This is a genomic window from Achromobacter sp. D10, assembly GCF_035282245.1.
GTDB classification, from domain to species: domain Bacteria; phylum Pseudomonadota; class Gammaproteobacteria; order Burkholderiales; family Burkholderiaceae_B; genus Achromobacter; species Achromobacter insolitus.
In genome coordinates this window covers 115,344-171,930 of sequence record NZ_JAYJLE010000007.1, presented here as the reverse complement: position 1 = coordinate 171,930, position 56,587 = coordinate 115,344, and the positions used below count along the sequence as shown (strand labels likewise).

The following is a 56,587-nucleotide window of genomic DNA, read 5'->3' as shown; positions in this document are numbered from 1 at the left end:
GTTCTGCGCGACGGTCAGGTGGGGAAACAGCGCATAGTCCTGGAACAGATAGGCGACGCGGCGCGACTGCGCGGGCAGGTCGACGCTGGCATCCGAATCGAACAGCACGCGGCCATTGATTTCGATGCGGCCCGCATCCGGACGCAACAGGCCCGCCACGGCCCGCAGCGTCAGGCTCTTGCCCGCCCCGGAAGGACCGAACAACGCAATGCGCTTGGCCGACGAATCGAACGCAACGTCCAGCGTAAAACGGCGGTCGCCCGACACCATCTGTTTGCGCACCTGAAGGCTGACGCTCATAGGGCGCTCCCGTTGCGGCGGCCGCTACTCACAGGCACCAGTTTGCCGGCCAGCAGCAAGACCACCACGCAGGTCACCGAAGTCACCATCACCAGCATATTGGCCGTGGCATCGTCGCCCGCCTGCACTGCCTCGTAGATGGCGACGGACAGCGTCTGTGTGCGCCCCGGCAGATTGCCGGCAATCATCAGCGTGGCGCCGAATTCGCCCAGCGCGCGCGCGAATGCCAGCAACACGCCCGCCGCGATGCCGCGGGCGGCCAGCGGCAAGGTAACGCGAAAGAACACCCCTGCTTCGCATACGCCCAGCACGCGCGCCGCGTTCTCCAGTTGGCTATCGACGTTCTCGAAAGCGGCGCGCGCCGATTTGAACACCAGGGGAAAAGCCACCACGGAAGCCGCGATCACCGCCCCTTGCCAGGTGAAGACCAATTCGATGCCCCAGCCCGCCAGGGTCTCGCCAATAATGCCGCGGCGTCCCAGCAGCACCAGCAGGTAGTAGCCGAGCACTGTGGGCGGCAGCACCAGCGGCAAGGTGAGCAGCGCGTCCAGCAGGTCCCGCCCCGGCCAGCGCCAGCGCGACAGGCCATAGGCCGCGGCCGTGCCGGCCACGGTTGCCAACAGCGTTGCCCAGCCTGCCACTTTGAGGGAGAGCAGCAGCGGGACCCAAACCGGATCACTCATCAATGCCTACGATTCAACAGGTATCAGGGCTTCTGGAAGCCGTAGCGCGACAGTATCGCCTGCCCCGCGGGGGACAGCACATAGGCAACGAAACTTTCCGCTTCCTTGGCGGCGGCCTCGCGAGTCGTGACGGCGATGGGATAGGTCACCGGGGTCTGCGATGGCACGCGCACCGCGATCTTGACCTTGTCCGCCATGACGGCTGCATCGGTCGCGAACACGAAGCCCGCGTCGACCTCGCCGCGAGCCACGTAGTCCAGGCTCTGGCGCACGTTCTGGGCCAGCACGCTCTTGGCCTGCACTGCGCTCCACAGGCCGGCGGCTTCCAGCGCGCCCTGCGTATAGCGGCCCACCGGCACCGATGCCGGGTTGCCATAGGCGACACGCTTGACGTCGTCGCGGGTCAGGTCCTTCAGCGTGGTGATGTTGGCCTTGCTGTCGGCCGGGACGATCAACACTACCTGATTGGCGGCGAAGTCCACGCGCGAGGCCGGCTTGACGGCCTTTTCCTCGATCGCCTTGTCCATGGCCTTCTGGTCTGCCGAGGCGAACACGTCGGCCGGCGCGCCCTTGACGATCTGCTGCAACAGCACGTCGGATGCGCCGAAATTCAGGATGACTTTAGTGCCGGCGTGCTCTTTTTCGTAGCCCTGAGCGACTTCCTTGAATGCATTGGTCAGGCTGGCGGCGGCCGACACGACCAGGTCGCCGGCGCAGGCATTGGCGCCCCACGTGGCGGTCAGCGCCAACGACAGCGCCACGATCGGACGTTTGCGGAACATGATTTTCTCCCAGGGAAATCGCTAAGTCGGTGACGAAATATATCTAGGTATATAACGCTCGTCAATTTTGCTCCCGAGGGGCGTTGAGCAAAATCAAGAAGGGGCGGACGCCGGCCTCAGCCGCGCGCTACCGTGGTCTCGCGTACCGTTTCGGGCGCCAGGCGCGCACGCAGGTGTTCCAGCGCCAGTTCGGGCCGGGCCGACCCGCACATGAAGATGTCGAGCGCCGCGAACCGGTGCTCGGGCCAGGTATGGATGCTGATGTGGGATTCGCTGAGCAGGACTACGCCCGTCACGCCCGCGCCGTCGCCGAAATGATGGAAGTGCGCGCTCAGCACGCGGGCTCCCGCCGCCTCCGCCGCGGCGATCAGGTCGCGTTCCAGCGCTTGGGCATCGGTCAGGAGATCCGGCGGCACGCCACGGAAATCGGCCAGCACATGACGGCCGGGAGTGGCATGCAAAGTCACTTGTGCGATCCGCCCGAAGACCAGCCGGAACCGCCGGACGAGCTGCTGCCCCAACTGCTGCTGGAGCCGCCGCCGCTGGACATGCGAGCGCCCGGCGTACTGAACCCGGTCGCGAAGATCACCACCACGATGGCGTAGACGGTGTACAGGAGCTTGCCCATCTTGTTATTCGTCCTTGCTGGATAGTTTGTCCGCCAGCGCCGCCGGAATCCAGAGGAACGCCAGGCCGATCAGGATCGGGACGAAGCCTCCGCTGAATATGGTGTCGATGTTCAGGAAGGCCAGCACGATCATGGCCGTCCAGGCGAACTTGCGATACCCGCCGCTCTGGGCGCTGCGCGGCATGGCCTTCTGTTTGGCGAGTTCGGGATCACCGAACCATTCGGCCAGCTGCGCCGGCGCCACGGGTCCGGCAGCCGACCAGCCCAATTCGGACTCGCTCAGTTCGCGGGTCAGCTTGAGATTGCCGGCCTTGTAATCCGTGATCTTGGTGCTGTCGCCCACCTTGACGCGCCAGTTGAAGGCGCCCAGCGCCAGCTCCACGCGCGAGGTGTAGTCATACAGTTTCTGGTAGAGCTTGGAACGCCAGCGCACGCTGCTGGCATTGTTATGGCTGGGCCAGGTATCGCATACCTGCACACGCTCCCAACCCTCGTCCGTTTCCACCAGCCAGATGAAGCCCTTCGCAGGGTTGAACAACAGGTATTCGATCCAGTCCGACGGCTCCTCGGGATCCGGATCGGCACATTTCATCAGGCCGATGAGCGTGTAGGATGCCCCGTCGATCTTGGCCACCGCGCCCAGCGACAGCGTGGTCTTGATGGACTTGACCTTGCGCGCCTTCTCGATGACTTCGGCCGTGGGCCCCGAGCAGTCGACCGTGGCGGAGCACGAAGGGCAGACCACCTGCGTGGCCATGGCGGCCACGAAGCTGATGGGCCCGCCGCAGTTCGGGCAGTCCAGCGCCTTGATCTGGCCGCGGAAACGACCGGCGGTCTCTTCGACCTGCTCGTTGGTCCGCAGCGAGGCGGCCTGCATGGCGGTCAGGTCGAACGCCTTGCCGATGTACAGCTCGGGCTCGGGCCCGTCGGAGAAGTCCAGTGTCAGGAAGGCATCCAGGCTGCGGTAATCCGCCACCTTGGCCAGCCAGCCATCACCCGGCACGAACGGCAGCTCGCCCTGGGCGCCGCCCGCCTGGCAGGCCCGCACGTCGGCCGCCGTGAAGCGCTGCCCGTCCAGCTTCAGGTCATCCCCGGGCGCAATATCGTCGAACGCCGGCATGCCCTGCGTGGACTTGACCTTGCGCCGCCGGGTCACGGCGTACTGGCCCGACGCATCGGACAGCCAGCCGTCGGACCCATCCTCGAACCACAGGTACCACTCGTTCCAGAAACCGTCTTCGTAACGCAGCTGGATGCGGCCGATCACGTCGAACCGCTTGCCGTCATGGGTACCGGCCGCGCCCAGGCAGAGGGGCGAATAGTCTTCCAGGACTTCGGCGGCCTCGCCGATGCGCTTGACCGACTCGGCGTCCTTCAGCAAGGTGCTGCGGCAGGCGCCGCAGACCGCCATGACGGATGCCGCGGACGTGAACTTGACTGGGGCGCCGCACTGCGGACACAGAACCTGCTGCATGGAGCCTTAGCTGGTGAGTTTCTTCAGCACTTCGGCCTTGGCCGAATCGTAGTCCGCGGCCGTGATCAGGCCCTTGTCCAGCAGGTCCTTGAGCTGCTGCAGCCGCTGCACGGGATCGCCGCCCGCGGCGGCGGGGGCCGCTTGCGCGGGCTGTTGCGCGCCCTGGGGCTGTGCCTGCCCTTGCGCGCCGGCCAAACCCGCGGCCATGGTCTGGCCCAGCGCCGCGCCGGCCGCCAGGCCCGCGCCGATGCCGGCGATGCCGCCCTCGTTCTGCGCCGCCATCGGTATCGCGGTGGCGGTCTGGTACTGGGTGAACTTGCCCAGGTCGCCCGCCATGCCCATCGAGATACGCGTGTCCAGCGCCTTCTGCAGCTCTTCGGGCAGGGAAACGTTCTCGACCGTGAAGTTGTCCAGCTTGACGCCATAGCGGTCGAATACCGGCGCCAGTTGCTCGGCGATGCTCTGCGACATCAGCCCCTGATTGCCGGCCATGTCCAGGAACGGCACCTTGGAGCCGCCCAACGCCGTCGTCATCGCGGCGACCACCATGTTGCGCAGTTGCGCCTCCAGGTCGTCGACGGTGTATTCGTCGCGCGTGCCGCTGACCTCGCGGTAAAACTTGGCGGGATCGGAGATTTGATAGGAATACACGCCAAAGGCGCGCAGGCGCACCATGCCGAATTCGCTGTCGCGCAGCGTTACCGGCTGAGCCGTGCCCCAGCGCCGGCCCAGCTGCAGGCGCGTGCTGAAGAAGATGACGTCCGACTTGAAGGGGGACTCGAAGAGCTTGTCCCAGTTCTTCAGATAGGTCAGGATCGGCAGCGTCTGCGTGGTCAGCTTGTACATGCCGGGGCCGAACACATCGGCCACCTTGCCTTCGTTGACGAACACCGCCATCTGCGATTCACGCACGGTCAGGCTGGCGCCGTACTGGATTTCAAAATCCTGCATGGGATGGCGCCAGGCGAGCACGCCGTCGCGGTCCTCGTTCCATTGCAGGATGTCGATGAACTGCTTGCGGATGAATGAACCGAGACTCATGAGAAGTCCTCCTGTCAGATCGGGTTCGGCGCGCCGCCGGGGTCAGGTCAGGCAGGCCGCGTTGACAATGCCGGCGGCGATCGAAATCGAGCCGATCAGTCCGCCCATGGCGATGTTGTTTTCTTCGATGGCCTCGTTCATGCCGCGCACGGCCTGGGACACGCCCACGTACACGACGATCTGGACCACCATGGCGGCCAGGCCCCACAGCAGGAACATGGCGTAGCTGGCGTGTATGGCAATACTGGAACACAGGGTAAAGCTGAAGCCCACCAGGGCGCCGCCATAGGACAGCACGGCGGCGATGTTGCCTTCGCGGATCAGCTCGAATTCCTTGTAGCGCGTGACCGCGGTATAGACCAAGGTGAAGATCCCCAGCATGACGAGCGCCGAGGCGATATAGATCAGATAGGTCACCGCCGGATGCATTGATTCTCCCATTGCCAGCCTCCCAATTGCGCGCAGTATATACGGCGCGTTCGATATACTGCGAACGCATTTTTCGTGTCGGACACCTCATGCGCGACCGCGTTCTCATCCTTTCGGTATTGATCGTTGCCTCCTGCGGTTTGGGCTATGAGCTCATCAGCAGCGCGCTGGCCAGCTATTTGCTGGGGGATTCGATACTGCAGTTCTCTTCCGTCATCGGCTGCTATCTGTTCGCCATGGGCATAGGCTCGTGGTTGTCAAAATATGTAAGAGACGAAGACGTTTTGAATCGGTTCATCGACGTCGAGCTCTTGGTCGCCTTGCTGGGCGGCGTCTCCGCGGCGGTGTTGTTCCTGGTGTTCGCGTGGTTGTCGGCTCCGTTTCGCGCCGCCCTGTATGTCGGGGTCTTCATCATCGGCCTGATGGTCGGCATGGAGATCCCGCTGGTGATGCGGGTATTCAATCAGCGCAAGACCGAGTTCCGTGAAATCGTCAGCCGCGTGCTGACCTTCGACTACCTGGGCGCGCTGGCCGTGTCGCTCGTGTTTCCCCTGCTGCTTGCGCCCAAGCTCGGGCTGCTGCGCACCAGCTTCCTGTTCGGCATCCTCAACGCCAGCGTCGCGCTATGGACGACCTGGCTGTTCCGCGCCGAGGTCAGCCGGCCCGGCGAAAAAGCCGTGCGCGCCAGCGTGGTAATCGGGCTGCTGGGGATGGGCTTCATCTACTCGGGAAGCATGACGGCGTGGGCCGAAAAAGGCCTGTACGGTGATGACGTCGTGCATGCGGAAACCACACAGTACCAACGCCTGGTGGTCACGCGCTGGCACGATGATCTGCGCCTGTACATCAACGGGAACCTGCAGTTCTCGTCACGCGACGAACACCGTTATCACGAAGCCCTGGTGCATCCGGGCCTGCAAGCCCTGCCGTCGGCGCGCAACGTGCTGGTGTTGGGCGGCGGCGACGGCCTGGCCGTGCGCGAAATCCTCAAATACAAGAATATCGAGCATGTCACGCTGGTGGATCTGGACCCCGCCATGACGGGGCTGTTCTCGCGCTCCGACCCCTTGGTCGCGCTGAACCAGGGATCCCTGAAGGATCCGCGGGTCAAGGTCGTCAACGACGACGCCGGACGCTGGCTGGAGACCCATGCCGAGGTCTATGACTACATCGTGGTGGACTTTCCCGATCCATCCAACTTCGGCCTGGGCCGCCTTTACTCCGTGCCGGTCTATCACCTGATGGCGCGCCACCTGGCCGAAAACGGCTACATGGTGGTGCAATCCACCTCGCCTTATTTTGCGCCGCGCTCATTCTGGAGCGTGGACGCCACGCTCAAAGAAGCCGGCCTGAATACCTGGCCGTACCACACGTACGTGCCTTCGTTCGGCGACTGGGGCTTCATCCTGGCCGGCAAGCGCCGCGACTATGAACTGCCTGCCAGGATCACCGTGCCCACGCGATACCTGGATCCAGTCACCACGCGCGAACTGTTCCATTTCCCGGCCGACATGCCCGCGCTGGCAATGCCTCCGAACCGCTTGAACGAGCAATCGCTCGTGCGCTATTTCGATGAGGACTGGCGCAAGGTCATCCGTTGATGCGGCGCCGCAGCTTCCTCTTGGGCGCGGCCACGGCCGCGGTCGCCGGCACCGCCGGATACTACCGGTCACGCATCGTCGAGACCACGCCGGAAGTCCATTACCCCGGCATGCAGGCAGGCCACGCCCTGCGCGACGGCGCGTCCTGGCCGCAGCCCTCGGCCGCCTACAAGCATGAGGTCGTGATACTGGGCTCGGGCGTTGCCGGCCTGTCCTGCGCCTGGAAACTGGCGCGCGAAGGCCATACGGACTTTCTGGTGGTCCAGGGCCCGGAACTCGCAGGCAATGCCGCCGCGGGTCAACGCGACGGCCTGGACTATCCCCTGGGCGCGCACTATCTGCCGTTGCCTTCGCTGGCGTCCACGCATGTGCGTGAAATGCTGGCCGACTTCGGCATCATCGAGCGCGGCGCAAACGAGGCCCGTCCTTACTACGACGAGTCCGCGCTGGCGCACTCCCCCCAGGAACGCCTGCTGCGCGGCGGGCAATGGGAGGAAAACCTGCTGCCGATGAGCGGACTGCCCGAAGAAGACCTGGCCCAGCACCGCAAGTTTCTTGCGTTGGTCGGGCGCCTGCACACGCAGACCGGCAGTGACGGCCGCAAGGTCTTCTGCATTCCGCTCACGCTTTCGTCGCGGGACCCGGCCTGGCGCGCACTGGATGCCATCACGTTCAAGCAATGGCTGGAACGCGAGGGCTATACCTCGCCCGCCCTGCACTGGTACTTGAACTACTGCTGCCGCGACGACTATGGCGCGCAGTACGACGTGGTCTCGGCCTGGGCCGGCCTGCACTACTTCGCCAGCCGCGACGGCCACGCCGCCAACGCAGGCGAAGGCGCCGTGCTGACCTGGCCAGGCGGCCTGTCCACGCTGCTGCAGCGCATGCGCGAGGCCATCACGAGCAAGCTCGGACATGCCAACTGGCTGGCCCCCGGCACCGTAGTGCGTTTGCAGGAGACGCCGGCCGGACCGCTGGTCACCTGCGTGGCCCTATCCGCCGAACCCGCCGCCTATACGGTGCAGGCGCGCCGCGCCGTGTGCGCGATGCCCCTGTTCGTCGCCCAGCGCATCCTGCCCGACATCCGCGGCTATGGCTACGATCCGGCGGTGCACGCGCCGCCGCACGCGCCCTGGATGGTGTCGAACTTCGTGATGGACGGCTACCCCGCCGAAGCGCCGGGAGAACCGCTGTCCTGGGACAACGTGGTCTACCAGGGAAAGGCGCTGGGCTATGTCGTCTCCACCCATCAGTTGCTGCGCGTGGCGCGCTCCCCGCGCAGCGTCTTCACGGCCTACCATGCGCTCAGCGGACAGACGCCCCAGGCTGCGCGCGAGTGGCTTGCGCGCGCCAGTCCGCAGGAGTTGCGGACCGAGGCCGCATCCGACCTGGTCGCCGCCTATGGCGAGGAATTCTGGCGCCACGCGCGCCAGCTGGAAATCACGGTGCGCGGCCACGCCATGGCGTCGCCACTACGCGGCTATCTGTCCAATCCCGGCTTGACGGCCCTGCGCGACGTGGACGGCCCGGTGCTGTTCGCGCACGCCGACCTCTCCGGTTACTCCGTGTTCGAGGAAGCCTCGTGGTGGGGCGTGGTCGCGGCAGGCCGGATACTGGGCCAGAAGCCGCCGGCCTGAGATCCGCGCCCGGCAGCCCTGCAATACAATCCGGCGAGCCAGCCGGCATCACGGCTCATCCAGACCGGACTCAGATAAAAACACATGGGAAATCAAGTCATTGTCCTTGGCGCGGGCATCGTGGGCGTTTGCTGCGCGCTGGAACTGCAACGCAGAGGCATGTCGGTCACGCTGGTCGACCGGCAGGATCCAGGCCTGGAAACTTCGTTCGGCAACGCGGGCGTGATAGCCCGCAGTTCGCTGATGCCGTTCAACCATCCGGGCCTGTGGGCCCAGTTGCCCCGGCTGCTGAAGAACGACACCGTGCAGTTCCGCTACAAGCTGAACTACCTGGCGCGCAACCTCGGCTGGGCAGCGCGCTTCCTGCTCAGCGCCCGGCCCTCGGTGTTCAGGCAGACCGTGGAGGCGTTGGACGGACTGATCCGGCTGTCCGCGCCCGAGCATCTGCGGCTGTTGGATGCCGCCGGCGCCGCGCACCGGCTGCGCGATACAGGCTGGATATTCCTCTACCGCTCCGAACAAGGCTGGAACAGCGGCGAACTGTCCCGCCAGACCTTTGCCCAGTACCAGGTGCCGACCCGGGTGCTTGCCCCGGCGGAGCTGGCGGAACTCGAACCCGCCCTCGCGCCGATCTTCCACCGCGCCCTGTGGATCCAGGGCTCGTACTCCGTCGACGATCCCCACGAAGTCGTCGCCGCCTACGCTGCCCTGTTCCGCCGCTCGGGCGGCGCGTTCAAGCGCATGACCGCAAGCGGCATCCGCCGTGACGGCCAACGCTGGATCGTGCAGGGCACGCAAGCATCCGAATCGTTGGAAGCGGACAGGCTGGTGGTGGCGCTGGGCTCGTGGTCGAAAGCCTTGCTGAAAACAACAGGCATCGACCTGCCCATGGCCTTCGAACGCGGATATCACATGCATTACAGCGGCGTGGAAGGCGCCAGCCTGACGCGCCCGGTCTATGACACCGGCGGCGGCTACGTGCTGTCTCCCATGGCGCGAGGACTGCGCCTGACCACTGGCGTAGAGCTGGACGCTTGCGAGGCGCCCGCCCGTCCGTTGCAGCTGGAGTTGGCCGAAGCGCGCGCCCGCGAGGCGTTCCCCTTGGATCGGCGGCTGGATCCCGAGGCGTGGCTGGGACGGCGTCCCACGCTGCCCGACAGCCGCCCGATGATAGGCGAGGCGCCGCGCCACCCTGGCCTGTGGCTGGCGTTGGGCCATCAGCATATCGGGTTCAGCACCGCGCCCGGCACGGCAAGGGTGCTGGGTGAACTCATGTGCGACGGCGCGGCTGCGCGGCACGAGGCGTTCCGCCCCGGCCGCTACCTTTGACGCGGCGGGCGGCCGAACCCGGCGCCCGCCGCCCGTTGCCGCCGTTCAGCCCAGCAGCAAAGCGTCGTCCGAGAGTTTCTCGCCGCGCACGCGTTCGAACATCGCGAGCAGGTCCGGCACGTCCATGCCGCGGCGTTCATCGCCGGACACGTCCAGCACCACCTGCCCCTGGTGCAGCATCACGGTGCGATCGCCCACATCCAACGCCTGCCGCATGCTGTGCGTCACCATCATCGTGGTCAGCTGGCTTTCGGCGACGATGCGCGCGGTCAGCTGCAGCACGAAGTCCGCCGTGCGCGGGTCCAGCGCCGCGGTGTGCTCGTCCAGCAGCAGGATGCGCGAAGGCTGCAAGGCCGCCATCAGCAGGCTGACCGCCTGGCGCTGGCCGCCCGACAACAGGCCGATACGGTCGGTGAGACGATTCTCCAGCCCGAGTCCCAGCGTGGCCAGGCGTTCGCGAAAGCCATCGCGCATCGACGCCTTTACCGCGCGGCTGTAACCGCGGCGCGCGCCGCGCATCTGCGCCAGCGCCATGTTCTCTTCGATGGTGAGGTCTTCGCAGGTGCCGGCCATGGGGTCCTGGAACACGCGCGCCACACGGCCCGCGCGCGCCCACACCGGCTGGCGCGTGACGTCCACGCCATTGATGTCGATGCGGCCGGAATCGACAGGCAGGTCGCCGGACACCGCGTTCAGGAACGTGGACTTGCCCGCGCCGTTGGAGCCGATGACGGTCACGAACTGGCCCGAAGGGATCTCCAGGGACAAGCCGCGCAGGGCGCGGGTCTCGATGGGCGTACCCGCGTTGAACGTAATCTTGAGGTCTTTTGCGGACAACATATTCAGCACTCCATTGCACAATCGCAGCACACAGGCTGCATGAACTCCATGCAGCCCGATCGGGGCCGCCGCGAAGCCGGCTTTGCCGGTCCGCGCACGGCGCCACCTTGAGGGGGGCCCGCCTGAGGGGGGCCCGCCATAGGGGGGCCCGCCTGAGGGGAAAGCGCGGCAGGCGCTTCGGGGGTCGGCCTCATTTTTTCTTGCCGAAGAGACGGCGCTTGAGCATGGGAATGACCAGGGCAAACGTAACCAGCACCGCGGTGACGAGATTCAGGTCTTGCGCCTTCAGGCCGATGAAATCGCTGTTCAACGCCAGGGCGATGAAGAAGCGGTAGACGATGGCGCCAATGATGACTGCCAGGGTGGCCAGCACCAGCTTGCGCGACGGCAGGATGCTTTCGCCGACGATCACGGCCGCCAGACCGATCACAATGGTGCCGATGCCCATGGAAATGTCCGAGCCGCCCTGGGTCTGGGCGAACAGCGCGCCCGCCAGGCCGACCAGGGCATTGGACAGGGCCATGCCGCCCAGGATCATGCGGCCGGTATTGACGCCCTGCGCGCGAGCCATGCGGCCATTGGACCCGGTGGCACGCACGGCCAAACCCGTCTGCGTGGCAAAGAACCAGTCCAGCGCCAGCTTGGCCAGCAGCACGATCACGACCAGGATCAGCGGACGGGCGACATAGTCCGACAGCCATTCCGGCTGCAGGATGGTGAATACGGTGGGCTCGGTGATAAGCGGGACGTTGGGCTTGCCCATGATGCGCAGGTTGACCGAATACAGCGCGATCATCATCAGGATACTGGCCAGCAGGTCCATGATCTTCAGCTTGACGTTCAGCCAGCCGGTGACCAGTCCGGCGAGCGCGCCGGCGAACGTGGCAATGACCGTGGCCAGGAAGGGATCGGTGCCCGAAGCGATCAGCGTGGCACAGACCGCACCGCCCAACGGAAAGCTGCCGTCAACGGTCAGGTCCGGGAAGCGCAGCAGGCGGAACGAGATGTACACGCCCAGAGCCACCAGGCTGAAGATCAGGCCGATCTCCAACGCGCCTAACAACGAGAACAATGACATGGGTCAAATCCAATCAGGTAAGAAACGAGCATATTAAAGAGTTGAAACGTCGGATATCTTGCGTTTCGGGGTCAGTTTTACCCCAGCTTTCGCAAGAAACGTTTCCCGGTTCGCGATTTTCTCTCGTTTCCTGCCAAAGCGTTCCCGTGCCGGGCGGCGAGGCCGCCAGCAGGAGTCTGCAGGACCATTCAGGGAGCAAAAACGCCGGGCGGGCTCAGCGCCGGAAGGCGGGCCGCCTGGCCATTCAAGACCAGCACAATGCGCCGGGCCGCGAGCATCTCGTGAATGCTGCCGCCCTGAAGACCATGGGGTAAGGCAAGACACCGAAAAGATAAAACTAGCCCCGCTCACGCCGGGTAGGCATGGCGGGGCGGGAACGGCTGACGTTTACTTCACGACCACCGCGGCCGACTTGATGATCGCGTCGGACAGCGTGACGCCCTGCTTGGCGGCGGCGCCCGGGTTCACGTAGAGCTCAAGCTTGGAAATCGTTTCCGAGGGGATGGCGCCGGGCTTCTCGCCCTTGAGGATGCGCACCACCACCTTGCCCGTCTGCACGCCCAGGTCGCGGTAGTTGATGCCCAGGGCGGCGATGCCGCCGCGCTTGACGCTGTCGGTGTCGGATGCGATCAGCGGGATCTTGGCGTCGTTGCCGACCTTGACCAGCGACTCGTAGGCCGACACGACGTTGTTGTCCGTGTTGGTGTAGATGACGTCGACCTTGCCGATCAGGCTGCGCGCGGCGGAAGCCACGTCCACCGAGCGCGGCGCTGCCGCTTCGACCAGGCTCATGCCCGACTTGGGCAGGATTTCCTGCAGTTTCTTCACCACCACGACCGAGTTGGCTTCGCCCGGGTTGTAGACGATGCCCACGCGCTTGGCGTTGGGGACGATTTTCTTGATCAGTTCGACCTGCTTGTCCAGGGCCAGCAGATCCGACACACCGGTCACGTTGGTGCCCGAGGCGTCCATGCTGGCGACCAATTGAGCGGCGACCGGATCGGTCACGGCGGAATACACCACCGGCACGTCCTTGGTGGCCGCGACGACGGCCTGGGCCGACGGCGTAGCGATTGCAACGATGGCGTCCGGCTTGTCGCCGACGAACTTGCGGGCGATCTGGGCGGCCGTGCCATTGTTGCCTTGGGCGCTCTGGTATTGCCACTTCAGGTTCTTGCCCGGCTCGTAGCCGGCCTGCTTGAGGGCGTCCTGCACCCCGTCACGCACGGCGTCCAGCGCCGGATGCTCGACGATGGCGGTGACCGCCACCGACTTCTGCTGCGCGGCCACTGGCGCGGCGATAGCCATCGCCAGCGCCATGGCGCCAACCGTCAGAAAATGTTTTTTTCCGATCAGCATAGGTAAGCTCCTTGAACCCTTGTATTTGCTCATTATTACGGCGCCGCCGGCGGCTCCCCGCCGGCCGGGCCAGCCGTAAAGCCGTATAGTCTAACTTGCCGCCACCCCAAAACGTTTGGGGGGAATCCCTGAAATGGTGCATGCCGCAACAGCATGCACCACGACCGCAACATCCAGAGGCCTCACCATGATCAAACGCGCATTGGGCCGTTCCGGCCTGCAGATTCCTCCCCTCACCTTCGGCGGCAACGTCTTCGGCTGGACCGTCGACGAAGCCGGCACCTATTCGCTGCTGGACGCGCTGGTGGATGCCGGACTGAACTTCATCGACACCGCCGACGTGTATTCCCGCTGGGTCCCGGGCAACCAGGGCGGCGAATCCGAAACCCTGATCGGCAAATGGCTCAAGCGTTCCGGCAAGCGCGACCGGGTGCTGATCGCCACCAAAGTCGGCATGGAAATGGGACCGGAAGCCAAGGGCCTGGCGCCCGCCTACATCCGGCGCTCGCTGGAAGCCTCGCTGGCCCGGCTGCAGACGGACCATATCGACCTGTACCAATCGCACCAGGACGATCCGGACACGCCCCTGACCGACACCCTGGCCGAATACGCCAAGCACATCGAGTCAGGCAAGGTGCGCGCCATCGGGGCGTCCAACTACACAGCGGTACGGCTGTCCGAGGCCTTGATCGCCAGCGAACGGCACAGCCTGCCACGCTACGAGAGTATCCAGCCCGAATACAACCTGTACCGCCGCGAACCTTTCGAAGCCGGCCTGCAAAGCCTGGTGAAAACGCAGCAGATGGGCACGATCAATTATTACGCGCTGGCCAGTGGCTTCCTCAGCGGCAAATACCGCAGTCCGGCCGACGCCGGCAAGAGCCCGCGCGGCCGGAAAATCGTTGAGACCTATCTCAATGATCGCGGCTACCGCATCCTGAAGGCGCTGGACGAAGTCGCCGAGGATGCGGGCTGCACGCCCGCGCAGGCCGCGCTGGCCTGGCAGATCGCGCAACCCGGCATCACGTCGCCCATCGTCAGCGCGACGTCGCTGGAACAGCTGGACGAACTGGTCAAGGCGGCCAGCCTGACGCTGACCCACGATCAACTGGCCAAGCTCAGCCTGGCCAGCGAATGGCGCTGACGGGCGGCGCGCGCCACCCGGCGCGCGCCCGGCTCACGGCGATCAATCCAGCTTGACGCCCGAGTCCTTCACCACTTTGGCCCAGCGGTCGACTTCGCTATCGACGAATTTGCCGAACTCGGCGCCCGTCAATGTCGGTACGGCCGAACCGTTGCCGGTCCAGGTTTCCTTGATTTTCGGCGCGTTCAAGGCCTTGGTGATCTCGGCGCTCATCTTGTCCACGGCCTCTTTCGGCGTGCCGGCGGGCGCCCAGATCGCATACCAGGTCGACACCACGTAGTTCGGCACGCCCGCCTCCGCGGCGGTGGGAACGTCCGGCAGCGACGGCGAACGTTCCGGGGCGGCCACGGCCAGCGGCTTGATCGAACCCGCGCGGATGTGGCCGGCCGAAGAGCCCAGGCCGTCGAACGCCAAGTCCACTTGTCCGCCGATCAGGGCCGATAGCATGGGCCCCGCGCCCTGGTAGGGCACATCCACCAGCTTGATCCCGGTCTGCATGGCGAAAAGCTCGCCGGCCAGATGGTGCGTGCTGCCCTTGCCCGCCGTGCCGAAGTTGATCTCCCCGGGGCGTTTCTTGGCGTAGTCGATCAGTTCCTGCACGGTCTTGACCGGAAGCTTGGTCGAGTTGATGACGATGACCTGCGGCGGCTGCGCCACAAGCGCGACCGGCACGAAGTCTTTCTGGATGTCGTAGTTCAGGTTTTTGTACAGCGAAGGGGCGAGCGCGTGGTGAGCACCGCCCATGAAAAAGGTGTAGCCATCGGGCCTGGCCTTGGCCGCGACGCCTGCGCCCACGGTTCCGCCCGCCCCGCCCTTGTTGTCGATGACCACGGTCTGGCCCAGTTGCGTGGTCAGTTGCTGGGCCAATGGCCGGGCGAATGTGTCGGTGCCGCCGCCCGCGGGGAACGGGACAATCAGTGTGATTGGACGTTCAGGCCATTGCGCCGAGGCGGCGCCGCCGAAGCCCAGGGCGGCCACGGCGAACACGGCCGCGGCGGTGGTGCGATATTTCATATTGTCTCCTCTTGCTGCAGCATGGGGACGGCGCGATTCTATTGCGTCTCGTCTCTTGAATTTCTTATTGAATGAAGCTGCTCGGGCTTGGGTGGAACTGTCTGGGAATGGGCTCCTGAAAAATAGGGTTGCACGCTGGCCGGCGCGTCGCGGGAACGCCGCCCCGGCAAGGGAAGCGGCGGCCGCCAGCGCGGGCTCAAAGCGCCTTGTAGGTATCGCGCAGCACGTTCTTCTGCACCTTGCCCATCGTGTTGCGCGGTAACTCAGCGATGATGTGCACGCGCTTGGGCACCTTGAAATTGGCGATGCGCGATTTCAGTTCGGCCTGCATGGCCGCCGCGTCCAGCGACGCGCCGTCCTTGGGCACCACCACGGCCACCACGGCCTCGCCGAAGTCGGCATGCGGCACGCCGATGACCGCCGATTCGGCCACGCCGGGCATATCGTCGATCAGCGTCTCGATTTCCTTGGGGTACACGTTGAACCCGCCGGAAATGATCAAGTCCTTGCTGCGGCCCACGATGGACAGGTAGTCGGCCGGCACGTCGCGCCCGGCGGATTCTCCGCCCCAGCGGCCCACGTCGCCCGTCTTGAACCAGCCGTCCGCGGTGAACTCTTCGCGGGTCTTTTCCGGCATGCGCCAATAGCCCGAGAACACGTTCGGTCCGCGCACCTGCACGTTGCCGATCTCGCCCGGCGCGAGCGCGATGCCGGCATCGTCCACCACCCGCACCTGCACGCCTGGCAAGGCCCGCCCCACCGTGCCTGCAAGGCGCTCGCCCAGTTTGGCGTCATAGGGGTTGGACGTCAGCATGACCGTCTCGCTCATGCCGTAGCGTTCAAGAATGGCATGGCCGCTGCGGCTCTGAAAATCCGAGAAGGTCTCGGCCAGCAACGGCGCGGAGCCAGAAATGAACAGACGCATCTTGGCGCATACGCTGCGATCGAAACGCGGATCCGCCAACAGGCGCACGTAGTAGGTCGGCACGCCCATCATCACCGTGCTGCGCGGCAGATAGCGCAATGCCTGGTCGACATCCAGCTTCGGCAGCCAGATCATCCTGGCCCCAGCCAGCAAGGCACCGTGCGAGGCCACGAACAAGCCATGCACGTGGAAGATCGGCAGCATGTGCAACAGCACGTCATCCGAACGCCAACCCCAGTATTCGTGCAGCACGCGGGCATTGGCGGCAAGATTGCCATGCGAGAGCATTGCCCCCTTGCTGCGTCCGGTGGTGCCGGAGGTGTACAGGATGGCCGCCAGGTCGTCGGGCTGGCGCGCCACGGTCTTGAAGGTCTGCGGCTGGCCGCCAGCGGCATCAAGCAGCGTGCCGCTGCGGTCCTCGTCCAGCGTGTATACGTGCGCGGTCCCGGCCGCGTCGGCGGCGCGCTTCACCCAGTCCAGGTTCTTGCTGGCGCAGACCACCACGGCCGGTTCGGCGTTGCCCAGGAAGTACTCTATTTCCGCTTCGCGGTAGGCGGTATTCAACGGCAGGTACACCAGGCCGGCGCGCAGCGTGGCCAGGTACAGCAACAAGGCTTCCGGGGATTTCTCGACCTGCACCGCCACGCGCGACCCCGCCGGCAGGTCCAGCGAGGTCAGCAGATTGGCCAGGCACGCGGTGGCGCGATCGATGTCGTCCCAGGTGTATTGCAGGTCGGGCGTTTCCAGCGCGACTTTGCTGCGGTCTTTGGGAAAGCCGCCTTGCAGGACAGCATATAGATTTGCGTTGCTCACCTTGTCTAGTCTCCGGAAAAGGAAGGGTCCACGCCGGCCAGGAAAGCGCGCACGCCCTCCTTGTGGTCCCGGCTGTCGGCGTACGAGAAATAATCCTGGTATTCGTCTTCGGTCAGGGCGCCCCCCGCGGCGAGCCTGCGCGACAAGCGCTTGTTGATGCGGGCCGCCAGCGGCGCGCCCGCCGCGATGCGCTCGGCGCTGCGCCGAGCGGCAATGGCTACCTGATCGTCGGGGACGACGCGGGTCAGCAGGCCCAGTTCGCGGGCTTCCGCCGCGCCGAACACACGGCCTTCGAGCAGTATGGCAAGCGTGGCGGCGCGCCCGACCAGGGCCAGCAGCCCGCTCATCTCGTCGGGTGCCATGGGAAAGCCCAGGCGATTGATCGGCACGCCAAAGCGCGCGGACTCGCCGGCGATCCGCAGATCGCACTGACTGGCGATCTCCAGGCCGCCGCCCACGCAGACGCCCTCGATCTGCGCCACGACAGGATGCGGGCACATGGCCACTGCCCGCAAGGCGGGCGCCAGCACTTCCCGGTGGTAATGCTGCACCCCCGCAGCGTCGGCGCGTTGCGCGGGAAATTCGCGGATGTCAGCGCCGGCGGCGAAATTGCCGCCCTCGCCCCGCACGATCACGCACCGCAAGGCGCCGTCCCGCGCAATGGCGTCGAACACGTCCCGCAGTTCACGCCACATGCCCACCGTGATCGCATTCAGGCGGCCGGGGTGCGATAGCGTCACCCATGCCAGATCGCCCTCACGCTCCAGCAGCACGCGGCCGGCCACGTTGTCCGTCATGTCTCCTGTCCTCTTTTTTATTTAGTTGTTGCGGTGCCGATGAAGCACTTATGCGACGCGCCCCACGCCACGGCTGACCTGGGGTTTGCCCTCACCCAGCCGAGCGAGGTTGTCGTCCAGCTCGTCGAGGTCGTAGAGGTAGTTCACCATCATGCCGCAGGACTGTTTGAGCCCCTTGGACGAGGTATCGGCCGCCCAGTTGAGACGCTCGATGCGCGCGCCGTTACCCAGGTGAAAGCGCGCCACGGGATCCACCGGCATGCCGTTCTTCATGGACTGCAGATAGTTGGCCGTCAGGCGCAGGCCCGCGCGCTTGACCACATCCGAAACCTTGCCCTGAGCGGCCTTGGACAGGCGTGCTGCCCAACGATGGCCGTCGGGCACGCCCTCGCGCTTGCGCGACTTGGCGCGCACCTTGTCCTCGCGCACGATGGCTTCCACCGCCTCGGCGTCCAGCTTGCCCAGCCAATCGGCAAACCCCGGAATGGGCGACAGCGTGGCAAAGGACTTCAGCTTGGGCAGTTCTTGCAGCAGCTGCTCGACCACGCGCTTGAGGAGGAAGTTGCCGAAGCTGATGCCCTTCAGGCCGGGCTGCGTGTTGGAAATGGAATAGAAGATGGCCCAGCGCGCCTTGTCCAGATCCTGCGGCGGCAGCGTGCTGTCCAGCAGCACCTGCACGTTATCGGCCATCTGGCTGGCGAAGGCCACCTCCACGAAGATCAGCGGCACGCCCGGCATCTGCGGATGGAAATAGGCATAGCAGCGGCGGTCCGGCGAAACGCGGCGGCGCAGGTCGTCCCAGGACGTGATTTCGTGGACGGCTTCGTACAGAATCAGCTTTTCCAGCAGCGACGCGGGCGAATCCCAGGTCAGGGGCCGCAGTTCCAGCAGGCCCACGTCAAACCAGGCGGACAGCAGGCCTTCGAGGTCCTTGTCCAGCGCCTGGATGCCCGCGACCTGCTTGCGCCAACGCAGCATGTCAGCGCGCAATTCGACCAGGAACCGCAGGCCCTGCGGTTGCGCGTTGAAGCGCTTGAACAGGCGCGCGCCCTCGCCGCCGTCGCCCGCGTAGCCGCCGCGCGCCTGCGCGAGCGCCGTCAGCATCAGCCGGCGATCCTTGCCGTCCGCGGCGCTGTATTGCTCGCACCAGCGGCGCGCCAGTTTGTTGGCGGCCACGTCGGTCAGGCGCGCCTCGAACAGGCGCCGGACTTCGGATTCGCTGGGCAATCGGCCGCGTTCCCACAGCTTGCCCAGGCGGGACATGAGGCTGGCGCTTTCGGCCGCGGCCACCGCGTCGACGGCATCGGCCTCGGGCTCAGGCGTGCGTGCGCCGCGCGCGGGTGCGAGATTGGCGGGTGCGGACATGGGCGGGCTCCTCGATGACGATGGGGTCGGACGGCGCCGGATCGGCCGCGTCCGCTTGGCTCAATGCGCGCAGCGCTTCCAGCTGCCGCATCAAATGGGTATGCGCGAGCGCTTGCGCGGCATCGCTATCGCGCGCCTTCAGCGCTTCGAAAATGGCCAGGTGTTCGGCGCAGGAGTCCTGGATGCGACCCGGCAGCGACAGGCTGCGGTGGCGCGACAGGCTCAGCACCTTGCGCAGGTTGCCGACCATGTCCGACAGCCACTGGTTGCCGGCCAGCGCCTGCACCGCTTCGTGGATCAAATAATTGGTCTTGTAATAGGCATCGATGCGGCCGGCCTTGGCGTGACCCGCCAGCGCGGCATGCAACGGTTCCAGCTCGGCCAACTGCGCGTCGCTGGCCTTGCGCGCGGCTTCGAAGGCGCAGCGCCCTTCCAGCATCGCCATCAACGGGAAGATGTCTTCCAGGTCCTGCGCGGAGAGTTCGTTGACGAAACAGCCGCGGCGCGGCTCCAGGCGTACCAGGCCTTCGGTGGCCAATACCTTGAGCGCCTCGCGCAAGGGGGTACGGGATATGCCCAGCTCGCCCGCCAGGCGCAGTTCGTCGATCCATTCGCCATTGCGCAGGGAGCGCGCGTGGATCATGCCACGCAGGCGATCCGCGACTTCCAGGTACAGGGCTTGCCGGACGATGGGTAGGGTCATGGGTCAGCGGCCTGAACAGCGCCGTAATTCATAATTATGAATAAGGCCATGATAGAACCGGATGAGGGGAAAGAAAATCCCTCCCGCCTCGGTAGCTACCCTATGAAAAGCGGACAAGCCCTGACGCTGCGCCCGCGTCGCGGGCTCTCTGCCCGACTGTCCGCGTCAGAAATGCAGCACCCCGTCCACGGCGTGGCGGGTCAGCGAGCGGGCCCAGCGGCGCGCCGGCAGGCCGTACCGGGCCTCCACCACCTCGGCCCGGGCCAGCAGTTCAGCCGGGGTGATGGCCAGGCTCGGGCCGGAAAACGCCAGCACGATCTGATTGCCTGCCTCGACCTCGGGCAGCAGCACGATCCGGTCGTCGAAGGCCTTGGACAGATTGTCGATATTCTTGCCAAAGCTTTCATGACGCCCGAACAGGTTCACCGCCAGCACGCCAACCTCGCCCAGCACGCGGCGGCAGTCGCGGTAGAACTTTACGCTGTCGCGCACCGGCCCCTCGGCCGAGGCGTCGTACAGGTCGACCATCAGCACCGGGCAGCGTCCGGCATTGAGCGGATCGGCCACCCAGACGCCGGCGTCGGCGTGCTCGACGTCGAGCCGGTTGGACCCCGGCAGGCGGAAGAACATGTGGCAGGCGGCCGTTACCCGCGGATTCCATTCCACCGCCAGCAAGGGGCTGCGCGTGTGCTTTACGCAAAAACGCGCCAGCGAACCCGCGCCCAGCCCCAGCATGCCGATCGGCTCGTCCTTGGGCGGTTCCAGGAACAGCAGCCAGGCCATCATCTGGGCGGTGTATTCAAGCACCAGTTCCGAAGGGTTCTTGATGCGCATCGCACCCTGGACCCATACGGTGTTGAAGTGCAGATAGCGGACGCCGTCCACCTCGGACAGGGTGGGCTGATCCAGCTCGGAAGGAAAGTTCGATTTATGCATGGCGGGGATTGTAGGTCGGACGCCGTCTCCGCGTCAGGCTTCCCCCCATGTTGGATCAGGCGGCCTTCCTCCCGTCCCCGCCCTCCCAGATGCGTTCAAGCAGTTCCGCGCGCGACACCTCCGCCTGCAATGCAGCCGCCAGGCGCAGCACGCGCTTGAGGTATAGATGCGCATCGCACTCCCAGGTGACACCCAGGGCCCCATGGACCTGGATGGCGTTCTGCGCGGCGCGCCTGCCGGCCTCGACCGCCAGCAGGGGCGCAAACAGGCTGTCGCGGCCCGCCGACGCAGCGCCGGCGTCATGGGCGGCAACCGCCGCTACGCCCGCCAGCCGGGCGTCGTCCAGCGCCATCCAGTCTTCGGCCAGGCGATGCTTGATCGCCTGGTTGGCGCCGATGGCCCGATCGAACTGCCGGCGCTCTCGCGCGTGGGCGGCGGCCATGTCCAACGCGGAGGACGCCGCGCCCAGCAACTCCGCCGAGCGCAACAGCCGCAGCCGCGTGCGCAGCCGTTCCCAGGTTCCTGGCGCGACCTCCAGGTCGACGCTATCCAACACCTCCGGCTGGACAACACGCGCTACCGGCATGGTGGGATCCAGCCCCGCCGCGCCCGGCGTGGGCGCATGCAGCTCCAGCCGCACAACGGCGTCGCCCACGCGATGCGCCGCCAGCGCCCGCACGCCTGCGCCCGCGCCTTCAATGAAGGCCGATCCATCAGGTCGAATGGCGGCATCGGCAAAATAGTCGTCGCCCGCCATGACGGCGCCGGCCCATTGCGCGGCCTGTCCCGCCGCCCCTGCGGCGCACAAGGTTGGCAACAGCACCATGTTGGCCGCCAGCGGCAGGCTCAGCAGGTGCCGCCCGGCGGCTTCGGCCACGATCCAGGCCTCGCGCATGCCCAGGCCCAGGCCGTCTTGGTCTGGCGGCGCGAGCAAGGCGGGCCAGCCCTGGCCGGCGATTTCCCGCCATTGCGCGAGGCGCGCTTCAAAGGGTTTGCCGGCGGCGGCGCGAGCCACGCCCAGCGGATGGCGATCGGCCAGAAAACGCCGCGCCGCGTCCTCCAGCATGCGCTGGTCTTCGGTCGGATGCAGATCCATGAGGTTCAAGCCTTGGGCAGGCCGAGCATTTGCTCGGCGATGATGTTGCGCTGAATTTCCGACGTGCCGGCCAGGATGGTTTCGGCTCGCGACCACAGATAGGCGTGCGTCAACTCGGCGGTTCGGGCGTCGGGCGCCCCATCCGCCAGGCAGGCGTCCTCGCCCAGCAGTTGCAGCGACAGCTCCAGCAGGCGTTGATGCGCTTCGCTCCAATGGATCTTGGTGGACGAGCCCTCGGGCCCTGGCGGATCGCCGCGCATCGCGCCGGCCAGCGCGCGCTGGGACTTCAGGGCCAGTACGTGGCTATCGGCCGCCAGCCGCGCCCATTGATGGCGTACCGTGGCCGAAGACGCAGGCACGTGGCCGTAGGCGTCGGCGCGCAGCGCCAGCTCGCGCACCTGATTCAGTTCCTGCGCGAACCGAACCAGCCGCGGGATGAAATAGGTGCCGCGCTCGAAGCTGGCCGCGGCCATGGCGATCTTCCATCCCTGGTTCGGCTCGCCCAGCAACCCGTCCTGCGGCACGAAGACGTCCTCGAAAAACACCTCGCAGAATTCGGCCTCTCCCGTGATCTGCCGGATGGGTTCGACCCGCACGCCGGGACTGCGCATATCGACCAGCAGAAAGCTCAGCCCCTTATGTTTGGGCGCCTGCGGATCGGTGCGCGCCAGCACGAAGCACCACTGGGCGCGGTCGGCGAACGAGGTCCAGATCTTGTGGCCGTGCAAGCGATAGCCGCCCGGCGCTGCCTGTGCCCGCGTGCGCACTGACGCCAGGTCGGAGCCCGCGCCCGGCTCCGAATAGCCCTGGCACCATACCTCGCGGTTGGACAGGATGCCCGGCAGGAAGCGGCGCTTCTGCGCCTCGGTGCCGAAATGCAGCAAGGTCGGCGCCAGGATGCCATGCCCGATCAGGTTCACGCCCAGTGGCGCGCCACAGCGCGCGTGCTCTTCGTGAAACACCGCCTGCCGCGACAGAGGCAAAGCGCGGCCACCATGTTCCTTAGGCCAGCCCAGCCCGGACCAGCCATTGGCACACAGGGTGTCTTCCCATGCGCGGCGGAAATCCAGGTTGCGCGGATCGGCCCCGCCCGGCCAGTCCTGCGCGAAACGGGCGTAGGCCGATTCCAGCCAGCCGCGCAGGTCCAGGCGGAATGCCTGGTCTTCCCGCGCGTCGCTTTCCAACTGCGTCATGCTGCTACTCCAGGCGGATGTTCGAATCGCGCGCGACCTTGGCCCAGGTGCTCACGTCCTGGCGGATGAAGGCGGCGAAAGTCTTGGGATCGCTGCCGATGATGTCCAGTCCCAGGCCCGTGAACTGCGCCTTGACGTCGGGCTGCTGCAGGATCTGCGCCAGGTTGCTGTAGATCTTGTCCACCACGGGTTGTGGCGTGCGCGCCGGGGCCACCAGGCCCAGCCAGGGCATGGCCGAATAGCCTGGCAGGCCCGAAGCCGCCACGGTCGGCAGGTCCGGCACCGAGGCCGAGGGCTGGGCGGTGGTCACCGCCAGCACGCGCAGCTTGCCGTCCTTGACGAAGGGACCGGATGACGCCCAGGCGTCGAACATGACCTGCAGGCGGCCCGCTACCAGGTCGTTGAGCGCCGGGGCGCTACCCTTGTAGGGGATGTGCGTCATCTGCACGCCCGCCATGCTGTTAAAGAGTTCTGCCTCCAAGTGGGTCGAGCTGCCCGTGCCAACGGAGCCGTAGCTGACCTTGCCCGGATTGGCCTTCAGGTAGGCGATCAGCTCGCCCACGTTCTTGGCTGGCACCGACGGATGCACCTCCAGCACATGCACTACCGAGGCCACCTGGCTGATGGGAGCAAAGTCCTTGATGGGGTCGTAGTTCACCTTGGCATAGATGCTGGGCGCGATGCCCAGCGACGAGGCCGCCATCAGCAAGGTATAGCCGTCGGGCTCGGCGCGCGACACGTAGTCGGACGCAATCATGGTGCCCCCGCCCGGCTTGTTCTCTACGATCACGGGCTGGCCCAGCTTGCCGCTCAGCTTTTCCGCCAGCAGGCGGCTCATGATGTCGGTCGCGCCGCCTGGCGAGAACGGCACCACGATGCGTATCGGACGGCTTGGGTAGTTGTCCTGGGCCATGGACGTGCCCGTGACGCCGATGCAAGCCAGCGCGACGCCGGCCAATAGTCTCTTCATCATGCTTGTCTCCTCCTGGGATTGCATTGCGCGCATTGGCGCTACGGGGTTGCGGGCAGGATCAGCGCGTCCAACACCGCAACGCCCTGTCCTTCCTCTTTGATCAGCAAGGGATTGACTTCGATTTCCGCCACATGCGCGGGCGCGGCGAGCAGCGCATTGCCCACGGCCACGATGCTCCGGCATGCCGCGGCCACGTCGGCCCGCGGCTTGCCGCGGTAGCCGTCCAGCAGCGCGAACGCCTTCAGTTCGCGCAGCATCCGCAGCGCAATGTCCTCGTCCACCGGCAGCAGGCGGTGGCTGGTGTCCTGATACAGCTCGGTCAGCACGCCGCCCAGACCCACGGTCAATACGGGGCCGAAGACCGGATCACGCGTGGCGCCGACAATGATCTCGACCACGCCGCGTTCCATCTTCTGCACCATCACGCCGTCTATGCGCGCCTGCGGCTGCGCCGCGGCGGCAGCCCGAGCCACTTCGCCGCTGGCGCGGCGCACGGCCTCATCATCGGCCAGGTTCAGCGCGACCCCGCCCGCTTCGGTCTTGTGCGCAATGTCCGCGCTCAGGACTTTCAAGGCCACCGGGTACCCGGCCGCCCGCGCCTGCGCCACGGCCTCGTCCGCGCTGGCTGCGGCGCTGACCCGCGCCTGCGGCAAGCCAAAGGCGGCGACATACTCGCGGGCGTCGGCCTCGTTGCATGGCAACGCCGGTACCACGGCCTTGGCCAGTTCAGGCGCCGCTGCAATACGCTTGGCGCCACGCGCCTCGCACCACAAGAGATAAGGCGCCAATGCCGCCACCGCGAGGCCCAGGTCTTCGAACACAGCGACCTCGGCTTCGCGCAGGGCAGCGCGGCTCTGCGCCAGTCCGGTATCGATGGCGATGAATAGCCGCCGGTGCCGGCGCGACACGTCCGTCAGCGCGTCGGCCATGCGGTCCAGCATGTACCCCGGCGCATAGACAACCACTGCGTCGATCGCATCGGTCGTTGCCAGCGCTTCGAGCACTGTGTGCACAAAAGCCGCATCGTTCACCACATTGCCGGTCACGTCCACCGGGTTGCCGACCATGCCGTAGTCGGGGATGCCGCCGCGCAGCACCGCCTGCAGATCGGGCGGCAGATCGGGCAGATCCAAGCCCGCGCCGATGAACTTGTCAGCGAGGATCGCGCCCAGCGCGCCAGACATGGTCAGCACGGCGACGCGCTTGCCCGCCGTGCGATGACGCAGCGTCGCCAGGCTGGCCAGGTGCGCCATCTGCGCGAAATCGGTAGCCTCGATCACGTTCAATTGGCGAAAGGCCGCGCCGTATACGCGCCGGTCTCCGGCCAGCGCCGAGGTGTGCGATTGCACCGCCTGCGCCCCCTTGTCGGTGGTACCGGCTTTCAGCGCGATCAGCAGCTTGCCCTGGCGTTCCAGTTCGCGGCAGGCCCGCTTGAAGCGTTCGCCATCGCGCAGCTGCTCGATGTAACCCAGCACGATTTCGGTCTGTGGATCGGCCGCCAGGTATTCCAGGTACTGGGAGAAGTCCAGGCAGGCTTCGTTGCCCGTATTGATGAAATGCGAGAACGGCAGGTCCAGCCGGCGCGCAATCGCATACACCGCCGCGCAGACATTGCCGCTTTGTGTCAGCAGGCTGACCTTGCCCGGCCCCGTCTGCGCCGGCGCGGTCTTGAAGACCGAGGCGAACGCCGTGTAGGCCTGCGTGTTCAGGTTGGCGAACCCCATGCAGTTGGGGCCGGCCACGGCCATGCCGCTTTCGGCGACAAATGCCTCCAGCTCCTGCTGCAGGCGAGCGCCCTCGCCTCCCGCTTCGGCAAAACCTGCGGCATAGACGATGGCGGCCCGCACACCGCGCGCATGGCAGCGGCGCAGCATGGGCGTGACGTCCGCGGCAGCGATGGCGAGCACTGCCAGGTCCACCGGCTCGGGCACCGATTCGATGTCAGGCCAGCAACGGCGGCCGAACACTTCCTGGTATTTCGGATTCACGGGATAGATGCCACCCGGGTAGCCGTAGCGCGTCAGCAAGTCCAGCGGCATGCCGCCGATGCGACCAGCATTGGCGCTGGCGCCGATCATCGCGATGGAACGCGGGTTGAGCAAGGGGTCCAGAAAAGCAGTCATGCCGCGTCGCCCCTCTTGCCACCGGCCTGCCCTGGCGCGGACGACGCGCCCTCAGGCAGTTGCTTGTTGCGCTGGATGGCCTGGGCCAGCCCGCGTTCGCGCACCGCCTGGAACTCTTCGCTCAGATGCGACAGCTGGTGCGTATCGAAATGCGCCGACAAGGCGGTGCGGAAGCCCTGCGCATCAGCCGTGCGGTTCAACGAGCGCTTGATGAGACGCAGGCCAAAAGGCGGTGCCTGCGCAATGCGTTGCGCCAGCGCCAGGGTGGCGGCGTCCAGCTCGGCTTCGGGCACCACGCGGTTCACCATGCCGATGCGCAGCGCTTCTTGCGCGTCCACCTTTTCACCGGTGTAGAGCATTTCCTTCGCCTTGCGCAGCCCCATGACCCAGGGATGGATCAACACTTCGGTGGCCGCCGCGGCCAGGGTGTGGCCCACCGGATCGGAGAAGTACGCGGTGTCGGAGCACACCACCAGATCGCACATGTTGGCAATCATGAATCCGCCTGCCACGCAGGCGCCCTGCACCTGGGCCACCGTCGGCTTGGAAAAGTCCCAGATGCGCAGGCAGTAGCCGTAATAGCGACGCGACTCGTACTCCCAGCGTTCCTCCACGGTGAAATCGGCGCGCTTGGCCTGCGCTTCCTTCAGATCGTGGCCAGCGGAAAAGTGCGCGCCGCGCCCCGCCAGCACAACGACCCGTACTGAATCATCCTGTTCGGCGCGCGTCAGGGCGTCGTCCAGTTCGTCCAGCATCTGCTGGCTTTGGGCGTTGCGCGCGGATTCACGCGCTAGGCTGATGCGGCATACCGAGTCGTGCCGCTCGACGGCCAGGGTGGCGTATTCCATGGTCTCCTCGTCTTTGTTCTGCCGCGCCGCAAAAAGCGGCACGGTCGACTGGATTGAATTAACGCACCCGGAATCCTAAAATACAAAATATTCGACAACTATTTCCCACATTATGAACAACAGCAGTCCTACCGGCGGTACCCAAAGCATGCGGCGCGCACTAGGCCTGTTACGCGTGCTGGCGCAGCACCAGGAAGAAGGGATAGACCTGCAAGGCGTCATGGCCGAAGCCGGGCTGGAACGTTCAACCGCGCACCGGCTGCTCAGCTGCCTGCTGGAAGAACAGTTCGCCGAACGCGACGCCAAGACCCGGCGCTACCGCCTCGGCGTGGATTCCATGCAATTGGGATTCGCGGCGCTGCGGCGCACGCCGCTGCTGGATGCGCTGCGCCCGTTCGCGCAGAAGCTTGCGCGCCTGTCGGGCGACACCGTATTCCTCGTGATACGCCAAGGCGACTATGCCTTGTGCCTGCTGCGCGAGGCCGGCTCATTCCCTGTCAAAGTGTTCACCATCGACCAGGGAGAACGCAGGCTCCTGGGCGTGGGCGCGGGCGGATTGGCGCTGATGGCCACTCTGCCGGACGAGGAAATCGCCGCGCTCTATGCGCGGCATTCCGCCAGCTACGCGCAAATCGGGGCCTCCAGCGCCGCGCTGATGAAATCAGTGAGGCAAGCGCGCGCCGCGGGTTATTCGGAAATCGTGGACACCATCACGCCCGGCGTCTCGGGCGTGGGCGCGGCGTTCCGGGTGTCGGAACTGACCTGGGTGGCGTTCAGCTTCGGCGCGATCAGCAGCCGGCTGGACGCGCCCCGGCGAGCGCAGATGGGCGCGCTGTTGCGAGCCGAATGCGAGGCATGGGCGCGGGACTACCTGGGAAAATGATGGGGGCTGCCTCGCCTTGGAGCGGTCCGGCGGTGGGCCGGGCCCCCACGCCGCGCAAGCTGCGCTTGCTTGCTGCCCCCCGAGGGGGCTGCCTCGCCTTGGAGCGGTCCGGCGGCGGGGAGGTGGGCCCCCACGCCGCGCAAGCTGCGCTTGCTTGCTGCCCCCCGAGGGGGCTGCCTCGCCTTGGAGCGGTCCGGCGGCGGGGAGGTGGGCCCCCACGCCGCGCAAGCTGCGCTTGCTTGCTGCCCCCCGAGGGGGCTGCCTCGCCTTGGAGCGGTCCGGCGGCGGGGCGTCCGAGGCTTCAGATGCGCTCGAAGATCGCGGCGATGCCCTGGCCGCCGCCGATGCACATGGTCACCAGCGCATAGCGTCCGCCGACGCGCTGCAGTTCGTGTAGCGCCTTGACCGTGATGATTGCGCCGGTGGCGCCGATGGGGTGGCCCAGGCCGATGCCGCTGCCGTTGGGGTTCACCTTGGCCGGATCCAGCTTCAGTTCACGCGACACCGCGCAAGCCTGTGCCGCGAACGCTTCGTTGGCTTCGATGACGTCCAGCTGGTCGACCGTCAGCCCGGCGCGCTTGAGCGCGGCCTGGGTGGCCGGCACGGGGCCGATACCCATGATCTGCGGATCCACGCCAGCATGGGCATATGCCACCAGCCGCGCCAGCGGCTTGACGCCGCGCTTGGCCGCCACCGAGGCGTTCATCAGCACCACGGCGCCGGCGCCATCGTTCAGGCCCGACGCGTTGCCCGCCGTGACGGTGCCGTTCTCTTTCTGGAACACCGGCTTCAAACCGGCCAGGCTATCGGCGGTGACGTCGCGGCGCACGTGCTCATCGGTGTCGAACACCACTTCACCCTTGCGCGACTTCAGGACCACCGGCACGATCTGATCGCGGAAGTAGCCCGCGTCGATGGCGGCTGCGGCGCGGCGATGCGATTCCGCCGCCACGGCGTCCTGATCCTGGCGGCTGATACCGAACTTGGCCGCCACGTTCTCGGCGGTAACACCCATGTGCATGCGGCCGAACGGATCCGACAAGGCGCCGGTCATCATGTCCAGCATGACGCTGTCGCCCATGCGCGCGCCCCAGCGTTGAGCCGGTGCAATGTACGGCGCGCGGCTCATGCTTTCGGCGCCCGCGCCGACCGCGATTTCAGCATCGCCCAGCATGATGGTCTGCGCGGCCGAAACGATGGCCTGCAGGCCGGAACCGCAAAGACGGTTCACGTTGAAAGCGGGCGTTTCCTTGGCGATGCCGGCATTCATGGCGGCCACGCGCGACAGGTACATGTCGCGGGGTTCGGTATTGATGACGTGGCCCACGGCAACGTGGCCGACCTCATCGCCCTTGACGGCTGCGCGCTCCAGCGCGGCCTTGATGACGGTAGCGCCCAGGTCGCACGGCGGCACGTCTTTCAGCGCGCCCCCGAAATCGCCGATGGCGGTGCGGACGGCAGAAGCGACGATGACTTCATTCATGGTGTTTCCTCCTTGTAATGCTTTCCATCATACCGCCGCCCCATCATCCGGGCTTTCGCGCCGCGCGGCGCGCAACGAAATCCTCCACCGCCCGGGCGTGCGCCGGCGTCTTGTGCGCAAGCGCCTGGTAGGCCGCCGACAGCTCCAGCAGCGAGTCCAGCCGCAGGTGCTGGCTCTCGCGCAAGAGGCGCTTGGTCAGGCGCACCGCGTCGGGCGAGTTCTTCGCCATGCGGGCCGCCAGCGCCTGCGCCGTCGGCAGCAGCTCGGCCGCCGGCACCACCCGCGATACCAGGCCCCATTCCGCCGCCGTGCGGGCGTCGATCGCATCGCCCGTGAAGGACATTTCGGCCGCGCGCGCCATGCCTATCAATCGCGGCAGAAACCAGGCGCCGCCGTCGCCGGGCACGATGCCCAGCTTGACGAAGCTCTCGGCGAAAGTGGCTTCCTCCGCGGCGATGCGCACGTCGCACATGCAGGCCAGGTCGCAGCCCGCGCCAATCGCGGGGCCGTTGACCGCCGCGATGGTCGGGACCTCCAGCGCGTGCATGGCCAGGGGCAGGCGCTGGATACCGTGGCGGTACTCCTGGCGCAGCGCGGCGCTGCCGACCTCGGGACCGATCTGCCGCTGCATGTCGTTTACGTTGCCGCCCGAGGAAAACACCGGCCCGGCCGCCGTGATCACGAGCACCCGCGCGTCCGGATCGCGCTCGATGCGGGCGAACGCGGACAGCAGCTCGTCGACCATCGTGCTGCCGGTCAGGGCGTTACGGGTTTTCTGGTCATTCAAGGTCAGGGTGACCACCCCGTCTGCGTTCTGTTGGTATTGCACCAGATCCGTCATGGATCCCTCTCCTTTTTCTGATGGACGACCGTGCTATTGCTTCGGGATGCCGGCGCGCTGGGCCGCCTCATCCCACTTGCGGATTTCTTCACGTTGGAAGGCGCCCAGCTCCTTCGGCCCCACCGGGAACACTTCCCAATTGGTACGCGCCAGGAACTCGGCGGCATCCGGCGTGCGATAGATGGACACCAACGTATCGGACAGCGTATCGATGATGGCCGCAGGCGTGCGCGCGGGGGCAAACGCTGCCGTCCAATTCACCATGTAGTAGCCGGGAAAGCCGGCCTCCTGCAGTGTCGGCGTATCGGGCGCGCTCTTCAAGCGCGTATCGCCGGTGACCGCCAGCAAGCGCATGCGGCCGCTTTGCACGAAGGGAATCACGGCCCCGTAGTCCGCGAACACGAAGTCGACCTGTCCACCAGCCAGATCGGTCAGCGCGGGCGCCGCGCCCCGGTAGGGCACATGGTTGGCCTTGATGCCGCCCATGGACAGGAACAATTCGGTGGCGATCTGGTAGGAAGCGCTGCCGCTGCCGAAGTTCAATTCGCCCGGACGCTGGCGCGCCGCGTTCACCAGGTCCGCGACGGTCTTGTATGGGGCGTCGGCCTTCACCGCCAGCGCCATGGCGCCAAAGCCCAGCCGCGCCACCGGCGCGAAGTCCTTGACCGGGTCGTAGGGCAGATGCTTGAACATGGCGGCGTTGGTCGCCACCGGTGAATTGCTGGCCAGCAGCAGCGTGTAGCCATCGGGATCCGCAGCGGCCACGGCTTGCGCGGCGATGAAGCTGTTGCCGCCCGGCCGGTTCTCCACGGTCACCGCCACGCCCAGCCGCTCCTCCATTTTTTTGGCTACGTAGCGCGCATTGCTGTCGGTGCCGCTACCAGGCGGGAACGATACGATCAGCCGGATCGGCTTGTCGGGGTAGGCTGCCCGGGCGGCGCCCGCGGGTAGCGCCAGCCAGGCGGCGCAGGCCAGTGCCAACATGCGCATCAGCTTGTTCATGTCTGTCTCCTGTTGTTGTCGTCGCCGGTCGAGTCGGGTTCGGCGCTACAGGCAGCGTAGGCATGCGGGCTGGTGGCGTCTAATATTAATTTTTGAGGTTTTGATACCCGGAGGGTATCGATGCAGCCCTGTCATTCGATACAGAAACCATATCAAAAATCAAAAAAATAATATTGGACGGCTTTCAGGGTGCTCCGGGATAGTGAGCTTCGGCGCCTGCGCATGGCGCCGCATCCGCACCGGAGCGCCTCATGATCGACACGCTGGAACTTACCGCCATCCCGCCAGAAGACGAAGCCTTGCGCGTCGAGGTCCGCAGCTTCCTGGCAGAGACCCTGGACGGTCTGGAACCCGACGAGCGAGCCCGCTCGTGGATGGGCTTTGACGCAGGCTTCAGCCGCCAACTGGCCGAACGCGGCTGGCTGGGGCTGACCCTGCCGCGCGAATATGGCGGCTCGGCGCGCGGCCACTTCGCGCGTTTCGTCTTGTCGGAAGAATTGCTGGGCGCGGGCGCGCCTGTTTCCGCGCACTGGATCGCCGACAGGCAAAGCGCGCCGCTGATCCTGAAGTACGGCACTCCCGCGCAGCAGGCTTGCTACCTGCCGCGCATCTGCCGCGCGCAGGCTTTTTTCTGCATCGGCATGAGCGAACCCGGGTCGGGATCGGACCTGGCCAGCATCCGGACGCGCGCGCAACGCAGCGCCAGCGGTTGGCTCCTGAATGGCAGCAAGATCTGGACAACCAACGCGCATCGCTCGCATTACATGATCGCGCTGGTCCGCACCTCCGGCAGCGCGCAGGACCGGCACCAAGGGCTCTCGCAGCTCATCATCGACCTGTCGCTGCCCGGCGTCACGGTGCGCCCCATCGAAGACCTGGCGGGCGACGCGCATTTCTCCGAGGTGTTCTTCGACAACGTGGAGCTGGCCGAGGATGCGCTGATCGGCGAGGAAGGCGCCGGCTGGGCACAGGTCAATGCCGAACTGGCGTTCGAGCGCAGCGGGCCGGAACGCCTGTACTCCAGCATGGCTCTCCTGGAATGCTGGCTGGCACATTGCCGAGGGCTGGACGACAACGCCAGCAACCGCGAAACGCTGGGGAGCCTGCTTACGCAAATGGCGGTATTACGCGCCATGTCCCTGTCGGTCGCGGGCAAGCTGGCCGCTGGCCGCAGCCCCGCGACCGAGGCCGCCCTCGTGAAGGACCTGGGCACCGAACTCGAGCAGGCCATACCGCGCTTGATCGGCGACGCGCTGGGGCGCAGGCCGGACCAGCCGCCCCCGCTGCCCCTGTTGCGCACGTTGGCATACCTGGAACAGGTCGCACCCACATTTTCCCTGCGCGGAGGCACCCGCGAGATCCTGCGCGGGATCATCGCCCGCGGCCTTGGCTTGCGATAAGGACGACAGACATGGACAACCTGCTTGGCGACGCCGCCGAACGCCTCTACGCGCAGACCTGCACCCCCGACCTGATCCGCCTCGCGGAACAAGGGCACGCACCCGTCGAAGCCTGGCAAGCCTGCGAAGAGGCTGGCTTTGGCGATGCGCTGGTGCCGGCCGAGCACGGCGGGGCCGGCCTGAGCCTGCCCGAAGCGCTACCCGTCGTACTGGCGGCGGGCCGCCACGCCTGCCCCTACCCCATCGCCGACACCATGCTGGCGCGCGCCTGGCTTTGCCTCGCGCGACGGCCGCAGACGGCGGGATCCATCGCCATCGCCGCCCATGGCCTGGCCGTCCAGGGCGCGCGCATCGGCGGCCTGAACCTGCCTTGGATCCGTACCGCGGATCACGTGCTGGCCGAGGCCGGCGGCCAGACATGGCTGCTGCCCACGCGAGCCGCGTGCATCCGGCCCAGCGGCGTGCACGGCAGCCTCGCGGCCGAAGCGTCCTGGGCATTGTCCGACGCTGAACGCATCGAGCACGGCCCGTCGTTGGCCCCGCTGGCGGCCGCCGCCTACGCGGGCCTCATTGCCGGCGCCATGGAACGCGTACTTGCCATGACGCTGGACTACGCCAATCAGCGTTCGCAGTTCGGCAAGCCCATCGGCCGATTCCAGGCGGTGCAGCAGCAGATCAGCGTGATGGCCGAACAGGCCTGCGCCGCGCGCATGGCGGCGCAGCTGGCGTTCCAGGGTAGCGACGCGCTGCCCGGCCCCTTGCTGGCGGCGCTAGGCAAGGCCCGCGCCAGCCAGGCAGTGCCGCAAGTCGCCGACATCGCGCACGCCGTGCATGGCGCCATCGGCGTCACGGAGGAATGCGATTTACAGCTCTACACACGCCGGTTGCGCGAATGGCGGCTGGCCGGCGGCTCGGAATCGTATTGGCATGAGCGCATAGGCGCCGCTGCCCTCGCCCACGGCAGCGACGCGTTGACGTACCTGCGCGTGGCCCTTTGCGAAAAGGAATCCGCATGAACGCGAACCCGCGCGACGATCTCCCGCTGGCCGGCATCCGCGTGCTCGACCTCAGCCGCGTGCTGGCCGGCCCCTGGTGCACGCAGACGCTGGCCGACCTGGGCGCCGAGGTCTGGAAGATCGAAGCCCCAGGCCAAGGCGATGACACCCGCAGCTGGTCTCCACCCGATATCGACGGCGAATCCACCTATTTCCTTTGCGCCAACCGCAGCAAGGAGTCGGTCGCCATCAACCTCAAGCATCCCGAGGGTCAACGCATCGTGCGCGACCTGGCGCGGCAGGCCGATGTGCTGGTCGAAAATTACCGGTTGGGCGCCCTGGAAGCCTTTGGCCTGGGCTACGAGGATCTCGCGGCGATCAATCCCGGCCTGATCTATTGCTCCATCACGGGTTATGGACGCAGCGGTCCACGCGCAGCCGAACCGGGCTACGACTTCGTGATCCAGGCGGAAAGCGGCTTGATGTCCATTACCGGCGAGCCCGACGGCGCGCCGATGAAACTGGGCGTGGCCATTACGGACCTGATCACCGGCATGAATGGCGTGCAGGCGATTCTTGCCGCGTTGCTGGCCCGCGCGCGCAGCGGCCGCGGGCAACATATCGACCTGGCGCTGCTGGACGGCGCAATCAGCGTGCTGGCCAACGTGGGCGCGGGCTACCTGGCCGCCGGGCACAAGCCCCAACGCCTGGGCAACGCTCATCCCACGGTAGTTCCCTACCAGATCTTCGCAACGCGCGACGGCTCCTTCGCGTTGGCGGTGGGCAACGATGCGCAGTTCTCCCGGCTGTGCGCCTTGCTGAACCGCCCGGAATGGAGCACGCATCCCGATTACGCCACCAGCCGGGCGCGCGTGCTGAACCGCGCCACCCTCATCCCGCAGCTCGAATCCCTTTTTGCCGCCGAAGACACGGCGCACTGGCTTGCGCGCGTGCGCGCCGCCGGCATCCCGGCCGGCGCGGTGCGCAGCGTGGACCAGGCACTGGACGCGCCGGAGCTCGCGGCGCGCGGGATGATCGCCGACACGCCCGACGCAAAACACGGCACGGTGCGCCTGCTGCGCTCGCCCCTGCACCTGCGCGGCACGCCGCCACGCGAACCCGCTGCCCCCCCGCGCTTGGGAGAACACACGGATGCCGTGCTGGCCCGCGCCCTCGCGCTGGACGAAGAAGCGCGCGCGGCATTGCGCAGCCAGGGCGCCATTGCCTGATAGCGAAGGGATAGCACCAATGCCGGAATCGATACGGAAGCCATATCATCCATGCCAACCGCCATCCGGAGCGCACTCATGGATTTCCGTCATCTTCAGCAGTTCCTGGTCCTGGCCGAGACGCTGAATTTCCATCGCGCGGCAGAGAAGCTGCATATGTCGCAGCCGCCCCTGTCGGTCTCGATACGCAAGCTCGAAGAGATGGTGGGCGTGCCGCTGTTCCAGCGCGGCCGCCAGGGCGTCAAGCTCACGGAGGCGGGCCTGGCGGCGCTGGACGAAGCGCGCCGCGCCCTGTTCCACGCCGAGCAGTTCCGGCAGGCGGCGCGGGCGGGCGCTGCCGGCGAAGGCGGCACCGTGCGTATCGGCTTCGTGGGCTCCGCCACGCATGGCGTGCTGCCGCGCATCCTGCCGGCATTCCGGCAACGCTATCCCGGCGTCACCGTGGTGCTGCGCGAAGCCACGTCCATACGCATCATGCAGGAGCTCGAAGAAGACACGCTGGAAGTCGGGATCGTCCGCGTGCCGGTGGCGATGGGATCGAACGTGCGCCTGGCGCCCTTGACGACCGAGAACTTCGCGCTGGCGGTGCCCAAGTCGCATCCGCTGGCGCGGCGCGGCCGCATCCGCCTGGCGGACCTGGCGGATGAAGCCTTCATCATGTATACCGCCACCGAGGCCGCCGGCTTGCGCATGGCCGCCATCAATGCCTGCCAGCTTCGCGGCTTCACGCCGCGCATCACGCAGGAAGCAGTGCAGGTGCAGACGCTCCTCAGCCTGGTCGAAAGCGGCCTGGGCGTGGCCCTGGTGCCGGCTGGCGGCCGGCGCCATCCGGGCACCAGCGTCGTCTACAAGACATTGACCGATTTTCCCGCCGATGCATCGATCGGCATTTCGCTGGCCTGGAACCCCGCAACCGAGCGCAGCGCCACGCGCAACCTGCGCGAAATGGCCAGCCAGGCCTTCCGGGACAAGGGCGCGAAATAAGCGCGGCGCTTGCGGCAACACGGCCGCCAGGCTTAGGATGGTGCATGGGTTTTATCCTCACCAGCGATACGGGAGCGCATCGTGAAGACAGTTGCTGAGATTCTCAGGGAAAAAGCCAATCAATCCGTCGTGACGGTTTCACCCGATGCGTCGGTATTCGAAGCCGTCAGGATCATGGCGGAACGCAGCATCGGCGCCGTGGTGGTGGTGCAAGGCGACGAAGTGCTGGGCATGCTGACCGAGCGCGACTACGCCCGTAAGATCGTCCTGCAGGACCGCTCTTCGCGCACGACGAAGGTCCGCGACATCATGACCGACTCCGTCTATTACGTCGGCCGCTCGGACACCCGCGAACACTGTATGGCAATGATGACGGAACGCCACTTCCGTCATCTGCCTGTCATCGAGGACGGCAAGCTGATCGGCCTGCTTTCCATCGGCGACCTGGTCAAGGACGTCATGAGCGAACAGAAGTTCATCATCCACGAACTCGAGCGCTACATCACCGGCGAACGCGGCTGACGCCGCATCCTCTGCACGGAAGGCTCGCGGCTAGGAGCCCGCGAGCACCTTGAATGCCGGCACGATCAAACCGAGGCCGGCGGCCAGCAGCAGCACGAACACCATGCGCTTGACCGTCTTCATTGAGCCGGCAGTGCTGTAGCGGCGCGCCACCCAGGTGACGCCGATCACGACCGGCAGCGCCAGCAGGCTCAACCAGAACGACGAGGCCATGAAGGCCCCCTGCCCCGTCACCAGCGCCAGGCGCACGACCGCATTGAGCGAGAACAGGATCAACAGGCTGTTGCGAATGGCGGCCAGCGGCAGGGGCTGGCGGTACAGGTGATAGACCATGGGCGGCCCGGCGCTGGAGAACAGTCCGCCCAACACGCCCGACACCGCTCCGAAAAACACGAAGGAACCGCGCGAAGACACGCGCGCCAACGGTTGCGCGCGCGCCACCAGCAGGACTGCGCAGCCCAGGATGGTGCAACCGAGCAGCAGCTGCAACAGCACACTCATGGATCCGCTGATCCAGGCCAGTGCAGCAACGCCCGCGCCGACCCCGACCAGGCTGCTGGCCATGGCGGGCCGCATCAGGGACCAGTTCACCTGCGGCTTGGCCCGGGCCAATGTCACGGCCGCGTTCACCAGCGACAGCACGCTGACCACATTGGCAACCTCGGAAACCGACGCCAGCTGGAACACGCCCGACAAGCCCAGCAGCACCAGCCCGAAGGCGAAGCCCGTCATGGTCTGCGCATAGGTAGCCAGCGCCACGCAAGCGAGAAACAGCAAATATTGGGAAATGCTCATGCTAAAGGGAAAGAGCCTGACCTGCCTCGGCTCTGCCCTGGGCGCCGCGTTGCGCGGCGCGGGAGCGGATCGACGGGAACAGCGTACGGGATCTGCTTATGGATCGGTTTTTCGCCGGCGATCATAGCATCGCGACGCCCCGCCACACATTTCGTCACAAATAGATGCGCTCATGCACCATGCCGGCGCCCGCGCCCCGCTATCCTTGCCGCCCTGTAAATCCCTTGCGCCTTGCTCCCGCCGCGGCCTTCCGCGCGCCGCCAGGATCCGGCGCGCAGCCGCGAGAATGACGCCCAAACAGACCACGATCAACACGGTGACGCTGACCTGCTCCACCTGCGGCAGCGCTCAATTCACCAAACTGGACACCAACGAATACCGCTGCAGTCATTGCCACGCAGTCACGCTGGTCGAAGACAACGTCGCCCAGCGGCTGGAGAAGATCCTTCGGGGAATGCAGCAGCCGGCGCCCGCCCCCCAGCTCGGACCGCGCGCCATCGCGGCGGTCGCACTGGCCGTGGCAGCCGTGATAGCAATCCCGCTGGTCGCCTCCCTGCTGGGATCCAAACCCGCCGCCACCCGGCTGCCGCCGGCTCCCCCTCCCATCGATGCCTCGCTGGTGAAGCTGACGGACATCCAGGAGATCCGCGTGCGCGACCGCACGCAGCTGGTCATGATCATGCGCAATGAGACCGGCAAGAAAATCGACGTGCCGCGCGTGACGGCTTCGTTCTTCCAGGGCGAACTCTCCTTGCCGTCCAATTCCGGATCGGCGCCGGCTCGCTCGCTCCAGCCGGGCGAATACACCCCCATTACGATCTCCACGCCGAGCCAGGCCTACAGCCGCTATACGCTGCAGGTCTCCCAGCCGACGCTGGCGCGGGGCAAGAACAACGACGTGGCCGCCAGCAAGGTGCAATTGGTGCGCAACGACGGCGCCTACCGGCTGGTCGGCCTCTTGAAGAACAACGGCGCCAACGCGGCCAACAGCAGCCAGGTCACGGTGATGCTGTACGGCGAGGACGGCAAGCTGATCGGCATCGGCAACGGCTATGGCGCCGCCAGCCCGCTGGCGCCGAATGCGCTGACCTCCTTCGACGTGCGCTGCGAAATGCTGGCCGAAGGCCGAGTCGCGTCCTACGATTACATGGTGCAAAGTGAAAACTAGCCGCTCCGATTCCAAGCCCTTGTCCCGCCCGGCTGCGGCCGGACTGGCGCTGCTCATTCTCGCTGCTGGCGGCTTGGCCCTATGGAAGTACACCAACGTCCTGCCGTGGAGCGCGCGTTCGGCGGCCCCCGCGCCTCAGGCGCCGGCGCAGGCCGCCCCCAAGGAAGAGCTGCCTCCCAGCCGCATCGTGCGGGTCGACCCGGCCGAACTGCGGGTCATCGACCACGTGCGCCTGACCACCGAGGAACTGCTGGATCCCGCCTTCGCCCTGTTCGACCCCGGCAAGCTCGCGCTGTCCGCCCCGCGCCGGCTGCTCGACGAAATCGAACGTCCGGTCATGTACGCGGAACTGGTCAATACCAGCGACCAGTACATCGCCTTGTCGCCAAAGGCGGATATTTCCGTCTTCGACGGATCCCGCCGGCTGGATCTGCGCCAGACCTGGAGCCTGCCCGCGCGCCTGTACCCCGGCGAACGGGTGCCGGTGGAGCTGACCGGCCGGGTGGACCGTTACACCGAGGTCAAGACCGACTGGCTGCCGGCCAAGCGCTCCGCCCTGCCCGGTCCGCGCCCCAAGCTGGCGGTCACGGTCGAGAACACGGAAGCCCAGGTCGGCACCGGCACCCTGAACTTCACCTACCGCTACCGCTACAAGTATGTGACCGTGCATGGGCGCGTACGCAACGACAGCCAGTCCGAGGTCGAAAACGTCAAGGTGTGGATCAGCCTGTATGACGCCCAGGACAAGCTCACCGGCGCGACCTTCCAGGAGCTGCGGCTGCCCAAGCTCAAGCCGGAGGAAAGCGCGCCGTTCCAGGTGAACGTCAAGCAACATGGCGGCAATTTCGCCCGGGTGGGCGTGGTGTACGACGCGGGACCACGCTAGGCGGTCCCGCCGTCGCCCTTAAGCAACAGCTATGGCATCAAGTCTTATATAAGATATAAGACATTTGCTTGCGTCCCCCTGTTCCCTCTACAATTCGGCCAACAACCCTTCTTCCAACCCGACTTTGAGCAGGCCTCACATGCTGGATAATTACCGCCAACACGTTGCCGAACGCGCGGCTCTGGGGATCCCCCCGCTGCCCCTTACGGCCAAACAAACCGCTGAACTGATTGAACTGCTCAAGAACCCGCCCGCAGGCGAAGAGCAGAACCTGGTCGAGCTGCTGACCCACCGCGTGCCGGCTGGCGTGGACGACGCCGCCAAAGTCAAGGCGTCCTACCTGGCCGCCGTGGCGCTGGGCAAGGAAGCTTGTGCGCTGATCAGCCGCGCCAAGGCGACTGAACTGCTCGGCACGATGCTGGGCGGCTACAACATTGGCCCGCTGGTCGACCTGCTGGACGACGCTGAAATCGGCACCATCGCCGCCGATGCGCTGAAGAAAACCCTGTTGATGTTCGACGCCTTCCATGACGTGAAGGAAAAGGCCGACCGCGGCAACGCCAACGCCAAGTCCGTGATGCAGAGCTGGGCCGACGCCGAATGGTTCACCAGCCGTCCGGAACTGCCGCAAAGCCTGACCATCACGGTCTTCAAGGTCCCCGGCGAAACCAACACCGACGACCTGTCGCCGGCTCCCGACGCCACCACCCGTCCCGACATCCCGATGCACGCCCTGGCGATGCTGAAGAACAAGCGCGACGGCGCCGCGTTCCAACCGGAAGAAGACGGCAAGCGCGGTCCGGTCAAGTTCATCGAATCCCTGAAGGAAAAAGGCCACCTGGTCGCCTACGTGGGTGACGTGGTCGGCACGGGTTCGTCGCGCAAGTCCGCCACCAACTCGGTGCTGTGGTTCACCGGCGAAGACATCCCGTTCGTGCCGAACAAGCGATTCGGCGGCGTGTGCCTGGGCAACAAGATTGCCCCGATCTTCTACAACACCATGGAAGACGCCGGCGCCCTGCCGATCGAACTCGACGTTTCCAAGATGGAAATGGGCGACGTGGTCGAATTGCGTCCGTACGAAGGCAAGGCGATCAAGAACGGCGAAGTCATCGCTGAATTCGAAGTCAAGTCCGACGTCCTGTTCGACGAAGTGCGCGCCGGCGGCCGCATTCCGCTGATCATCGGCCGCGGCCTGACCGCCAAGGCACGCGAAGCCCTGGGCCTGGCGCCTTCGACGCTGTTCCGCCTGCCCAAGGATCCGGCCGATACCGGCAAGGGTTACACGCTGGCCCAGAAGATGGTCGGCCGCGCCTGCGGCCTGCCCGAAGGCAAGGGCATCCGTCCGGGCACCTACTGCGAACCGAAGATGACCTCGGTCGGCAGCCAGGACACCACTGGCCCCATGACCCGCGACGAGCTGAAGGACCTGGCCTGCCTGGGCTTCTCGGCTGACCTGGTGATGCAGTCGTTCTGCCACACCGCCGCCTACCCCAAGCCCGTGGACGTCAAGACGCACCACACCCTGCCGGAATTCATCAGCACCCGCGGCGGCGTTTCGCTGCGCCCGGGCGACGGCGTGATCCACTCGTGGCTGAACCGCATGCTGCTGCCCGACACCGTCGGCACCGGCGGCGACTCGCACACCCGCTTCCCCATCGGCATCTCGTTCCCGGCCGGCTCCGGCCTGGTCGCCTTTGCCGCCGCCACCGGCGTGATGCCGCTGGATATGCCGGAATCGGTGTTGGTCCGCTTCAAGGGCAAGCTGCAACCCGGCGTGACCCTGCGCGATCTGGTCAACGCGATCCCGCTGTACGCCATCAAGCAAGGCCTGCTGACGGTTGCCAAGCAAGGCAAGAAGAACATCTTCTCCGGCCGCATCCTGGAAATCGAAGGCCTGCCGGACCTGAAGGTCGAACAAGCCTTTGAACTGTCGGACGCTTCCGCCGAACGTTCGGCCGCCGGCTGCTCGGTGCGCCTGAACAAGGAACCGATCATCGAATACATCAACAGCAACATCGTGATGCTGAAGTGGATGATCGCCAACGGCTACGAAGACGAGCGCACGCTGGGCCGCCGCATCAAGGCCATGGAAGCCTGGCTGGCCGATCCCAAGCTGCTGGAGCCGGACGCCGACGCCGAGTACGCCGCCGTGATCGAGATCGATCTGGCCGACGTGCACGAGCCCATCGTCGCCTGCCCGAACGACCCGGACGACGTGAAGACGCTGTCCGAAGTCGCTGGCGCCAAGATCGATGAAGTGTTCATCGGCAGCTGCATGACCAACATCGGCCACTTCCGCGCGGCTTCCAAGCTGCTGGAAGGCAAGCGCGACATCCCGGTCAAGCTGTGGGTCGCTCCGCCGACCAAGATGGACGCCACGCAATTGACCGAGGAAGGCCACTACGGCGTGTTCGGCACCGCCGGCGCCCGCACGGAAATGCCGGGCTGCTCGCTGTGCATGGGCAACCAGGCGCAAGTGCGCGAAGGCGCGACCGTCATGTCGACCAGCACCCGCAACTTCCCGAACCGCCTGGGCAAGAACACCAACGTTTACCTGGGTTCGGCCGAACTGGCCGCCATCTGCTCGAAGCTGGGCCGCATCCCGACCAAGGACGAGTACATGGCCGACATGGGCGTCATCAACAAGAGCGGCGACCAGATCTACCAGTACCTGAACTTCGACAAGATCGCGGACTACAAGGACGTGGCCGACGTCATCGAAGTCTAAGCATCAGGCAACGCAGCTACGCTGCATAGCCCGCGAGACGGCCCCGGAGCGATCCGGGGCCGTTTTTCTTTCATGCCGTAAAAATTTCAGGGACGGAACTTTTTGCGCGATACGTTTTCATACAATCGCGCTACCTTGTGACATCTGCCCTCACCGCTCGCCCGATCTCCGGAGGAAGACCGCCAATGACCCGGCTTTTGCTGCCGCCGCTGCTATTGCTGGCGCTCGCCGGCTGCGCCACCGCGCCGCCATCGAACCCCGAGAACATCTGCGCCATCTTTCGCGAAAAGCCCGACTGGCACGATGCCGCTCTGAAGGTGCAGAAAAAATGGGGCGCGCCGGTTCCGGTGCCGATGGCCATGATGTACCAGGAGTCCTCTTTCAAACAGGACGCGGTGCCCCCTAGATACTACTTCCTGGGCTTCATCCCCTGGGGCCGCGTCAGCTCCGCCTATGGCTACGCCCAGGCCAAGGATGAAACCTGGGACGACTACAAAAAGGACGCGGGCGGCTGGGGCTCCAGCCGCGACGACTTCGCCGATGCGCTGGATTTCATGGGCTGGTACATGAACAAGACCCAGCGCATCAACGGCGTGTCCAAGTCCGATGCCTACGGGCAGTACCTGAACTACCACGAAGGCTGGACCGGCTACCGCAACCGCAGCTACGACCGCAAGGCCTGGCTCAAGACTGTGTCTCAGAAAGTGCAGGCACGGGCCCAGAAGTTCGCCTCGCAGTACAAGAGCTGCGAGAGCGACCTTACGCGCGGCGGCTGGTTCTGGTGAGCGCCGCCTGAACTCAGAAGTCCATGCTCGCGCTGAGCAGGAAGGTACGCGGCCCCCCCAGCACCAGATAGCCGTTGCCGGGATACCCGCCCACCGAGGACCAATAGTTGCGGTTGGCGATGTTGTCCACGCGGGCTCGCAAGGTCACGACATGGCCGTCCACGTCCATCATGTAGCGCAGGCCTGCGTCGAAACGGGTCCAACCGGGCACCTTGAGCGTGTTGGCGTCATCCGCATAGGAAGATCCGGTATAGACCACGCGGCCGTCCACGGCCAGGCCGGGCACGCCGGGGATATCCCATTCCACGCCCATGTTGGCCTGGAAGCGCGGCACGCCGATCACGCGGTTGCCGTCGATGGACGGATTGCCGGTGGAACGCTGCTTGGCGTCCAGCCAGGTCAGGCCGCCCAGCAGGCGCACGCTATTGATGGGTTCGCCGTACATCGTCAGCTCCACGCCCTGGTGGCGGTCCTTGCCGGAGGTCGTGAGCTCGTTGGCGGCGTTGTACATGGCTCGCGGCTTGTCCGTGGAGAACAGGGCCAGTCCGGCCCCGAGTCCATCCCCCTCGTACTTGGCGCCGATTTCCTTCTGTTTGGAGACAAAGGGCGGCAGGCTCTGGCCGGCATTGGGCACCGGTTTGCCGCCGGCGACGGCGGGCGCGGTCGGGCCCGCAACCAGGGCTTCGATGTAGTTCGCGTACAAGGACACGCTGGGCGCAACCTTGATGACGAGCCCTGCCGCAGGCGAATTGTGGCTGGCGTCGTAGGCGCCGTTTTCCTTGCCCGTGTTGTAGGCGTAATCACGCTGCGACAGCCGCTGATGGCGGATGCCGGCAGTCAGCAGCACCTTGTCATCCAGGAACGACAGCGTATCGCCGATGGCGTAGCTGCTCAGGCGGGTACGGCCTTGCAACGCCGGATCGTCCAGATCGTTGCCGCGCAGGGCGGTGGCGCTGAACGGCGGCTTGTCATAGGAAATGGGATCGTAGATGTTGGTGGGATAGGTGTTCTGCCAATCCATCACATAGGCATTTTTCTTCTTCAGGTCGAAGAAGGACGCCGACACGACGAACTCGTGGCCCACGGGACCGGTGCGCACCTTGCCGCGCAGGCCCAACTCGCCCGTGTTGACGCTATCCTCGCGGGTATTGTCGAAGCGGTAGAAAGTGCCGTCGCCCGTGCTGCCATTGGTCAGCGTGACGTTGCCCAGCGAATTCGCTTCATCGCTGCGGCGCATGCCGAAGGCGGCATAGGCGGTCAGCTTGTCGCTGAAGTCGTGCTCAGCGCGCAGGGTGCCGAAGACGTCGCGCTCGTTCGAATAGGACCAGGGCTGCGCGTAGTTGGAGCTGGCGTCCGGCGCGTCCGGCACCGAGGTCACGCCGGCGCCCAGCGTCACGTTGGGACGCGCGCGCTTGAGCTTGTTTTCCTGCCAGCCGATGTCCGCGGACAAGCGGGTGTCGGCCGAGCGCCAGTCCAGGCCCAACGAGACCAGGCTGGTGCGGGAATGTTCATCGTCGATGGCCGTATCGCCGCTGCGCTGCGCCGCGTTGAGCCGGATGCCAGTGCTGTCGCCGGGACCGAAGCGGCGGGCGATGTCGGTGGACAACTGGAATTGCCCGCCGCTGGAGACGCCGGTGGTCACCCGGGTCAACGGTTCATTCGGCGCGCGCTTGGGCACCAGGTTGATCACCCCGCCGATGCCGCCCCCGCCGGGCGCGGCGCCCGTCAGGAAGGTCGACGCGCCGCGCAGCACTTCCACGCGCTCGAACAGTTCGGTGGCAATGTACTGGCGCGGCAGCAGGCTGTAGAGGCCGTTGTAGGCCACGTCGTCCGAGCCCAGGATGAAGCCGCGCATGAAATACGACTCCTGGAAGTTGCCGAAACCGCGCGCCACGCGCACGCCCGGGTCGTTCTGCAGCACGTCCCCCACGCTGCGGGCTTGCCGGTCCTGGATCAGTTCATTGGTGTAGCTGGTGATGCTGAACGGCGTGTCCATCAGGTCCTGCGTGCCCAGCAGGCCAACGCGTCCGCCGCGGGCGACCTGCCCGCCGGCAAAGGGTTCGGCCAGGCCGCCGGCCGAGGCGTCAGCGCTGGCCTCGACTTTGATGGCGTCCATCGAAACGACAGACCCGCCCTGATCGGACGGCGTCTGGGCATGGGCAACGGGGAAATAGCACGGCACGGCCGCGGCCATGCAGGCAAGGGTTCGGATTTTCATGTCGGGAAGATCAGAGGCAGGTATGCAAAATCCCGATGGGGTCACGCGCGCACTAGAGGACTACGGATGCGTCTGGAATGCCGGAAGGCGGAGCCCTGCCGGGCCGGCTGCACCAAGGGGGGCTAGGAAAGTTGAGCGACCGATTTTAAGGCAAACGGAATCATTCTCATTTATGTTACTTTTTGTTTGAAAATGTCTGTTGCCTGGGCACCACACAGCGGCCGCTTGCGGCCCCCCCCTTGCCCGCCGCGCGATCAGTTGCCGGCCACTGCGCGCGGATCGTAATCGGCAGTTGCCATGGGTTCCAAGGGATACAGCGGGCGCGCACGCCGGCGGAACTCGAACAGCGACCAATCGGAACTGGTCACCCCGGGGCTGTCGCACTCGACCAGAGCCTGGGAGATCGGGACGAATACGGGGCGACAGTACATACGCGATTTCACCAACACGAAGCGCGCCCCGGCCGGCTCCAGCCCCAGGCTTTGGAATACGCCCAGATCCCAGGGCTCGTGGGTCTGCTCGGTCAGCACGAGTTGGGCGGCGCCGATATCCAGTACCGCGCTGCGGCCCATGCAGGCCAGCTGTCCGGTGTAGGTCGGACCCGTGATCACGTATTCGCCATTGCTCAACGCGCGCACGGTGCCGCGCAAGGTAACGGGTTGCGCGGCACGGCCGATCTCGTCGATTGCCCGTTTGTTGCCGACCGGCAGTTCCACCGTGGCGCCGATGCCGGCGCGGGTCAATTCGGCGACCGCCTCGGGATCGCAATACAGGCCGGCCTGGATGCCTTCCAGGCCGGCGTCCAACGCCGCCATCAGCACGTCCAGCGTGTCGCAGGTGCCGCCGCTCATGCAGTTGTCGCCGTGGTCCAGCAGCAGAACGGGCTTGCTGGCGCCCTCGGCCAAGGCCTTGGCGCGCGCCAGCGACGCGGCCAGCGGTTCGCTGTCGTAGAAGAATCCGTCGCGCTGCGCCCAGATCAGCGCGGCGATCTCGCCTGCCACGCGTTCCGCCTCGGCGCGGTCTCCGTCGGCGACCGCCACCACGCTGACGCAGGGATGGGGAATGTCGGCCAGGCCGAACCCCGCCAGCACCGACACGCCCAACGCGCCCTCGGCCTCGGCGCGACGCGCCGCTTCGACCGCGGCGCGCATGGCCCCTTCGGCCGTGTTGCTGCGCAGGGAATGCGACACCAACGGCAGCCGGCGCCACGCCATGACAGGCTTGCACATGCCGTCGATGCCGGCATACAGCAACCTGCCGGCATGCTCGCCCGTTTCGTACATATCGATGTGCGGGTAGGTCTTGAAGCTGATGATGACGTCGGCGTTGTCCATCATCTTTTGCGTGACGTTGCCGTGCAGGTCCAGCGCCACCGCGATCGGCGCGCCGGGTGCTGCGATCCGCAGCCGCTCCAGCAGATCGCCCTCGCCGTCGTCGGTCGTCTCCACCGCCATGGCGCCATGCAGGTCCAGCAGGATGACATCGCAGCCTGGCGCCGCAGCCACGATACGGTCGCATAACTCGGCGTAGGCTTGCCCGTCGACGCGGCCGCTCGGGTAGGCAGTCGCCGAGACCGGCGTAACGAGCTCGGCGCCACGCGCCTCCGTCAGGTCAATGAATGCCGACATCGCGGTGCGCTTGCCCTTGTTCTCTTCATAGGCCGCGGCATCGTAGGCCGGGCCGCCGTTGCCGAAAGCGGAGAGCGGCGTGGGCACCGGCGAGAAGGTGTTGGTCTCGTGATTCAGCCTCGCAATCAGCACTTTCATTGCGCGCTCCCTTGCGGAAACTGGATGCGACCGCAGCAGCGCAGCATGGCGTGCAGCAGCACGTTGCAGCCGGCCTCCAGGTGCTCGGGTTGCGCGTCCTCGATTTCATTGTGGCTGATGCCATCCTTGCATGGCACGAAGATCATGGAGGTAGGCGCCACCCGCGCCATGTAGACCGCGTCATGGCCTGCGCCGCTGATTACGTCCAGAGACTCCAGGCCCAGCGTGCGCGCGCCGTCGCGGATCGCCTGCACCAGGCGGGGTTCGAAAGGCTGCGGCGGAAAATACACCACCTCCTGACTTTCGATCTGGATGCGGCCCGGCTGGGCCAGTTCGCCGCAGGCGCGCGCGAAGGCCGCGGCCATGCTGTCCAGCGTGGCGTCGTCGGCCGCGCGCAGGTCCACGGTGAGCGCCACGCGGCCCGGAATTACATTGCGCGAGTTCGGAAAGCTGTCAATGCAGCCGACCGTGCCACGGCCGTGCGGCGCATGCTCCAACGCGATCCGGTTGACCTCCAGCACCAGCCTGGACGCAGTCAGCAAGGCGTCGCGACGCAGTTCCATGGGTGTAGGTCCGGCATGCGCCTCCTGGCCGGTGATCGTGACGTTGTACCAACGCTGCCCCAGGGCGCCCTGCACCGCGCCGATGGTAATGCCCCGATCCTCCAGGATGGGGCCTTGCTCGATGTGCGCCTCGAAGTAGGCGCTGACGCCAGCGGGACGGGCGGGCTCCGGACCGGCATAGCCGATGGTATTCAGCGCCTCGCCTACGCTGACGCCGTCGCGGTCCCGGGCAGCCAGCGCCGTCTCCAGCGTGAAGGCGCCGGCGTACACGCCTGAGCCCATCATCACGGGAACGAAGCGCGAGCCCTCCTCGTTGGTCCATACCACCACCTCCAGCGGCGCTTCGGTGGCGATGCCGCGCTCATGCAAGGTGCGCAGGACTTCAATGCCGGCAAGCACACCATAATTGCCGTCGAACTTGCCGCCGGTAGGCTGGGTATCGATATGGCTACCGGTCATCACAGCGGGCAGGTCATCCCGTAGCCCCGGACGGCGCATGAAGATGTTGCCTATGGCGTCCACGCGCACGCTGCAGCCGAGCTCGCGGGCCCAGGCGCAGACCAGGTCGCGGCCCTGCCGGTCCAGGTCGCTCAGCGCCAAGCGGCACACACCGCCCTTGTCGGTGGCACCGATGCGCGCCAGCTCCATCAACGAATTCCAGAGACGGCTGCCGTCGATGCGGATGCCGCTAACGGCCTCCAAAGTGTTCATTTCCATGGATGTTTCCTTGCGATGCATGCTTCAAGTACGGGCGCCGGCAAGCTTTCGGGCCGGTGCAGCCTGAGAGGCGTCTTGCCCAGCCCCTAGACGCCCACGCCCAGATAACGGTCCTTCACGTTTTCGTCGGCCACGAAGTCGGCGTTGCTGCCTTCATAGACGATGGCCCCCTGTTCGATGATGAAATGACGGTCGGCCAGTTGGGTGCACACTTCCAGGTTCTGCTCCACCAGCAAGATCGTGACGCCCGCCTGTTTGATCGACTTTATCTGCGACACGATCTCCTCGACGATCACCGGCGCCAGTCCTTCGACCGGTTCATCCAGCATCAGCACGCGCGGATGGTTCATAAGCGCGCGCCCGATCGCCAGCATCTGCTGTTCGCCGCCGGAGAGCTGGCCGCCGCCGTTCTTGCGGCGCTCTTTCAGGCGGGGAAAAATGCGGTAGATGTCCTCGAGCTGCCAGGGCGAATCGCGGCGCATGCCCAACTTCAGGTTTTCCTCGACCGTCAGCAGCTTGAAGATGCCCCGGTGCTCGGGCACCAGGCAGATTCCCATGGACGCGATCTTGTGGGCCGGCAGCCCGGCGACGTCACGGCCGCCATACCGCACCGCCCCGCCCTTGGGTGCGATCACGCCGGCGATGGTCTTGAGCGTGGTCGATTTGCCGGCGCCATTGCGCCCCAGCAGTGTCACCACCTGGCCTTGCGGCAGCTGCAGCGACACGCCTTGCAGGATGTGGCTCTTGCCGTAGTAGCTGTGTACGGCGTCAACGTGCAGGATCATGCCCGGCCTCCCGTGATCATGTTGCCCAGGTACGCGGCGCGGACGCGTTCGTCGTTGCGGATCGCGTGGGGCGTGCCTTCGACCAGCACGCGGCCTTGCTGCATCACCGTGATCGTGTCGGAGATGTCCATCACAATGTTCATGTTGTGCTCGATCAGCACCACCGTGTGGTCGTCGCGCAGGCTGCGGATCAAACGCTTCATTTCCTCCAGGTCGTCGACCCCCATGCCGGACGTGGGTTCATCCAGGAAGATGGCGCGCGGCTTGGCGGCCAGCGCCATGCCCACTTCCAGCCGCCGCTGCTGGCCGTGCGACAGCGCGCCCGCCGTCACCTCGGCCAACCGCGATAAACCTAAGCGTTCCAGCGCGGCGTCGACAACCTCGCGCTGCGCCCGCGCGCCAGTGGGCGGATGCCAGCAGTCGAACGCGCCGGCGCGATGCGCGCCCTGCGCCGCCAGCCGCAGGTTTTCCCGCACCGACAGGTTGGCAAACAGGCTGGTGACCTGGAAGGAGCGCGCAATGCCACGCTGCACGCGCTGGAAATCGGCCTCCTGGGTCACGTCCTGTCCGTCGAATACGATGTTGCCCTCGCTGGTGCGCAGGGTGCCTGTCAGGATGTGGAACAGCGTGGTCTTGCCGGCGCCGTTCGGGCCGATGACGGAATGCACGGTGCGCGGCCGCACCTGCAGGTCCACGCCATGCAGAGCCACGAATTTTCCGAAGCGCTTGACGATGCCGCTAGCCTGCAGCAGCGGCGCGGAAGTTGCGGGGTTCATGCGCTGCCCTCCTTGGTGGCGGCCGGCTCCGACCCGGCGGGCCGGCGCCGCAACGCCAGCCAGATGCGGACTCCCAACCCCCACAGCCCTTTCTGCATGAACAGGCTCACCGCGATCAGCAGGAAGCCCAGCAGCATCAGCCAGCGCGGCCACAAGGTGGAGAGCCAATCGGCGAACAGCACGTAGAAGGCCGCGCCCAGCACCGACGCAAACAGGTTGCCGGTGCCGCCAATGACCGTCATGACCAGGATCATCTCGCTGCTGTGGTATTCAATGCTGGACAGCGGCGCAATGCCGGTCATCATGGCCAGAAAGGCGCCGGCCAGCGCAGTGACGGCGCCGGAGATGGCGAAGGCCGACAACTTGAAGAGGCGCACGTTGTAACCCACCGCCATGGCGCGCGCCTCGTTATCGCGTATTGCCAGCAAGGTGCGACCGAAGACCGAGTTGGTCACGCGCAGCAGCAGCCAGAACACCGCCATGAAACACACCGCCACGAACGCGTAGAACTGCCAGGGGGTGGCCAGCGACATAAGTTCCATGCCCGCCACCGAAAGCGGAGGACGCGGCACATCCAGCAGGCCGTTGTCGCCGCCCGTCAGCTCGGGCAGGCTGTATGCCAGGAAGTAGAACATCTGCGCGAATGCCAGCGTCAGCATCACGAAATACGTGCCCCGTTGGCGTATCGCGAACCAGCCCACCAGCGTGGCGCCCAGCGCGCCCACCACCATCGCCGCAAGCAGCGCCAGCGGCATGGGCAGGCCGGTACGTGTCAGCAGGATGCCGACGGCGTAGCTGCCCAGCCCAAAGAAAATACCCTGGCCGAAGGACAGCAGGCCGGTGAATCCCAGCAGCAGGTTGCAGCCCAGGACGGCAAGGGAATAGATCAGCACTTCGGTGGCCAGCGAACCCGACTGCATGCACAGCGGCAGCAACAGGACCACGGCCAGCGCCAGCAGCAATTGCGCGTGCGATTTCAAGCCCGTCATCATCCTCTCCCCATCAGGCCGTGGGGACGCAGCAGCAGCACCGCCGCCATCGCCACATAGATCATCAGCCGCGCGCCTTCCGGCCACAGGGTGCTCATCACACTCTGCACCACGCCGATCAGCAGGCCGCCGACGAGCGCGCCGAAGAAGCTGCCCATCCCGCCCACCACCACGATGACGAACGCAATGCCCAGCGCCTCGATCCCCATGAAGGGTTCCACGCCACGGATCGGCGCGGCCAGCACCCCGGCCAGCGCGGCGGTCGCCGCGCCCAGCGCAAACACCAGGCTGAACATGCGGAACACGTTGATGCCCAGCATCGACACCATTTCGGTCGATTCGCTGCCGGCGCGCACCGCGCTGCCGAGCCGGGTCCCTTCCAGCACGTACCAGAGCAGCAGCGAGAAGACGGCAGTGAAACCGATCACGAACAAGCGGTACTTGGGGTAGATGAAGCTGCCCCACATGACCACGCCCTGCAAGGCGGACGGCGCTGCGACGTTGTCGCCTATCGGCCCCCAGATCACGATGACCAGTTCCTGGAGCACCAGCGCCAGGCCCACGGTGATCAGGATGTGGAACTCGTGCGCCTGTTCGTAAACGTGGCGCAACAGCACCTTTTCGACGACCCAGGCGCCTGCGCCCACCAGCAGCGGCACGATGGCCAGGGCCAGCCAGAAGTTCAGGCCCCACTGGATGGCCTGAAAACAGAAGTAGGCGCCCAGCAGATAGAACGCCCCGTGGGCGAAGTTAACGAAGCGCAACAGACCGAAGACGATGGACAGGCCGACTGCCAGGAGGAAGTACAGCATGCCTACCCCGATCCCATTGATGATCTGGAGGAGATAGACGTTCATTGGAATGCCCGGTGGAGGAAACGAAAGGCCGCGGGCGCGCCGGCCGCGGACGTGGCACGCCCGCGGCTGAGCGCCTCAAGGGCGCGCTACAGCTTGCAGCCGGTTTCCGCGGGCGGCAGGAAGGAGCGGCCGCTATGCACGATCTCGGCATAGTCGTCCTTGTCCTTCATGTCCTTCTTGGCGCGGCCCTTGAGCAGGTAATAGTTCTTCAGGACCTGGTGGTCTTCCTTGCGGATTTCCTCCCGGCCCGTCAGGCCTTCATAGCTCAGGCCCTCCATGACCGCTATCACCTTGGCCGGATCGGCGCTGCCTGCCTTGACGATGGCGTCCAGCATGATGCGGGTACAGATATAGGAGCCCGCGAGGCTGTAATTCGGGTTGGCGCGCGTCTTGTCCTTGGACAACTGCACCAGCTCCTTGTTAAGCGGCGAATCGATGCCGTGCCAGTACTGGGCGCCGAAGTACACGCCTTCGCACAGATCGGCGCCCAGTCCCTCGAACTGTTCCAGGCCCGAGGCCCAGGCCACCAGGATCGTGCAGTTCTGCTTCATGCCGAAGCTCACCGCCTGGCGCAGCGTATCCGAGGACTGCGAACCGAAGTTCAGGATCAGCAGCACGTCCGGCTTGGCGGCCATGGCGTTGGTGAGATAGCCGCTGAATTCCTTTTCGGTCAGCGAGTGGTAGCTGTTGCCCACGTGCTCGATGCCTTTTTCCTTGAAGATGGCCTTGGCTGCGCTGAGCAAGCCATCCCCGAACACGTACTGCGGCGTAATGGTGTACCAGCGCTTGGCGTTGGGCAGCTTTTCCAGCAAGGGACGCACGGTCTGCTCGATGGCGCCAAAGGTGGGCACCGACCAGCGGAAGGTAGCCCGGTTGCAGTCCTTGCCAGTGATTTCATCGGCGCCTGCCGTGGTGATGAAGACCCCGCCGGCGCGTTCCACTTCCTTGCCCATGGCCAGCGCCTCCGACGACAGGATGCCGCCGGCAAAGAACTTGACGCCCTTCTGTTGCGAGACTTCCTGCACCTTGCGCACCGCCGTGGCCGGCTTGCCTTCAGTGTCCAGCACGGTGTAGGCCAGCGGCCGGTCCAGCGCGCGGCCGTACTGCTCCAGCGCCAGTTTCATGCCGAGGTCGGCGTATTTGCCGTTGGCGGCAAAAGCGCCGGACATGGGCACAGGGCACCCGAACTGGATCGCATCGGCTTGCGCCAGCGCGGACCTGGCGGTCCATAGTGATCCGGGCACAGCGCCTAGCGCGGCTAATTTCAGCAGGTTGCGGCGATTCAAGATGGTTCTCCCTGGCTGCCGCTGGCGGTGCCGCGGCATATTGACGATGTCGAGCGCGCACCATGCGCGTCCCCATTCCGACTCTGTCTGCTCCAAGCTCCCGTGCCAGGATTGCCGCCGCGCGTGCGTGCTCGCAAGTCCTGGCGCCTCATGCCTATACTGCGACTACCATCCTATTTATCATGATAAATAGGATTATTATCATGATCAGTTTGGCGAGCCGGCTCTGTCAATAGCGGGCGCATCAGGTATAACCCGGGGTCCGCGCAGAACCACGGGGCAGGCGCCCCGCACACCACGCAGTAACGGAGGAACGCAATGGCGTTCAACAGTCACGACCTACAAGCCGCGGGCGCGTCGAGTCCGCCCAAGCGCAGCGACCTGGTCGCCGAGGAAATCAAGCGGCTGATCACCGCCAAGAACCTGTTGCCGGGCGACAAGCTGCCGCGCGAGAGCGAACTGCAAAGCATGTTCTCGGTCAGCAAGAGCACGATGCGCGAAGCCCTCAAGTCGCTGGAGGTACAAGGGCTGGTGAAGGTCAGCACCGGCCCGGGCGGCGGCGGCACGGTGGTGGAGGTGCCGCTGGATCGCACCTTCCAGCTGATGCAGAACTACCTGTTTTTCAAGGAAGTGCGGATCGAGGACATCTACCAGGTGCGCAAGCTGCTGGAGCCCGAACTCGCGGCCAGTGCCGTGCCCTTCCTGACGGACGCGCATTTCGCCGCGCTGGAACAGAACATCGCCTGCTGCGATCCGTCCGCCGAGCATGTCGAGGACCCGCTGGCGCAGCGCCAGGAGGAAATGAATTTCCACGACATCTTCGCGGCGGCCTGCCCCAATCCGTTCCTGCGCTTCAGCTGCGAAATGACCAACGAAATGATCCGGCAGCTCACTGTGTTCGACAACGAGATGCCCTTGGCCGAGCAGCAGCGCTTTGGCAGCGCCAACACGGGCTTTCACCGCAAGATCCTGGCGGCGGCGCGCGAGCGCGACGTCGAGAAAGTGCGCGCCCTGATGAGCGAGCACATGCAGGACGCCATGCGCTCGGTCAAGCGCATGCACGGCAAGCTGGAAGGCAGGCTGATCCTGGACTCGGAGATGTCGCGGCGCAACGTCACGCGCAACGCGCGCCGCGGCAGCCGCAAAAAGGCCTGAGGGCGCGGCGCCCTTGCGGCAGGATGGCGCGCCCGTCCTCCTCAGTCCAGCTTGATGGCGTTGGCCTTGATCACCTCGCCCCAGCGCTGGCGGTCTTCCTGCACATAGGCATCGATATCGGCCTGGCCGCGCGGCGCCTGGATCACCAGGCCCAGCGGCTCGAAGCGGCCGCGAAAGGCCGGATCCTTCAACACCTTGTCCACCGCTTCCCGCAGACGCTGCGCCTCGGCCTGCGGCACGGCGCTGGGCACGGCCACGCCAAACCAGGTGGCCGCGCGGAATCCCGGGAAACCGCTTTCCGCCACGGTCGGCACATCGGGCAGCACGGCCAGCCGCTCGCTGGTCGTGACGGCCAGCGCCTTGATCTTGCGCTCCCGCACCAGCGGCAGCGAGGTGCTGACCACGTCCACCATCAGCTGCGTGTCGTTGCCCATCAACGAGGTCAGCGCGGGCGCGCTGCCGTTATACGGGATGTGCGCCACGTCCATGCCGGTGCGCGATTTCAACAGTTCGGTCGCCAACTGCAACGGATTGCCTATGCCCACCGAGGCATAGTTCAGCTTGCCGGGCCGCGCCTTGGCATAGCCAACGAACTCGGCCAGCGTGGCGGCCGGCACCTCGTTGTTGGCAACCACCACCAGCGGCAGTTCGGCGACAATGCCGAGCACGCGGAAATCGCGCGCCGCGTCGTAGGCGATGCGCTGATAGAGCATGGGATTGAGCACCATGCTGGCGTTGCTGGCAAGCAAGAGCGTGTAGCCATCGGGCGCGGATCGCGCCACCTGCGTGGCGGCAATCATGGTGTTGGCCCCTGGCTTGTTCTCTACCACCACGGGTTGCCCAAGATCGCGCGACAGGCCTTCGGCCAGCATCCGCGACAACTGGTCGGCGGACCCGCCGGGGGTATAGGGCACGACCAGCTTGACGGGCTTGTCCGGAAAGGATGCCAGCGCGGCGCAAGGGCCGGCGAGCGCGAAGATCGCCGCGGCCGCGATGCGACGCAGCCTGTATGTCAGTCTGTATGTCATTGCTTGTCTCCCGAGCTATCCAGCTCTTGTAATCGCGGCATTGCGCCGCTGTCTGCTATACCTTGCGCTGGCGCCCCGCCCAGAATTCTGCGCGCAGCCTGCGCTTGGCAATCTTGCCGTTATCGTCGCGCGGCAACTCCGGGCACAGGCGCAGATCACGCGGGACCTTGTAGCGCGCGATCCGCTCCGCCAGCCATTGCGTCATTTCCAAGGGGTCGGGCGACGCGCCCGCCGCGGGCTGCACCAGTGCCATCAGGCGCTCTCCGTACTCATCATCCGGAACGCCAAACACCGCGCAATCCGCGACGCCCGGGTACTGCATGAGTTGATGCTCGACCTCGGCGGGATAAATGTTCACGCCGCCCGAGATCACCAGGTCCGACTCCCGGTCGCACACATACAGATAGCCGTCCGCATCCAGATAGCCCAGGTCTCCCAGGCCGATCAGTCCGTCCTTCTCCACCGCGGCACGGGCGTCTGGGTTATTGCGGTATGTGAAGTCCGCGTAGGCCGGCTGGCGCACGTGGATCCGTCCGACCTCGTCCGTCTCGCAGAGTGTGCCGTCTTCGCGATAGATCCTTACCTGCGCGCCGCCGATGGGGCGGCCGGCGCTGCCCGGACGGGCAAGCGCCTCCCGCGAATCGATGACCGTCACCATGCCGGCCTCGCTCGATGCATAGGTTTCATGCACGACGGGCCCCAGCCATTCGATCATGGCGCGCTTGATCTCGGGCGCGCAGGGCGCCCCGGTCGATGCGACAAAGCGCAGCGACGACAGGTCATGCGCAGCGCGCGTGGCGGCATCCAGTTTCAACATGCGTACATACATGATGGGCACCAGGTAGACCGTGTCGATGCGGTGCGCTTCTATGAGGCGCAGGACCTCGACGGGATCGAACCTGTCGGTCAGGACAAAGGTTTCGCAGACCCGCAGGGCCACCTGCGCAAACACGCTGGGCGCGCTGTGATAGATCGGCGCGGGCAGCAACGCGCGGCATCCCGGACGCAGGCCATAGGCCGCCTCCACCACGGCCTCAACCTGCTCCAGATGCCTTGCCAGATGCTCCAGCGGGAATGGCGCGCGTACCACGCCCTTGGGCCTGCCCGTCGTGCCGGAGGTATAAGCCATGTGGCCGCGCGGCGCCACGCGCGGTCCGTCATAGGGACGCTGGCGGTCGCGCCAGGCGTCGTAGTCCTCCGCTTCTGACCGCGCCGCGCCGGGGCCGGCCAGCAGCACAGGCAGCCCGGGAGGCAACGTGTCGCGCAGCGGCAGCCACAGGTCGGTATTGGCAATCAGCAATCGGGCGCCGCTGTCCTCGATCAGGAAGGCCACCTCCGCCGCGGTGAAATGCCAGTTGATCGGGCAGTAGTAGCAGCCCAGCCGTTTGCAGGCCTGGATGATTTCAAGATAGGGCAAACCGTTGCGCAGCAAGACGGCGATCACGTCGCCTTCCCGCACGCCGCGCGCGGCCAAGCCGGCGGCGACCTGCTCGCCGCGCGCGGTCAGCGCCGCGCCCGACAGACTCTGGCCGCCCGCATGGATATTGCTGCCGGTCATGCGCCCCCCGTGCTGCGCAGCGCCTTGTCCTGCGCCGTGCGCGCTTCGATCGCCTGGCGCGCGGCGGCCCAGTC

General features: G+C 66.1%; 52 protein-coding genes (2 of these 52 only partly in view). 15 read left to right on the top strand and 37 right to left on the bottom strand.

Translation table 11 applies throughout. From position 1 onward, the window contains the following. The 8 genes from VCS63_RS20045 to VCS63_RS20010 form a co-directional block, all read right to left on the bottom strand. Window positions 1-300, bottom strand: partial view of an ATP-binding cassette domain-containing protein gene (locus VCS63_RS20045; RefSeq protein ID WP_323880829.1) — the start only. The gene continues 387 nt to the left of window position 1, outside the view; 300 of the gene's 687 nt are visible here — the first part of the coding sequence; it begins with the start codon at window positions 298-300; its stop codon lies beyond the left edge, outside the window. Then, window positions 297-983: a molybdate ABC transporter permease subunit gene (modB, locus tag VCS63_RS20040; RefSeq protein WP_063641199.1), complete on the bottom strand. Its 687-nt coding sequence runs from the start codon at window positions 981-983 to the stop codon at window positions 297-299. The genes VCS63_RS20045 and modB overlap by 4 nt, the downstream gene beginning before the upstream one ends. 23 nt (window positions 984-1,006) lie before the next feature. After that, window positions 1,007-1,765 (bottom strand): molybdate ABC transporter substrate-binding protein, encoded by a 759-nt coding sequence (gene modA, locus VCS63_RS20035; protein WP_301882813.1) that lies wholly within the window; start codon window positions 1,763-1,765, stop codon window positions 1,007-1,009. A gap of 116 nt (window positions 1,766-1,881) precedes the next feature. Next, window positions 1,882-2,232 carry an adenosylmethionine decarboxylase gene (gene speD, locus VCS63_RS20030; RefSeq protein WP_149064203.1) on the bottom strand — a complete coding sequence of 117 codons (351 nt, stop codon included), beginning with the start codon at window positions 2,230-2,232 and terminating at the stop codon, window positions 1,882-1,884. Further along, window positions 2,229-2,393, bottom strand: a complete 165-nt coding sequence (locus tag VCS63_RS20025) for a hypothetical protein (RefSeq protein ID WP_164794001.1) — start codon at window positions 2,391-2,393, stop codon at window positions 2,229-2,231. Before VCS63_RS20025 ends, speD begins: the two co-directional genes overlap by 4 nt. Window positions 2,394-2,397: 4 nt before the next feature. After that, complete coding sequence (locus VCS63_RS20020; RefSeq protein WP_323880826.1) at window positions 2,398-3,867, bottom strand: DUF4178 domain-containing protein; 1,470 nt, start codon at window positions 3,865-3,867, stop codon at window positions 2,398-2,400. A 6-nt stretch (window positions 3,868-3,873) separates the two neighbouring features. Beyond that, the gene (locus VCS63_RS20015; RefSeq protein ID WP_063959747.1) at window positions 3,874-4,908 is read right to left on the bottom strand and encodes an SPFH domain-containing protein; all 1,035 of its coding nucleotides are present in this window, start codon (window positions 4,906-4,908) and stop codon (window positions 3,874-3,876) included. A gap of 42 nt (window positions 4,909-4,950) precedes the next feature. After that, window positions 4,951-5,337 (bottom strand): DUF350 domain-containing protein, encoded by a 387-nt coding sequence (locus VCS63_RS20010; RefSeq protein WP_042794370.1) that lies wholly within the window; start codon window positions 5,335-5,337, stop codon window positions 4,951-4,953. An 89-nt stretch (window positions 5,338-5,426) separates the two neighbouring features. On the opposite strand from VCS63_RS20010, the gene VCS63_RS20005 reads away from it, so the two are divergent. The 3 genes from VCS63_RS20005 to VCS63_RS19995 all read left to right on the top strand — a co-directional run bounded on the left by VCS63_RS20005 (window position 5,427) and on the right by VCS63_RS19995 (window position 9,904). Beyond that, window positions 5,427-6,938 (top strand): polyamine aminopropyltransferase, encoded by a 1,512-nt coding sequence (locus tag VCS63_RS20005; protein ID WP_323880825.1) that lies wholly within the window; start codon window positions 5,427-5,429, stop codon window positions 6,936-6,938. After that, window positions 6,938-8,575 carry an NAD(P)-binding protein gene (locus tag VCS63_RS20000; RefSeq protein ID WP_323880823.1) on the top strand — a complete coding sequence of 546 codons (1,638 nt, stop codon included), beginning with the start codon at window positions 6,938-6,940 and terminating at the stop codon, window positions 8,573-8,575. The genes VCS63_RS20005 and VCS63_RS20000 overlap by 1 nt, the downstream gene beginning before the upstream one ends. Before the next feature lie 84 nt (window positions 8,576-8,659). Next, window positions 8,660-9,904, top strand: coding sequence for an FAD-dependent oxidoreductase (locus VCS63_RS19995; protein WP_323880821.1), 1,245 nt, complete (start codon window positions 8,660-8,662; stop codon window positions 9,902-9,904). A gap of 45 nt (window positions 9,905-9,949) precedes the next feature. Here the strand turns inward: VCS63_RS19995 and VCS63_RS19990 are convergent, their stop codons facing one another. From VCS63_RS19990 to VCS63_RS19980, 3 genes are all read right to left on the bottom strand, one after another. Further along, window positions 9,950-10,744 carry an ABC transporter ATP-binding protein gene (locus VCS63_RS19990; RefSeq protein WP_042794374.1) on the bottom strand — a complete coding sequence of 265 codons (795 nt, stop codon included), beginning with the start codon at window positions 10,742-10,744 and terminating at the stop codon, window positions 9,950-9,952. 190 nt (window positions 10,745-10,934) lie between these two features. Beyond that, window positions 10,935-11,822, bottom strand: coding sequence for an ABC transporter permease (locus VCS63_RS19985; RefSeq protein WP_042794375.1), 888 nt, complete (start codon window positions 11,820-11,822; stop codon window positions 10,935-10,937). A gap of 387 nt (window positions 11,823-12,209) precedes the next feature. Beyond that, window positions 12,210-13,181: an ABC transporter substrate-binding protein gene (locus VCS63_RS19980; protein WP_013395028.1), complete on the bottom strand. Its 972-nt coding sequence runs from the start codon at window positions 13,179-13,181 to the stop codon at window positions 12,210-12,212. A 187-nt stretch (window positions 13,182-13,368) separates the two neighbouring features. On the opposite strand from VCS63_RS19980, the gene VCS63_RS19975 reads away from it, so the two are divergent. Continuing rightward, on the top strand, window positions 13,369-14,325 hold the full coding sequence (locus VCS63_RS19975; RefSeq protein ID WP_042794376.1) for an aldo/keto reductase: 957 nt from the start codon (window positions 13,369-13,371) through the stop codon (window positions 14,323-14,325). 42 nt (window positions 14,326-14,367) lie between these two features. Here VCS63_RS19975 and VCS63_RS19970 read toward each other — a convergent pair whose 3' ends face one another. From VCS63_RS19970 to VCS63_RS19920, 11 genes are all read right to left on the bottom strand, one after another. Continuing rightward, window positions 14,368-15,339: a tripartite tricarboxylate transporter substrate binding protein gene (locus VCS63_RS19970; RefSeq protein ID WP_323880818.1), complete on the bottom strand. Its 972-nt coding sequence runs from the start codon at window positions 15,337-15,339 to the stop codon at window positions 14,368-14,370. Between the two features lie 196 nt (window positions 15,340-15,535). Beyond that, window positions 15,536-17,077: a malonate--CoA ligase gene (locus tag VCS63_RS19965; protein WP_042794379.1), complete on the bottom strand. Its 1,542-nt coding sequence runs from the start codon at window positions 17,075-17,077 to the stop codon at window positions 15,536-15,538. 5 nt (window positions 17,078-17,082) lie between these two features. Beyond that, window positions 17,083-17,874, bottom strand: a complete 792-nt coding sequence (locus VCS63_RS19960; RefSeq protein WP_063959752.1) for an enoyl-CoA hydratase/isomerase family protein — start codon at window positions 17,872-17,874, stop codon at window positions 17,083-17,085. Window positions 17,875-17,922: 48 nt separating this feature from the next. Further along, a complete protein-coding gene (locus VCS63_RS19955; RefSeq protein ID WP_063641189.1) occupies window positions 17,923-19,239 on the bottom strand; it encodes a malonyl-CoA decarboxylase domain-containing protein in 1,317 nt (438 codons plus the stop codon). Beyond that, window positions 19,190-19,942: a GntR family transcriptional regulator gene (locus VCS63_RS19950; protein WP_063959753.1), complete on the bottom strand. Its 753-nt coding sequence runs from the start codon at window positions 19,940-19,942 to the stop codon at window positions 19,190-19,192. The genes VCS63_RS19955 and VCS63_RS19950 overlap by 50 nt, the downstream gene beginning before the upstream one ends. Window positions 19,943-20,107: 165 nt before the next feature. Beyond that, window positions 20,108-20,878: a spermidine synthase gene (locus tag VCS63_RS19945; RefSeq protein ID WP_042794380.1), complete on the bottom strand. Its 771-nt coding sequence runs from the start codon at window positions 20,876-20,878 to the stop codon at window positions 20,108-20,110. A gap of 55 nt (window positions 20,879-20,933) precedes the next feature. After that, window positions 20,934-21,974 carry an acyl-CoA dehydrogenase family protein gene (locus VCS63_RS19940; RefSeq protein ID WP_063641187.1) on the bottom strand — a complete coding sequence of 347 codons (1,041 nt, stop codon included), beginning with the start codon at window positions 21,972-21,974 and terminating at the stop codon, window positions 20,934-20,936. 5 nt (window positions 21,975-21,979) lie between these two features. After that, window positions 21,980-23,167 carry an acyl-CoA dehydrogenase family protein gene (locus tag VCS63_RS19935; protein WP_042794382.1) on the bottom strand — a complete coding sequence of 396 codons (1,188 nt, stop codon included), beginning with the start codon at window positions 23,165-23,167 and terminating at the stop codon, window positions 21,980-21,982. A 4-nt stretch (window positions 23,168-23,171) separates the two neighbouring features. Continuing rightward, complete coding sequence (locus VCS63_RS19930; RefSeq protein WP_042794383.1) at window positions 23,172-24,140, bottom strand: Bug family tripartite tricarboxylate transporter substrate binding protein; 969 nt, start codon at window positions 24,138-24,140, stop codon at window positions 23,172-23,174. A 38-nt stretch (window positions 24,141-24,178) separates the two neighbouring features. Then, complete coding sequence (locus VCS63_RS19925; protein WP_323880815.1) at window positions 24,179-26,263, bottom strand: acetate--CoA ligase family protein; 2,085 nt, start codon at window positions 26,261-26,263, stop codon at window positions 24,179-24,181. Further along, window positions 26,260-27,111: an enoyl-CoA hydratase gene (locus tag VCS63_RS19920; protein WP_232033823.1), complete on the bottom strand. Its 852-nt coding sequence runs from the start codon at window positions 27,109-27,111 to the stop codon at window positions 26,260-26,262. The genes VCS63_RS19925 and VCS63_RS19920 overlap by 4 nt, the downstream gene beginning before the upstream one ends. 112 nt (window positions 27,112-27,223) lie before the next feature. Between VCS63_RS19920 and VCS63_RS19915 the strand changes: the two genes are divergently transcribed. Next, window positions 27,224-27,994 carry an IclR family transcriptional regulator gene (locus VCS63_RS19915; RefSeq protein WP_063959755.1) on the top strand — a complete coding sequence of 257 codons (771 nt, stop codon included), beginning with the start codon at window positions 27,224-27,226 and terminating at the stop codon, window positions 27,992-27,994. A gap of 301 nt (window positions 27,995-28,295) precedes the next feature. Here VCS63_RS19915 and bktB read toward each other — a convergent pair whose 3' ends face one another. Genes bktB through VCS63_RS19900 form a run of 3 tightly spaced genes read right to left on the bottom strand, consistent with a single transcriptional unit; the run spans window position 28,296 to window position 31,320 of the window. Beyond that, on the bottom strand, window positions 28,296-29,477 hold the full coding sequence (bktB, locus tag VCS63_RS19910) for a beta-ketothiolase BktB (RefSeq protein WP_042794385.1): 1,182 nt from the start codon (window positions 29,475-29,477) through the stop codon (window positions 28,296-28,298). A 43-nt stretch (window positions 29,478-29,520) separates the two neighbouring features. Beyond that, window positions 29,521-30,318 (bottom strand): crotonase/enoyl-CoA hydratase family protein, encoded by a 798-nt coding sequence (locus tag VCS63_RS19905; protein WP_323880813.1) that lies wholly within the window; start codon window positions 30,316-30,318, stop codon window positions 29,521-29,523. A 33-nt stretch (window positions 30,319-30,351) separates the two neighbouring features. Next, entirely contained in the window at window positions 30,352-31,320 is a 969-nt protein-coding gene (locus VCS63_RS19900; protein WP_416379205.1) for a Bug family tripartite tricarboxylate transporter substrate binding protein, read from the bottom strand. Window positions 31,321-31,571: 251 nt separating this feature from the next. Here VCS63_RS19900 and VCS63_RS19895 point away from each other — a divergent pair, with 251 nt between their 5' ends. The 5 genes from VCS63_RS19895 (at window position 31,572) to VCS63_RS19875 (ending at window position 36,450) form a co-directional block, all read left to right on the top strand. Continuing rightward, on the top strand, window positions 31,572-32,720 hold the full coding sequence (locus VCS63_RS19895; RefSeq protein WP_063959757.1) for an acyl-CoA dehydrogenase family protein: 1,149 nt from the start codon (window positions 31,572-31,574) through the stop codon (window positions 32,718-32,720). Window positions 32,721-32,731: 11 nt separating this feature from the next. Continuing rightward, window positions 32,732-33,736, top strand: coding sequence for an acyl-CoA dehydrogenase (locus VCS63_RS19890; RefSeq protein ID WP_323880812.1), 1,005 nt, complete (start codon window positions 32,732-32,734; stop codon window positions 33,734-33,736). Next, window positions 33,733-34,944, top strand: coding sequence for a CaiB/BaiF CoA transferase family protein (locus VCS63_RS19885; protein ID WP_112965929.1), 1,212 nt, complete (start codon window positions 33,733-33,735; stop codon window positions 34,942-34,944). Before VCS63_RS19890 ends, VCS63_RS19885 begins: the two co-directional genes overlap by 4 nt. Before the next feature lie 78 nt (window positions 34,945-35,022). Then, entirely contained in the window at window positions 35,023-35,928 is a 906-nt protein-coding gene (locus tag VCS63_RS19880; protein ID WP_042794387.1) for a LysR family transcriptional regulator, read from the top strand. Window positions 35,929-36,009: 81 nt separating this feature from the next. Beyond that, complete coding sequence (locus VCS63_RS19875) at window positions 36,010-36,450, top strand: CBS domain-containing protein (RefSeq protein ID WP_076814619.1); 441 nt, start codon at window positions 36,010-36,012, stop codon at window positions 36,448-36,450. A gap of 30 nt (window positions 36,451-36,480) precedes the next feature. Here VCS63_RS19875 and VCS63_RS19870 read toward each other — a convergent pair whose 3' ends face one another. Then, window positions 36,481-37,245, bottom strand: a complete 765-nt coding sequence (locus tag VCS63_RS19870) for a TSUP family transporter (RefSeq protein WP_063641177.1) — start codon at window positions 37,243-37,245, stop codon at window positions 36,481-36,483. A 286-nt stretch (window positions 37,246-37,531) separates the two neighbouring features. On the opposite strand from VCS63_RS19870, the gene VCS63_RS19865 reads away from it, so the two are divergent. The 4 genes from VCS63_RS19865 (at window position 37,532) to VCS63_RS19850 (ending at window position 42,815) form a co-directional block, all read left to right on the top strand. Continuing rightward, window positions 37,532-38,413 carry an FxLYD domain-containing protein gene (locus VCS63_RS19865; protein WP_063959760.1) on the top strand — a complete coding sequence of 294 codons (882 nt, stop codon included), beginning with the start codon at window positions 37,532-37,534 and terminating at the stop codon, window positions 38,411-38,413. After that, window positions 38,403-39,299, top strand: coding sequence for an FxLYD domain-containing protein (locus VCS63_RS19860; RefSeq protein WP_076814621.1), 897 nt, complete (start codon window positions 38,403-38,405; stop codon window positions 39,297-39,299). Before VCS63_RS19865 ends, VCS63_RS19860 begins: the two co-directional genes overlap by 11 nt. A gap of 139 nt (window positions 39,300-39,438) precedes the next feature. After that, entirely contained in the window at window positions 39,439-42,030 is a 2,592-nt protein-coding gene (gene acnB / locus VCS63_RS19855) for a bifunctional aconitate hydratase 2/2-methylisocitrate dehydratase (RefSeq protein ID WP_042794391.1), read from the top strand. Window positions 42,031-42,215: 185 nt separating this feature from the next. Continuing rightward, a complete protein-coding gene (locus tag VCS63_RS19850; RefSeq protein ID WP_042794392.1) occupies window positions 42,216-42,815 on the top strand; it encodes a lipoprotein in 600 nt (199 codons plus the stop codon). 13 nt (window positions 42,816-42,828) lie between these two features. Here VCS63_RS19850 and VCS63_RS19845 read toward each other — a convergent pair whose 3' ends face one another. The 8 genes from VCS63_RS19845 to VCS63_RS19810 form a co-directional block, all read right to left on the bottom strand. Further along, complete coding sequence (locus VCS63_RS19845) at window positions 42,829-45,033, bottom strand: TonB-dependent receptor (RefSeq protein ID WP_175199395.1); 2,205 nt, start codon at window positions 45,031-45,033, stop codon at window positions 42,829-42,831. A gap of 254 nt (window positions 45,034-45,287) precedes the next feature. Further along, the gene (locus VCS63_RS19840; protein ID WP_323880809.1) at window positions 45,288-46,799 is read right to left on the bottom strand and encodes a M81 family metallopeptidase; all 1,512 of its coding nucleotides are present in this window, start codon (window positions 46,797-46,799) and stop codon (window positions 45,288-45,290) included. Further along, entirely contained in the window at window positions 46,796-48,079 is a 1,284-nt protein-coding gene (locus VCS63_RS19835; protein WP_323880807.1) for a Zn-dependent hydrolase, read from the bottom strand. Before VCS63_RS19835 ends, VCS63_RS19840 begins: the two co-directional genes overlap by 4 nt. 86 nt (window positions 48,080-48,165) lie before the next feature. Beyond that, a complete protein-coding gene (locus VCS63_RS19830) occupies window positions 48,166-48,864 on the bottom strand; it encodes an ABC transporter ATP-binding protein (protein WP_042794395.1) in 699 nt (232 codons plus the stop codon). Beyond that, window positions 48,861-49,640 (bottom strand): ABC transporter ATP-binding protein, encoded by a 780-nt coding sequence (locus tag VCS63_RS19825; RefSeq protein ID WP_042794396.1) that lies wholly within the window; start codon window positions 49,638-49,640, stop codon window positions 48,861-48,863. Before VCS63_RS19825 ends, VCS63_RS19830 begins: the two co-directional genes overlap by 4 nt. After that, window positions 49,637-50,629, bottom strand: coding sequence for a branched-chain amino acid ABC transporter permease (locus VCS63_RS19820; protein WP_042794397.1), 993 nt, complete (start codon window positions 50,627-50,629; stop codon window positions 49,637-49,639). The genes VCS63_RS19825 and VCS63_RS19820 overlap by 4 nt, the downstream gene beginning before the upstream one ends. After that, window positions 50,629-51,486, bottom strand: a complete 858-nt coding sequence (locus VCS63_RS19815) for a branched-chain amino acid ABC transporter permease (RefSeq protein ID WP_042794398.1) — start codon at window positions 51,484-51,486, stop codon at window positions 50,629-50,631. Before VCS63_RS19815 ends, VCS63_RS19820 begins: the two co-directional genes overlap by 1 nt. Before the next feature lie 86 nt (window positions 51,487-51,572). Then, on the bottom strand, window positions 51,573-52,772 hold the full coding sequence (locus tag VCS63_RS19810; protein WP_042794399.1) for an ABC transporter substrate-binding protein: 1,200 nt from the start codon (window positions 52,770-52,772) through the stop codon (window positions 51,573-51,575). A 318-nt stretch (window positions 52,773-53,090) separates the two neighbouring features. On the opposite strand from VCS63_RS19810, the gene VCS63_RS19805 reads away from it, so the two are divergent. Beyond that, window positions 53,091-53,927, top strand: a complete 837-nt coding sequence (locus tag VCS63_RS19805) for a FadR/GntR family transcriptional regulator (protein WP_042794400.1) — start codon at window positions 53,091-53,093, stop codon at window positions 53,925-53,927. A gap of 41 nt (window positions 53,928-53,968) precedes the next feature. On the opposite strand, the gene VCS63_RS19800 is transcribed toward VCS63_RS19805, so the two are convergent. The 3 genes in view from VCS63_RS19800 to VCS63_RS19790 are tightly spaced (at most 55 nt apart) and all read right to left on the bottom strand, a layout consistent with a single transcriptional unit that may run on beyond the window. After that, window positions 53,969-54,955 (bottom strand): Bug family tripartite tricarboxylate transporter substrate binding protein, encoded by a 987-nt coding sequence (locus VCS63_RS19800; RefSeq protein ID WP_042794401.1) that lies wholly within the window; start codon window positions 54,953-54,955, stop codon window positions 53,969-53,971. A gap of 55 nt (window positions 54,956-55,010) precedes the next feature. After that, window positions 55,011-56,513, bottom strand: a complete 1,503-nt coding sequence (locus VCS63_RS19795; protein ID WP_238913520.1) for an AMP-binding protein — start codon at window positions 56,511-56,513, stop codon at window positions 55,011-55,013. After that, window positions 56,510-56,587 carry the final stretch of an SDR family oxidoreductase gene (locus VCS63_RS19790; RefSeq protein WP_253637840.1) on the bottom strand. Its footprint extends 810 nt past the window's final position, so only the last 78 of its 888 coding nucleotides appear in the window; its start codon lies off the right edge, out of view; the stop codon is at window positions 56,510-56,512. Before VCS63_RS19790 ends, VCS63_RS19795 begins: the two co-directional genes overlap by 4 nt.

Bases quoted from the DNA above. Each gene is read 5' to 3' on its own strand.
- VCS63_RS20005 (WP_323880825.1), top strand. From the start codon at position 5,427: ATGCGCGACCGCGTTCTCATCCTTTCGGTATTGATCGTTGCCTCCTGC.
- VCS63_RS19975 (WP_042794376.1), top strand. From the start codon at position 13,369: ATGATCAAACGCGCATTGGGCCGTTCCGGCCTGCAGATTCCTCCCCTC.
- VCS63_RS19880 (WP_042794387.1), top strand. From the start codon at position 35,023: ATGGATTTCCGTCATCTTCAGCAGTTCCTGGTCCTGGCCGAGACGCTG.
- VCS63_RS19970 (WP_323880818.1), bottom strand. From the start codon at position 15,339: ATGAAATATCGCACCACCGCCGCGGCCGTGTTCGCCGTGGCCGCCCTG.
- modB (WP_063641199.1), bottom strand. From the start codon at position 983: ATGAGTGATCCGGTTTGGGTCCCGCTGCTGCTCTCCCTCAAAGTGGCA.
- VCS63_RS19960 (WP_063959752.1), bottom strand. From the start codon at position 17,874: ATGACGGACAACGTGGCCGGCCGCGTGCTGCTGGAGCGTGAGGGCGAT.
- VCS63_RS19930 (WP_042794383.1), bottom strand. From the start codon at position 24,140: ATGATGAAGAGACTATTGGCCGGCGTCGCGCTGGCTTGCATCGGCGTC.
- VCS63_RS19900 (WP_416379205.1), bottom strand. From the start codon at position 31,320: ATGAACAAGCTGATGCGCATGTTGGCACTGGCCTGCGCCGCCTGGCTG.
- VCS63_RS20020 (WP_323880826.1), bottom strand. From the start codon at position 3,867: ATGCAGCAGGTTCTGTGTCCGCAGTGCGGCGCCCCAGTCAAGTTCACG.
- VCS63_RS19950 (WP_063959753.1), bottom strand. From the start codon at position 19,942: ATGACCCTACCCATCGTCCGGCAAGCCCTGTACCTGGAAGTCGCGGAT.
- VCS63_RS19850 (WP_042794392.1), top strand. From the start codon at position 42,216: ATGACCCGGCTTTTGCTGCCGCCGCTGCTATTGCTGGCGCTCGCCGGC.
- acnB (WP_042794391.1), top strand. From the start codon at position 39,439: ATGCTGGATAATTACCGCCAACACGTTGCCGAACGCGCGGCTCTGGGG.
- VCS63_RS19905 (WP_323880813.1), bottom strand. From the start codon at position 30,318: ATGACGGATCTGGTGCAATACCAACAGAACGCAGACGGGGTGGTCACC.
- VCS63_RS19940 (WP_063641187.1), bottom strand. From the start codon at position 21,974: ATGGATCTGCATCCGACCGAAGACCAGCGCATGCTGGAGGACGCGGCG.
- VCS63_RS19890 (WP_323880812.1), top strand. From the start codon at position 32,732: ATGGACAACCTGCTTGGCGACGCCGCCGAACGCCTCTACGCGCAGACC.
- VCS63_RS19955 (WP_063641189.1), bottom strand. From the start codon at position 19,239: ATGTCCGCACCCGCCAATCTCGCACCCGCGCGCGGCGCACGCACGCCT.
- VCS63_RS19815 (WP_042794398.1), bottom strand. From the start codon at position 51,486: ATGAACGTCTATCTCCTCCAGATCATCAATGGGATCGGGGTAGGCATG.
- VCS63_RS19865 (WP_063959760.1), top strand. From the start codon at position 37,532: ATGACGCCCAAACAGACCACGATCAACACGGTGACGCTGACCTGCTCC.
- VCS63_RS20010 (WP_042794370.1), bottom strand. From the start codon at position 5,337: ATGCATCCGGCGGTGACCTATCTGATCTATATCGCCTCGGCGCTCGTC.
- VCS63_RS20015 (WP_063959747.1), bottom strand. From the start codon at position 4,908: ATGAGTCTCGGTTCATTCATCCGCAAGCAGTTCATCGACATCCTGCAA.
- VCS63_RS19870 (WP_063641177.1), bottom strand. From the start codon at position 37,245: ATGAGCATTTCCCAATATTTGCTGTTTCTCGCTTGCGTGGCGCTGGCT.
- VCS63_RS19985 (WP_042794375.1), bottom strand. From the start codon at position 11,822: ATGTCATTGTTCTCGTTGTTAGGCGCGTTGGAGATCGGCCTGATCTTC.
- VCS63_RS19885 (WP_112965929.1), top strand. From the start codon at position 33,733: ATGAACGCGAACCCGCGCGACGATCTCCCGCTGGCCGGCATCCGCGTG.
- VCS63_RS19920 (WP_232033823.1), bottom strand. From the start codon at position 27,111: ATGGAATACGCCACCCTGGCCGTCGAGCGGCACGACTCGGTATGCCGC.
- VCS63_RS19795 (WP_238913520.1), bottom strand. From the start codon at position 56,513: ATGACCGGCAGCAATATCCATGCGGGCGGCCAGAGTCTGTCGGGCGCG.
- modA (WP_301882813.1), bottom strand. From the start codon at position 1,765: ATGTTCCGCAAACGTCCGATCGTGGCGCTGTCGTTGGCGCTGACCGCC.
- VCS63_RS19945 (WP_042794380.1), bottom strand. From the start codon at position 20,878: ATGCATAAATCGAACTTTCCTTCCGAGCTGGATCAGCCCACCCTGTCC.
- VCS63_RS19895 (WP_063959757.1), top strand. From the start codon at position 31,572: ATGATCGACACGCTGGAACTTACCGCCATCCCGCCAGAAGACGAAGCC.
- VCS63_RS19825 (WP_042794396.1), bottom strand. From the start codon at position 49,640: ATGAACCCCGCAACTTCCGCGCCGCTGCTGCAGGCTAGCGGCATCGTC.
- VCS63_RS19925 (WP_323880815.1), bottom strand. From the start codon at position 26,263: ATGACTGCTTTTCTGGACCCCTTGCTCAACCCGCGTTCCATCGCGATG.
- VCS63_RS19980 (WP_013395028.1), bottom strand. From the start codon at position 13,181: ATGCTGATCGGAAAAAAACATTTTCTGACGGTTGGCGCCATGGCGCTG.
- VCS63_RS19830 (WP_042794395.1), bottom strand. From the start codon at position 48,864: ATGATCCTGCACGTTGACGCCGTACACAGCTACTACGGCAAGAGCCAC.
- VCS63_RS20000 (WP_323880823.1), top strand. From the start codon at position 6,938: ATGCGGCGCCGCAGCTTCCTCTTGGGCGCGGCCACGGCCGCGGTCGCC.
- VCS63_RS19820 (WP_042794397.1), bottom strand. From the start codon at position 50,629: ATGACGGGCTTGAAATCGCACGCGCAATTGCTGCTGGCGCTGGCCGTG.
- VCS63_RS19840 (WP_323880809.1), bottom strand. From the start codon at position 46,799: ATGAAAGTGCTGATTGCGAGGCTGAATCACGAGACCAACACCTTCTCG.
- VCS63_RS19995 (WP_323880821.1), top strand. From the start codon at position 8,660: ATGGGAAATCAAGTCATTGTCCTTGGCGCGGGCATCGTGGGCGTTTGC.
- VCS63_RS19800 (WP_042794401.1), bottom strand. From the start codon at position 54,955: ATGACATACAGACTGACATACAGGCTGCGTCGCATCGCGGCCGCGGCG.
- VCS63_RS19935 (WP_042794382.1), bottom strand. From the start codon at position 23,167: ATGACGCAGTTGGAAAGCGACGCGCGGGAAGACCAGGCATTCCGCCTG.
- VCS63_RS19990 (WP_042794374.1), bottom strand. From the start codon at position 10,744: ATGTTGTCCGCAAAAGACCTCAAGATTACGTTCAACGCGGGTACGCCC.
- VCS63_RS19915 (WP_063959755.1), top strand. From the start codon at position 27,224: ATGAACAACAGCAGTCCTACCGGCGGTACCCAAAGCATGCGGCGCGCA.
- VCS63_RS19845 (WP_175199395.1), bottom strand. From the start codon at position 45,033: ATGAAAATCCGAACCCTTGCCTGCATGGCCGCGGCCGTGCCGTGCTAT.
- VCS63_RS20025 (WP_164794001.1), bottom strand. From the start codon at position 2,393: ATGGGCAAGCTCCTGTACACCGTCTACGCCATCGTGGTGGTGATCTTC.
- VCS63_RS19835 (WP_323880807.1), bottom strand. From the start codon at position 48,079: ATGGAAATGAACACTTTGGAGGCCGTTAGCGGCATCCGCATCGACGGC.
- VCS63_RS19805 (WP_042794400.1), top strand. From the start codon at position 53,091: ATGGCGTTCAACAGTCACGACCTACAAGCCGCGGGCGCGTCGAGTCCG.
- bktB (WP_042794385.1), bottom strand. From the start codon at position 29,477: ATGAATGAAGTCATCGTCGCTTCTGCCGTCCGCACCGCCATCGGCGAT.